This is a genomic window from Streptomyces sp. NPDC029044, assembly GCF_040637495.1.
GTDB lineage: Bacteria > Actinomycetota > Actinomycetes > Streptomycetales > Streptomycetaceae > Streptomyces.
On sequence record NZ_JBEZWN010000053.1, the window covers coordinates 1 to 53,640 of the forward strand.

Annotated in this window: 47 protein-coding genes, 2 tRNA genes and 1 pseudogene; 34 read left to right on the forward strand and 16 right to left on the reverse strand. The window is 70.8% G+C overall.

The features are described from left to right. Nucleotides 1-105: 105 nt before the first annotated feature. Nucleotides 106-699, reverse strand: a complete 594-nt coding sequence (locus tag AB0E85_RS30540; RefSeq protein ID WP_361933846.1) for a TetR/AcrR family transcriptional regulator — start codon at nt 697-699, stop codon at nt 106-108. Between the two features lie 87 nt (nt 700-786). Here AB0E85_RS30540 and AB0E85_RS30545 point away from each other — a divergent pair, with 87 nt between their 5' ends. From AB0E85_RS30545 to AB0E85_RS30560, 4 genes are read left to right on the forward strand one after another with little or no spacing between them, the layout of a single operon-like run. Further along, on the forward strand, nt 787-2,403 hold the full coding sequence (locus tag AB0E85_RS30545) for a carboxyl transferase domain-containing protein (RefSeq protein WP_361933849.1): 1,617 nt from the start codon (nt 787-789) through the stop codon (nt 2,401-2,403). 14 nt (nt 2,404-2,417) lie between these two features. Then, the gene (locus AB0E85_RS30550) at nt 2,418-4,334 is read left to right on the forward strand and encodes an acetyl/propionyl/methylcrotonyl-CoA carboxylase subunit alpha (protein ID WP_361933852.1); all 1,917 of its coding nucleotides are present in this window, start codon (nt 2,418-2,420) and stop codon (nt 4,332-4,334) included. Beyond that, the gene (locus tag AB0E85_RS30555; protein WP_361933855.1) at nt 4,331-5,281 is read left to right on the forward strand and encodes a hydroxymethylglutaryl-CoA lyase; all 951 of its coding nucleotides are present in this window, start codon (nt 4,331-4,333) and stop codon (nt 5,279-5,281) included. Before AB0E85_RS30550 ends, AB0E85_RS30555 begins: the two co-directional genes overlap by 4 nt. Nucleotides 5,282-5,286: 5 nt before the next feature. Next, the gene (locus AB0E85_RS30560) at nt 5,287-6,447 is read left to right on the forward strand and encodes an acyl-CoA dehydrogenase family protein (RefSeq protein ID WP_361933858.1); all 1,161 of its coding nucleotides are present in this window, start codon (nt 5,287-5,289) and stop codon (nt 6,445-6,447) included. 221 nt (nt 6,448-6,668) lie between these two features. On the opposite strand, the gene AB0E85_RS30565 is transcribed toward AB0E85_RS30560, so the two are convergent. Together AB0E85_RS30565 and AB0E85_RS30570 are read right to left on the reverse strand one after the other, a co-directional pair. Further along, nucleotides 6,669-7,100, reverse strand: a complete 432-nt coding sequence (locus AB0E85_RS30565) for a DUF4265 domain-containing protein (RefSeq protein ID WP_361933862.1) — start codon at nt 7,098-7,100, stop codon at nt 6,669-6,671. Between the two features lie 311 nt (nt 7,101-7,411). Then, nucleotides 7,412-7,858, reverse strand: a pseudogene (locus AB0E85_RS30570) (polymorphic toxin-type HINT domain-containing protein); the annotation flags it as partial. Nucleotides 7,859-7,945: 87 nt separating this feature from the next. Here AB0E85_RS30570 and AB0E85_RS30575 point away from each other — a divergent pair. From AB0E85_RS30575 to AB0E85_RS30605, 7 genes are all read left to right on the forward strand, one after another. Beyond that, nucleotides 7,946-9,145, forward strand: a complete 1,200-nt coding sequence (locus tag AB0E85_RS30575) for a hypothetical protein (RefSeq protein WP_361933865.1) — start codon at nt 7,946-7,948, stop codon at nt 9,143-9,145. Between the two features lie 206 nt (nt 9,146-9,351). Next, entirely contained in the window at nt 9,352-10,395 is a 1,044-nt protein-coding gene (locus tag AB0E85_RS30580) for an ABC transporter substrate-binding protein (protein WP_361933867.1), read from the forward strand. Between the two features lie 149 nt (nt 10,396-10,544). Continuing rightward, complete coding sequence (locus AB0E85_RS30585; RefSeq protein WP_361933870.1) at nt 10,545-11,399, forward strand: siderophore-interacting protein; 855 nt, start codon at nt 10,545-10,547, stop codon at nt 11,397-11,399. 157 nt (nt 11,400-11,556) lie between these two features. Next, nucleotides 11,557-12,999, forward strand: a complete 1,443-nt coding sequence (gene desA, locus AB0E85_RS30590; RefSeq protein ID WP_361933873.1) for a lysine decarboxylase DesA — start codon at nt 11,557-11,559, stop codon at nt 12,997-12,999. Then, nucleotides 12,983-14,260, forward strand: coding sequence for a lysine N(6)-hydroxylase/L-ornithine N(5)-oxygenase family protein (locus tag AB0E85_RS30595; protein ID WP_361933875.1), 1,278 nt, complete (start codon nt 12,983-12,985; stop codon nt 14,258-14,260). Before desA ends, AB0E85_RS30595 begins: the two co-directional genes overlap by 17 nt. Beyond that, nucleotides 14,257-14,805, forward strand: a complete 549-nt coding sequence (locus AB0E85_RS30600) for a GNAT family N-acetyltransferase (RefSeq protein ID WP_361933877.1) — start codon at nt 14,257-14,259, stop codon at nt 14,803-14,805. The genes AB0E85_RS30595 and AB0E85_RS30600 overlap by 4 nt, the downstream gene beginning before the upstream one ends. Beyond that, nucleotides 14,802-16,571 carry an IucA/IucC family siderophore biosynthesis protein gene (locus AB0E85_RS30605; RefSeq protein ID WP_361933880.1) on the forward strand — a complete coding sequence of 590 codons (1,770 nt, stop codon included), beginning with the start codon at nt 14,802-14,804 and terminating at the stop codon, nt 16,569-16,571. The genes AB0E85_RS30600 and AB0E85_RS30605 overlap by 4 nt, the downstream gene beginning before the upstream one ends. 206 nt (nt 16,572-16,777) lie before the next feature. On the opposite strand, the gene AB0E85_RS30610 is transcribed toward AB0E85_RS30605, so the two are convergent. Continuing rightward, on the reverse strand, nt 16,778-18,367 hold the full coding sequence (locus AB0E85_RS30610) for a beta-N-acetylhexosaminidase (RefSeq protein WP_361933883.1): 1,590 nt from the start codon (nt 18,365-18,367) through the stop codon (nt 16,778-16,780). 94 nt (nt 18,368-18,461) lie between these two features. Here AB0E85_RS30610 and AB0E85_RS30615 point away from each other — a divergent pair, with 94 nt between their 5' ends. Next, nucleotides 18,462-19,346 (forward strand): DUF4429 domain-containing protein, encoded by an 885-nt coding sequence (locus AB0E85_RS30615; RefSeq protein WP_361933885.1) that lies wholly within the window; start codon nt 18,462-18,464, stop codon nt 19,344-19,346. A 25-nt stretch (nt 19,347-19,371) separates the two neighbouring features. On the opposite strand, the gene AB0E85_RS30620 is transcribed toward AB0E85_RS30615, so the two are convergent. Then, complete coding sequence (locus AB0E85_RS30620; protein WP_361933888.1) at nt 19,372-20,937, reverse strand: metallophosphoesterase family protein; 1,566 nt, start codon at nt 20,935-20,937, stop codon at nt 19,372-19,374. A gap of 186 nt (nt 20,938-21,123) precedes the next feature. Between AB0E85_RS30620 and AB0E85_RS30625 the strand changes: the two genes are divergently transcribed. Together AB0E85_RS30625 and glmS are read left to right on the forward strand one after the other, a co-directional pair. After that, the gene (locus AB0E85_RS30625; protein WP_030838058.1) at nt 21,124-21,381 is read left to right on the forward strand and encodes a hypothetical protein; all 258 of its coding nucleotides are present in this window, start codon (nt 21,124-21,126) and stop codon (nt 21,379-21,381) included. A gap of 12 nt (nt 21,382-21,393) precedes the next feature. Next, complete coding sequence (gene glmS, locus AB0E85_RS30630; RefSeq protein WP_361933891.1) at nt 21,394-23,211, forward strand: glutamine--fructose-6-phosphate transaminase (isomerizing); 1,818 nt, start codon at nt 21,394-21,396, stop codon at nt 23,209-23,211. A gap of 154 nt (nt 23,212-23,365) precedes the next feature. Here the strand turns inward: glmS and AB0E85_RS30635 are convergent, their stop codons facing one another. Both AB0E85_RS30635 and AB0E85_RS30640 read right to left on the reverse strand, forming a co-directional pair. Then, nucleotides 23,366-23,926, reverse strand: coding sequence for a GPR1/FUN34/YaaH family transporter (locus tag AB0E85_RS30635; RefSeq protein ID WP_361933894.1), 561 nt, complete (start codon nt 23,924-23,926; stop codon nt 23,366-23,368). A 124-nt stretch (nt 23,927-24,050) separates the two neighbouring features. Beyond that, nucleotides 24,051-24,578, reverse strand: coding sequence for a universal stress protein (locus tag AB0E85_RS30640; RefSeq protein ID WP_190899130.1), 528 nt, complete (start codon nt 24,576-24,578; stop codon nt 24,051-24,053). Nucleotides 24,579-24,883: 305 nt separating this feature from the next. Here AB0E85_RS30640 and AB0E85_RS30645 point away from each other — a divergent pair, with 305 nt between their 5' ends. From AB0E85_RS30645 to AB0E85_RS30670, 6 genes are all read left to right on the forward strand, one after another. Beyond that, the gene (locus AB0E85_RS30645) at nt 24,884-25,216 is read left to right on the forward strand and encodes a hypothetical protein (RefSeq protein ID WP_361933897.1); all 333 of its coding nucleotides are present in this window, start codon (nt 24,884-24,886) and stop codon (nt 25,214-25,216) included. A gap of 377 nt (nt 25,217-25,593) precedes the next feature. Then, a complete protein-coding gene (locus tag AB0E85_RS30650) occupies nt 25,594-26,838 on the forward strand; it encodes a helix-turn-helix domain-containing protein (protein WP_361933900.1) in 1,245 nt (414 codons plus the stop codon). Between the two features lie 102 nt (nt 26,839-26,940). Beyond that, nucleotides 26,941-27,543: an oligoribonuclease gene (gene orn, locus AB0E85_RS30655; protein WP_184558451.1), complete on the forward strand. Its 603-nt coding sequence runs from the start codon at nt 26,941-26,943 to the stop codon at nt 27,541-27,543. 116 nt (nt 27,544-27,659) lie between these two features. Continuing rightward, nucleotides 27,660-27,732 (forward strand) — tRNA-His (locus AB0E85_RS30660). 97 nt (nt 27,733-27,829) lie between these two features. Beyond that, nucleotides 27,830-29,020, forward strand: coding sequence for an MFS transporter (locus tag AB0E85_RS30665; RefSeq protein ID WP_361933903.1), 1,191 nt, complete (start codon nt 27,830-27,832; stop codon nt 29,018-29,020). Nucleotides 29,021-29,040: 20 nt separating this feature from the next. After that, entirely contained in the window at nt 29,041-29,571 is a 531-nt protein-coding gene (locus tag AB0E85_RS30670; protein ID WP_361933906.1) for an NUDIX domain-containing protein, read from the forward strand. Nucleotides 29,572-30,295: 724 nt separating this feature from the next. On the opposite strand, the gene AB0E85_RS30675 is transcribed toward AB0E85_RS30670, so the two are convergent. Continuing rightward, a complete protein-coding gene (locus AB0E85_RS30675; protein ID WP_361933909.1) occupies nt 30,296-31,351 on the reverse strand; it encodes a LacI family DNA-binding transcriptional regulator in 1,056 nt (351 codons plus the stop codon). Nucleotides 31,352-31,762: 411 nt separating this feature from the next. Between AB0E85_RS30675 and AB0E85_RS30680 the strand changes: the two genes are divergently transcribed. From AB0E85_RS30680 to AB0E85_RS30695, 4 genes are all read left to right on the forward strand, one after another. Beyond that, nucleotides 31,763-33,082 carry an extracellular solute-binding protein gene (locus tag AB0E85_RS30680; protein WP_361933912.1) on the forward strand — a complete coding sequence of 440 codons (1,320 nt, stop codon included), beginning with the start codon at nt 31,763-31,765 and terminating at the stop codon, nt 33,080-33,082. Between the two features lie 5 nt (nt 33,083-33,087). Next, nucleotides 33,088-34,095 carry a sugar ABC transporter permease gene (locus AB0E85_RS30685; RefSeq protein ID WP_361933915.1) on the forward strand — a complete coding sequence of 336 codons (1,008 nt, stop codon included), beginning with the start codon at nt 33,088-33,090 and terminating at the stop codon, nt 34,093-34,095. Between the two features lie 12 nt (nt 34,096-34,107). Beyond that, nucleotides 34,108-35,016 carry a carbohydrate ABC transporter permease gene (locus AB0E85_RS30690; protein ID WP_361933917.1) on the forward strand — a complete coding sequence of 303 codons (909 nt, stop codon included), beginning with the start codon at nt 34,108-34,110 and terminating at the stop codon, nt 35,014-35,016. Between the two features lie 96 nt (nt 35,017-35,112). Next, nucleotides 35,113-36,549, forward strand: a complete 1,437-nt coding sequence (locus tag AB0E85_RS30695) for a GH1 family beta-glucosidase (protein ID WP_361933920.1) — start codon at nt 35,113-35,115, stop codon at nt 36,547-36,549. Nucleotides 36,550-36,697: 148 nt separating this feature from the next. Here the strand turns inward: AB0E85_RS30695 and AB0E85_RS30700 are convergent, their stop codons facing one another. The 5 genes from AB0E85_RS30700 to AB0E85_RS30720 all read right to left on the reverse strand — a co-directional run bounded on the left by AB0E85_RS30700 (nt 36,698) and on the right by AB0E85_RS30720 (nt 42,224). Then, entirely contained in the window at nt 36,698-37,585 is an 888-nt protein-coding gene (locus AB0E85_RS30700; protein WP_361933922.1) for a carbohydrate ABC transporter permease, read from the reverse strand. Continuing rightward, nucleotides 37,582-38,565, reverse strand: a complete 984-nt coding sequence (locus AB0E85_RS30705; protein WP_361933924.1) for a sugar ABC transporter permease — start codon at nt 38,563-38,565, stop codon at nt 37,582-37,584. The genes AB0E85_RS30700 and AB0E85_RS30705 overlap by 4 nt, the downstream gene beginning before the upstream one ends. 41 nt (nt 38,566-38,606) lie before the next feature. Further along, a complete protein-coding gene (locus AB0E85_RS30710; protein WP_361933927.1) occupies nt 38,607-39,920 on the reverse strand; it encodes an ABC transporter substrate-binding protein in 1,314 nt (437 codons plus the stop codon). A 205-nt stretch (nt 39,921-40,125) separates the two neighbouring features. After that, nucleotides 40,126-41,523 (reverse strand): HAMP domain-containing sensor histidine kinase, encoded by a 1,398-nt coding sequence (locus AB0E85_RS30715; protein WP_361933930.1) that lies wholly within the window; start codon nt 41,521-41,523, stop codon nt 40,126-40,128. After that, entirely contained in the window at nt 41,520-42,224 is a 705-nt protein-coding gene (locus tag AB0E85_RS30720; protein WP_361933933.1) for a response regulator transcription factor, read from the reverse strand. Before AB0E85_RS30720 ends, AB0E85_RS30715 begins: the two co-directional genes overlap by 4 nt. A 140-nt stretch (nt 42,225-42,364) precedes the next feature. Here AB0E85_RS30720 and AB0E85_RS30725 point away from each other — a divergent pair, with 140 nt between their 5' ends. Beyond that, entirely contained in the window at nt 42,365-42,880 is a 516-nt protein-coding gene (locus tag AB0E85_RS30725) for a hypothetical protein (protein WP_361933936.1), read from the forward strand. Between the two features lie 49 nt (nt 42,881-42,929). Here AB0E85_RS30725 and AB0E85_RS30730 read toward each other — a convergent pair whose 3' ends face one another. Both AB0E85_RS30730 and AB0E85_RS30735 read right to left on the reverse strand, forming a co-directional pair. Then, complete coding sequence (locus AB0E85_RS30730; protein WP_361933938.1) at nt 42,930-43,799, reverse strand: fused MFS/spermidine synthase; 870 nt, start codon at nt 43,797-43,799, stop codon at nt 42,930-42,932. 345 nt (nt 43,800-44,144) lie between these two features. Further along, complete coding sequence (locus tag AB0E85_RS30735; RefSeq protein ID WP_361933941.1) at nt 44,145-44,540, reverse strand: hypothetical protein; 396 nt, start codon at nt 44,538-44,540, stop codon at nt 44,145-44,147. Between the two features lie 297 nt (nt 44,541-44,837). Here AB0E85_RS30735 and AB0E85_RS30740 point away from each other — a divergent pair, with 297 nt between their 5' ends. Then, nucleotides 44,838-46,289, forward strand: a complete 1,452-nt coding sequence (locus tag AB0E85_RS30740) for a hypothetical protein (RefSeq protein WP_361933944.1) — start codon at nt 44,838-44,840, stop codon at nt 46,287-46,289. Between the two features lie 16 nt (nt 46,290-46,305). On the opposite strand, the gene AB0E85_RS30745 is transcribed toward AB0E85_RS30740, so the two are convergent. Beyond that, on the reverse strand, nt 46,306-46,923 hold the full coding sequence (locus tag AB0E85_RS30745; RefSeq protein ID WP_361933946.1) for a histidine phosphatase family protein: 618 nt from the start codon (nt 46,921-46,923) through the stop codon (nt 46,306-46,308). A 201-nt stretch (nt 46,924-47,124) separates the two neighbouring features. On the opposite strand from AB0E85_RS30745, the gene AB0E85_RS30750 reads away from it, so the two are divergent. From AB0E85_RS30750 to AB0E85_RS30785, 8 genes are all read left to right on the forward strand, one after another. Further along, nucleotides 47,125-48,078 (forward strand): phosphatase PAP2 family protein, encoded by a 954-nt coding sequence (locus tag AB0E85_RS30750; protein ID WP_361933949.1) that lies wholly within the window; start codon nt 47,125-47,127, stop codon nt 48,076-48,078. Next, nucleotides 48,029-49,162 (forward strand): hypothetical protein, encoded by a 1,134-nt coding sequence (locus tag AB0E85_RS30755; protein ID WP_361933951.1) that lies wholly within the window; start codon nt 48,029-48,031, stop codon nt 49,160-49,162. Before AB0E85_RS30750 ends, AB0E85_RS30755 begins: the two co-directional genes overlap by 50 nt. Next, nucleotides 49,153-50,745 (forward strand): hypothetical protein, encoded by a 1,593-nt coding sequence (locus AB0E85_RS30760; RefSeq protein WP_361933954.1) that lies wholly within the window; start codon nt 49,153-49,155, stop codon nt 50,743-50,745. The genes AB0E85_RS30755 and AB0E85_RS30760 overlap by 10 nt, the downstream gene beginning before the upstream one ends. After that, nucleotides 50,742-52,076 carry an AAA domain-containing protein gene (locus AB0E85_RS30765; RefSeq protein ID WP_361933957.1) on the forward strand — a complete coding sequence of 445 codons (1,335 nt, stop codon included), beginning with the start codon at nt 50,742-50,744 and terminating at the stop codon, nt 52,074-52,076. The genes AB0E85_RS30760 and AB0E85_RS30765 overlap by 4 nt, the downstream gene beginning before the upstream one ends. Further along, the gene (locus tag AB0E85_RS30770; protein WP_361933960.1) at nt 52,073-52,216 is read left to right on the forward strand and encodes a hypothetical protein; all 144 of its coding nucleotides are present in this window, start codon (nt 52,073-52,075) and stop codon (nt 52,214-52,216) included. The genes AB0E85_RS30765 and AB0E85_RS30770 overlap by 4 nt, the downstream gene beginning before the upstream one ends. 249 nt (nt 52,217-52,465) lie before the next feature. Then, nucleotides 52,466-52,834: a hypothetical protein gene (locus AB0E85_RS30775; protein ID WP_191845940.1), complete on the forward strand. Its 369-nt coding sequence runs from the start codon at nt 52,466-52,468 to the stop codon at nt 52,832-52,834. A 124-nt stretch (nt 52,835-52,958) separates the two neighbouring features. Further along, nucleotides 52,959-53,555 (forward strand): bifunctional DNA primase/polymerase, encoded by a 597-nt coding sequence (locus AB0E85_RS30780; protein WP_361933963.1) that lies wholly within the window; start codon nt 52,959-52,961, stop codon nt 53,553-53,555. Next, nucleotides 53,546-53,619, forward strand: a tRNA-Lys gene (locus AB0E85_RS30785). Before AB0E85_RS30780 ends, AB0E85_RS30785 begins: the two co-directional genes overlap by 10 nt. The last annotated feature ends 21 nt before the right edge of the window (nt 53,620-53,640 follow it).

A 53,640-nucleotide genomic window follows, 5' to 3' on the forward strand; every position in this document is an offset into this window, starting at 1 on the left:
CCATGCGGGGCTGGGGGCGTCGGGCCCGGGGCACTACGGGCCGCCCCCGTTTGCCGCCCCGCCCCCCCGGCCCACTTTGCGGGGGGGGTGGGTGGGCAAAGGCCCTCAGACCTCCGCCGCAGCGAACGCCCCCCGCGCCATCCGGTGCAGCAGCTCCGCCGTCGCCCCCCGCCCGGGAAGCGACCCACCCCTCCCCAGATGGGGCGTCGAGTTCAGCAACCCGAACACCGAGTGCACAGCCGACCGGGCCGCCGGCTCCCCGAGCCCCGGGTACACCTCCCTGACGACTCCGACCCACAGCTCCACGTACTGCCGCTGCAACTGCCGCACCATCTTCCGGTCACTGTCCCGCAGGCGGTCCAGCTCCCGGTCGTGCAGGGTGATCAGAGGCCGGTCATCGAGCGCGAAGTCGATATGCCCCTCGATCAGCGAGTCGAGCACCTGCTCAGCCCCATCCCCGTCCGCCTCCGCCAGCCTCCGCTTCGCCCCGGTCAGCAGCTGCCCGCTGATCCCCACCAGCAGCTCCGCGAGCATCGCGTCCTTGCCCGCGAAGTGCCGGTACAGCCCGGGCCCGCTGATCCCGACCGCGGCACCTATCTCGTCGACTCCGACCCCATGGAAGCCCCGCTCGGCGAACAGCCGCGCGGCCTCCTTGAGGATCTGCTCGCGGCGGGTGGGGGCGTCGGTTCTGGTGGCCATGAAAACAATTCTAGACAGGGAGGTTAGCGGTCGTTAACCTGAAGGAAATGCGTTAACGCTCATTAACAAGGTGAGGGGACCCGCAGGATGCACGAGGCACCGGAGCTCACGAGCGCGGCAGACCCCGCGTCGGAGGCCTTTCGGGCCAACGAGGAGGCGCACCACGCCCTCGTCGAGGAGCTGCGCACCAAGCTCGCCGCCGCCGCACAGGGCGGCGGCGAGAAGGCTCGCGCGCGCCACACCGCGCGCGGCAAGCTGCTCCCCCGCGACCGCGTGGACACCCTCCTCGACCCGGGCTCGCCGTTCCTGGAGCTGGCCCCGCTCGCGGCCGACGGGCTGTACGAGGGCCAGGCCCCGGCCGCCGGCGTGATCGCCGGCATCGGCCGGGTCAGCGGCCGCGAGACGGTGGTCATCGCCAACGACGCCACGGTCAAGGGCGGCACCTACTACCCGATGACGGTCAAGAAGCACCTCCGCGCCCAGGAGGTCGCCCTGGACAACCGCCTCCCCTGTGTCTACCTGGTGGACTCCGGCGGCGCCTTCCTCCCCATGCAGGACGAGGTCTTCCCGGACCGCGACCACTTCGGCCGTATCTTCTACAACCAGGCCCGTATGTCCGGCGCCGGCATCCCCCAGATCGCCGCCGTCCTCGGCTCGTGCACGGCCGGCGGTGCGTACGTCCCGGCGATGAGCGACGAAGCGGTGATCGTCCGCAACCAGGGCACGATCTTCCTGGGCGGCCCGCCCCTGGTGAAGGCGGCCACGGGCGAGGTCGTCACGGCGGAGGAGCTCGGCGGCGGCGAGGTCCACTCCCGGGTCTCGGGCGTCACGGACCACCTCGCGGAGAACGACGCGCACGCGCTCCGCATCGTCCGCACGATCGTCTCCACCCTCCCCACCCGAGGCCCCCTCCCCTGGGAGGTCACGGAGGCGACGGAACCCAAGGTCGACCCGCACGGCCTCTACGGCGCGGTCCCGGTCGATTCCCGCACCCCCTACGACGTACGCGAGATCATCGCCCGCGTCGTCGACGGCTCCCGCTTCGCCGAGTTCAAGTCCGAGTTCGGCCAGACCCTGGTCACCGGCTTCGCCCGGATCCACGGGCATCCGGTGGGCATCGTCGCCAACAACGGCATCCTCTTCGCCGAGTCCGCCCAGAAGGGCGCCCACTTCATCGAGCTGTGCGACCAGCGCGGCATCCCCCTCGTCTTCCTCCAGAACATCTCCGGCTTCATGGTCGGCAAGGACTACGAGGCGGGCGGCATCGCCAAGCACGGCGCCAAGATGGTCACGGCGGTGGCCTGCACCCGCGTGCCGAAGCTGACGGTCGTGGTCGGCGGCTCCTACGGCGCGGGCAACTACTCCATGTGCGGCAGGGCGTACTCCCCCCGCTTCCTGTGGATGTGGCCGAACGCCAAGATCTCGGTCATGGGCGGCGAGCAGGCCGCCTCGGTGCTCGCGACCGTCAAGCGGGACCAGCTGGAAGGCCGCGGCGAGTCCTGGCCCGCGGAGGACGAGGACGCCTTCAAGGCCCCGATCCGCGCCCAGTACGAGCGCCAGGGCAACGCCTACTACGCGTCGGCCCGCCTCTGGGACGACGGTGTGATCGACCCGCTGGACACCCGTCAGGTCCTGGGCCTGGCCCTGACCGCGTGCGCCAACGCGCCCCTGGGTGACCCCCAGTTCGGCGTCTTCCGGATGTGAGGGGACGGACGACGATGTTCGAGACAGTACTGGTGGCCAACCGGGGCGAGATCGCCGTACGGGTGATCCGTACGCTGCGGTCGATGGGCGTGCGCTCGGTGGCCGTCTTCTCCGACGCGGACGCCGACGCCCGGCACGTCCGCGAGGCGGACACGGCGGTGCGGATCGGCCCCGCCCCGGCGTCCGAGAGCTACCTCTCGGTGGAGCGCCTCCTGGAAGCCGCCACCCGCACCGGTGCCCAGGCCGTCCACCCCGGCTACGGCTTCCTCGCCGAGAACGCCGCCTTCGCGCGCGCCTGCGCCGAGGCCGGCCTGGTCTTCATCGGCCCTCCGGCGGACGCGATCGCGCTGATGGGCGACAAGATCCGCGCCAAGGAGACGGTCCAGCAGGCCGGCGTCCCGGTGGTCCCCGGCGGACGCGACCCGGATCTGGCCGAGGCGGCCCGCGCGCTGGGCGCACCCGTCCTGCTGAAGCCCAGCGCGGGCGGCGGCGGCAAGGGCATGCGCCTGGTGCGGGACCTGACGCGGCTGGAGGACGAGATCGCCTCGGCCCGCCGTGAGGCCCGGGCCTCCTTCGGCGACGACACGCTCCTCGTCGAGCGCTGGATCGACCGCCCCCGCCACATCGAGATCCAGGTCCTGGCCGACGGCCACGGCAACGTGGTCCACCTCGGCGAGCGCGAGTGCTCCCTCCAGCGCCGCCACCAGAAGATCATCGAGGAGGCGCCGAGCGTGCTCCTCGACGAGGAGACGCGCTCCGCGATGGGCGAGGCGGCGGTCCAGGCGGCCCGCTCCTGCGGCTACCGGGGCGCGGGCACGGTGGAGTTCATCGTCCCCGGCAACGACCCGTCGTCGTACTACTTCATGGAGATGAACACCCGCCTCCAGGTGGAGCACCCGGTCACGGAGCTGATCACCGGCCTGGACCTGGTGGAGTGGCAGCTGCGCGTGGCGGCCGGCGAGCCGCTCGGCTTCACCCAGACGGACGTAACGCTGACCGGTCACGCGGTGGAGGCCCGCATCTGCGCCGAGGACCCGGCCCGCGGCTTCCTCCCCTCCGGCGGCACGGTCCTGAAGCTAAGCGAGCCGCAGGGCGACGGCGTCCGCACCGACTCGGGCCTCACCGAGGGCACCGAGGTCGGCAGCCTCTACGACCCGATGCTCTCCAAGGTCATCGCCTACGGCCCCGACCGCGCGACGGCCCTGCGCAAGCTCCGGGCGGCCCTGGCGGAGACGGTCACGCTCGGCGTGCAGACGAACGCCGGGTTCCTGCGCCGCCTGCTCGCCCACCCGTCGGTGATGTCGGGCGACATGGACACGGGCCTGGTCGAGCGCGAGGTCGAGGGGCTGGTCCCGACGGACGTGCCGGAGGAGGTGTACGAGGCGGCGGCGGCCGTACGCCTGGAGGCCCTGAAGCCCGAACCGGGCGGCTGGACGGACCCCTTCTCGGTGCCGAGCGGCTGGCGCCTGGGCGGCAAACCGAAGCCGGCCGCCTTCCCCCTGCGGGTGCAGGAGCCCCTGGAGTACACCCCGCGCGGCACCGCCACGGTCACCGACGACCGGGTCGCCGTGACCCTCGACGGCGTCCGCCACACCTTCCACCGCGCCGCCGACTGGCTCGGCCGCGACGGCGACGCCTGGCACGTCCGCGACCACGACCCGGTCGCCGCGTCCCTCACCCGCGCCGCCCATGCGGGCGCCGACTCGCTGACCGCGCCGATGCCGGGCACGGTGACCGTGGTGAAGGTCGCCGTCGGCGACGAGGTGAGCGCCGGTCAGAGCCTGCTGGTGGTGGAGGCGATGAAGATGGAGCACGTCATCGCCGCGCCGCACGCGGGCAAGGTCACCGAGCTGGACGTGGCCCCCGGCACCACGGTCGCCATGGACCAGGTGCTGGCGGTCATCGCACCGCACGAGGAGGCGGCGCAATGACGGTTCCAGGACTCCCGATGGCCGTCCCGAGCAGGGACCTGCCCACGCGCGTCCGCATCCACGAGGTCGGCGCCCGCGACGGCCTCCAGAACGAGAAGGCGACGGTCCCCACGGAGGTCAAGGCGGAGTTCGTCCGCCGGCTGGCCGACGCCGGCCTGACCACGATCGAGGCGACGAGCTTCGTCCACCCCAAGTGGGTCCCCCAGCTGGCGGACGCGGAAGCGCTGTTCCCGATGGTCGCCGGCCTCCCCGTCGCGCTCCCGGTCCTGGTCCCGAACGAACGCGGCCTGGACCGCGCCCTGGGGCTGGGCGCCCGGCGCGTGGCGGTCTTCGCCAGCGCGACGGAGTCCTTCGCCAAGGCCAACCTCAACCGCACGGTGGACGAGGCCCTGGCCATGTTCGAGCCGGTGGTGAGCCGCGCGAAGGCCGCATCGGTCCACGTCCGCGGCTACCTGTCGATGTGCTTCGGCGACCCGTGGGAGGGCGCCGTCCCGATCCCCCAGGTGGTGAAGGTCTGCCGGGCCCTGCTCGACATGGGCTGCGACGAACTGAGCCTGGGCGACACGATCGGCGTCGCGACCCCGGGCCACGTGGTGGCGCTCCTCGCGGCGCTCGACGAGGCGGGCGTCCCTCCGTCCGCCCTCGGCGTCCACTTCCACGACACCTACGGCCAGGCCCTCGCCAACACGCTCGCGGCGCTCCAACAGGGCGTCACCACGGTCGACGCCTCTGCGGGCGGCCTGGGCGGCTGCCCGTACGCGAAGTCGGCCACGGGCAACCTCGCCACCGAAGACCTGGTGTGGATGCTGCGGGGCCTCGGCATCGACACCGGAATCGACCTCGGCCGTCTCGTCGCCACAAGCACCTGGATGGCCGCCCAACTGGGCCGACCGAGCCCGTCCCGCACCGTCCGAGCCCTGTCCCACGAGGACACCGAGGAGCACTGATCACCATGGACTACCGTCTCTCCCCCGAGCTGGAGGAACTCCGCCGCACGGTCGAGGAGTTCGCGCACGAGGTGGTGGCGCCGAAGATCGGCGACTTCTACGAGCGGCACGAGTTCCCGTACGAGATCGTCCGCGAGATGGGCCGCATGGGCCTGTTCGGGCTGCCGTTCCCCGAGGAGTACGGCGGCATGGGCGGTGACTACCTGGCCCTCGGCGTGGCCCTGGAGGAACTGGCACGGGTCGACTCCTCGATCGCCATCACCCTGGAGGCCGGCGTCTCGCTGGGCGCGATGCCGATCCACCTCTACGGCACCGAGGCCCAGAAGCGCGAGTGGCTCCCCCGCCTGTGCTCGGGCGAACTCCTGGGCGCCTTCGGCCTGACGGAGCCGGACGGCGGCAGCGACGCGGGCGCGACCCGTACGACGGCACGCCTGGACTCCTCGACGAACGAATGGGTGATCAACGGCACGAAGTGCTTCATCACCAACTCGGGGACGGACATCACGGGCCTGGTGACGGTCACGGCGGTCACCGGCCGCAAGCCCGACGGCAGGCCGCAGATCTCCTCGATCATCGTCCCGTCCGGCACGCCCGGCTTCACGGTGGCGGCTCCCTACTCGAAGGTCGGCTGGAACGCCTCGGACACCCGGGAGCTGTCCTTCACGGACGTCCGCGTCCCGGCGGAGAACCTCCTGGGCGAGGAGGGCCGCGGCTACGCCCAGTTCCTGCGCATCCTCGACGAGGGCAGGATCGCGATCGCGGCCCTGGCGACGGGCCTGGCGCAGGGCTGCGTCGACGAGTCGGTCAAGTACGCCAAGGAACGCCACGCGTTCGGCAAGCCGATCGCCGCCAACCAGGCCATCCAGTTCAAGATCGCGGACATGGAGATGAAGGCCCACACGGCCCGCCTGGCCTGGCGCGACGCGGCGGCCCGCCTGGTCTCCGGCGCCTCCTTCAAGAAGGAAGCGGCCCTGGCGAAACTCCACTCCTCCACGGTCGCGGTGGACAACGCCCGCGAGGCCACCCAGATCCACGGCGGCTACGGCTTCATGAACGAGTACCCGGTCGCCCGCATGTGGCGCGACTCCAAGATCCTCGAAATCGGCGAGGGCACGAGCGAGGTCCAGCGCATGCTGATCGCGCGGGAGTTGGGGCTGGTGGGCTGATGTCAGCCACTTGTCACCAATAACGAGGTAGCACTATACGAGCCCTGCATTCCGGTAGGCGCGCCTCACCTCCATTTCTGGCGGGAGGCGCACCTTCGGTAGCAGCTTTGGACTTATCCCACTGAACTCCAGACTCTTTGCGAGCGTCGCCCTGCCGTTTAAATCCACCGAGAAGCACCATCAAATGGATACGTGGGACTTCTCGGAGATTCTGCTATCACTCAAGGTCGCCCTGCTCGAAACTCTTCCACATCTGACCACTCCCACACGGCAACATCCTCGAGTTCCCGCACTACCTCCCACACCCGGCCCACGGATCCATCCACAGGAACATTGATCGCCACGTGCCGATCCCCACTCCACTCTGCCTGCAATCCGGCCTCGCGGATCACGCTTGCAACCTCTCCCTTCGCTTCATGAAATTCACCTTCGGAGGCGGAATAGGGAAAGAAGACCCGGAATACTCGATTCCCGGAAGATCGGACCACATCAACAATAGTCCTGGCTTCCGAATCGAGCGAAACAATGTCGCCCAGCGCCAACCCGTAGACCCTGAACGGCAAGCAGCAAACTTCATACACCCTGCCCTCCAGAGCGCGCAGCCAAATTTGCTCCATCTGCCCGTGAAAGCCAAAGGGCGTCAGATCAGCCATAGCGATATGAGCAACATCAGGCCTAATGGCAGGATCGTCATGAACGATGAAGCTTACTTGAGAGCTCACGGACTACCTCTCGGATTGAAGACGGATCTACCCGGCTCGACACGATCTACCGCTTGCGCAGGATTCGTCCTGCAGTACGAACACAGAGGCGTAGGAAGACTCGGGTCTGCGTTCACTCCGATATTGTATTCACCGAGCATGCTGGCCGGGATTCGTTTACCCGCTCCAGGCCCCCCACTTGAGCCGGCCGGAATATCGTAAATCGGCTCGCCATTCACACTACAGCCGACTGGATCATTTATGTTGTGAACCAGTACCGACGTAGCCCCCGCCAGCACAAAGTACGTGTGCAGATCGCTGACCGTGAGGTTGTGAACCGTGGTCGAGCCGACCGTCCATCGCGCCACAGAGGCGACCTGGACTTTCATTCCCGCGCCAGTCCGCAGCCACTCCCCCGCCTTCAGATCAGTGGCGTCGACCCACTCCCCCAGCTCACGCACCCAGAACGGATGACCATCGGTCGCTGTGACCGAAGCCGTCTTCGAGCCCTTCTGGCCGTCGACATCCACCGTGATCTTGACGAGGTGCTTGGCGCCCTTGCCCTTGATCTCGGCTGTGACTGTCTCAACTTCCGTTTCACCCGTCTCCGGGTCTGTCGCCAAGACCTTGTCGCCGATATCGACGTCCTTGATCCTCTTGGCAGAACCGTCGGCCATCAACACCTTGGTATGGGGCGTGAAGCTGTTGCAGCCCACGGCCTCCGTAGCCTCGTCCGCCGCCCTGCTGCTCTTGCGCCAGTCCTGGAAGCTCTCCCAGAGCCTGCGGCTCAGGCCCTGGTGCACGAGCCCCGCCCCGAGCAGGAGAAGGCCTTGGCCCGGCTCGCCGAGGTCATCGCCCCGCTGTGGCACGAGGGGCTGGACGACCGGTTGTCGGCGATGGCCCGGTTGCGTCTGTACCTCGTACGGAACACCATGCTGGACGAGCTGCTCGAACTGGTGGCTTTCGAAGGCGAGCTGGCCGAGCGCGGCGTCGCAACCCCGGTGGTCGCCGACGGCGGCCGTGCGTATGCCCGTTACCCCTACCTCCGCGATCCCTCCCGCGGCATCCCCGACATCTGCTACGACGTGACCAAGCAGCTCGGCGTTCGTCACCACGTCACCCACGCCGCACTGTGCGGTTCTGTGCTGCACCTGGCCGGACACGGTTACTTACACCGGGTCGCCACCGAAGCCGTCTCCACCGAGCTCGTCCTGCGTGAGCGGGGAAGCGGGACGGAGTACCGGCTTCCGGTCACGCACACGGCGACACCTGGTCTCGGAAGGGATGAGGACGAGGGGAGATATCCCTACGACCGGGCCGGCTTCGAGGCCGCCGTCGACATCACCACCTGCGATGACGGTGCGCCCCTCCCTGACGGACTCTGGGATATTTCCCTCACCATCGGCGCTCAAGGCATCTGCCGTGATGTTCGGATCGGCAGCAAGAGGGACGGCGGCGTCTCCGGTGCGCCGACGACGCACATCGTGGCCGGAGATGACGAGATCCGAGCCGTGACGCTGTACGCCACCAGACCGCATGGCAACTTCACGCTCGACATCGGTGAGCGGAAGCATGCGGTGCCGCCCCAACTGACCGTCACCTCCGTGCGGTGGGCGCCAGGGACGCCCGCTGAACTGGAGTTCACGGGCCGGTGCACACTGGCCGCCCTTCCCGACGGCGTTCTCGCCGTCCACTTGGAGGACGGCGCGGGCGGCAGCGCCGTCTTCCCCGCCCGCGCTTGCTCACAGGTCGGAGACGACCTCGTGGTGCGGGTGCCGGTCACCGAGCTGCCTGCCGGACTGTGGACCGGGCAGCTGCGGCTCGGCGGTTGGGCCTGGAGCCTGCCGCCGGCCCCCGCCGGCCTTCCCCCCGCCAAGTGGCGGCGTCACGGCTTGCCTTGGTATGCGAAACCCGTAACGGGCCAGGGCGAGGAGTTCGGCCTTCATGTCGCCCGTACCCACCTGGCCCGGGCCGTCGCCCGCCGACTCAAGTCGTAGGCGCGGACCCGCAGAAAATCACCCGCGCACAGCCCCGTGATCCGGATCACCGGGCCGTCGGGCGTTCCCGCGCCCGCCCTCGGGCACACATCCCCCGGGCCCCTCCTGGACATGATCTGAGGTTAGGCTAACCTAATCAACGATCCAGCCAAGCGGCTGTCAGCCGTGCCCGCAGTGGCTCCGTACGCACGAAAGCAGACCCCGTCATGTCGAACGCCAGAACCGCCCGTTTCTCCCGTCGCGGCCTGCTCGCCGCCGGTGGTGCTCTCGGGCTCGGCGCCCTCGTGACCGCGTGTGGCAGCGAAGACCCCAAGGACGGCGGCTCGGACGCGAAGGGCGCCGCCAAGTCCGGCCCCTGGTCCTTCAAGGACGACCGTGGCAAGACCGTGAGCCTGGACCAGGTCCCCACGAAGATCGTCGCGTTCACCGGTGTCGCCGCCGCCCTGCACGACTACGGCATCGAGGTCGAGGGCGTCTTCGGCCCGACCAGGACCAAGGACGGCAAGGCCGACGTCCAGGCCGGCGACATGGACGTCAGCAAGCTGACCGTCTTCGGCAACCGGTTCGACCAGTTCAACGTCGAGCAGTACGCGGCTTTCCAGCCCGAGGTGCTCATCACCACCACCTTCGACGCCGCCGGCACCCTCTGGTACGTCCCGGAGGCGTCCAAGGACAAGATCGCCAAGCTCGCCCCGAGCGTGGCCCTCTCGGTCTTCGACCGTCAGATGCCGAAGCCGCTTCAGCGCATGGCGGAGCTCGCCGAGTCGCTCGGCGCCGACCTGAAGGACGCGAAGGTCGTCGAGGCGAAGAAGCGGTTCGAGGCCGCCTCCGAGCGGCTGCGCAAGGCCGCCAAGTCCCGCCCCGAGATCAAGGTGCTGGCCGGTTCCGCCTCGGACGCCATCTTCTACGTCTCCGGCTCCAACTTCTCCATCGACCTGGAGTACTTCAAGGCCCTCGGCGTGAACCTCGTCGAGCCTCCGAAGAAGGCCATGGAGGCCAGCGGCGGCTGGTTCGAGAACCTCAGCTGGGAGAACGTCGACAAGTACCCGGCCGACGTCATCATGATGGACGACCGCGCCTCGACCATCCAGCCGGCCGACATCACCGAGGCGACCTGGAAGAAGCTGCCCGCGGTCAAGGCCGGTCAGGTCATCGCGCGTTCGCCCGAGCCGATCCTGTCGTACGACAAGTGCACGCCCCTGGTCGAGAACCTCGCGAAGGCGATCGAGAGCGCCAAGAAGGTCTCCTGACCGCGCCACCCGCGGCAGGCGCTTGAGGGGGTGTCGCGGCCGCGGCCCGGATGCGGCCGGTCGCGCCCGTGCGGCGGAGCCGCACAGCGACACGGCCGCATGCCCCCTGGACGCCCCCAGTTTCCCCTGACGACAAATCAGGAGTCCTCATGACCACCGCTGTAGCCGCCCCGTTCCGCTTCTTCTCCCTCCAGGTCGTGCGGACGAGGCGGCTCGGGCCGTCTCTGGTCCGGGTCACCTTCGGGGGACCCGATCTGCACGCCTTCCACTCCGACGGGCGCGACCAGTCCCTGTCCCTGTTCCTGCCGCACCCCGGGCAGCCCGAGCCGGTCGTCCCGCTCGAACTGGGGGACGGCTGGTGGCAGGGCTGGCGCGAACTCCCCGAGGACGTACGGGCCGTGATGCGCTCGTACACCCTGCGCGGTCTGCGCCGTGACCCGGACGAGATCGACATCGACTTCGCCCTGCACGGCATCGAGCCGGGTGCCTCGGTCCAGGCCGGCCCGGCCTCCCGCTGGGCCGCCCGGGCCGCCGCCGGGGACCGGGTCCTGCTGCTCGGCCCGGCCGTGGCCGACAACCGGGCGATCCGCTTCCGGCCGCCCGGGGACACCGACCTCGTCGTCGTCTGGGGCGACGAGACCGCCGTCCCCGCCGCATCGGCCATCGTCGAGGCACTGCCGTCCGGCACCCGCGCCCGGGTCTTCCTGGAGGTCCCGCACGCCGGCGACATCCAGGACCTGGTGACCGAGGCCGACGCCGAGATCACCTGGCTCGTCAGGGAGGAACGGGCCACCGAGGGGGCTCCCATGGCCCTCGACGCCCTCCGCGCCGCCCATCTGCCGTCCGCCGAGCGGCCGTACGTCTGGATCGCCGGCGAGTCCGGGTGCGTGAAGGAGCTGCGCCGGCACTTCGTGCGCGAGCGCGGCATCGACCGCCGCAGGGTGACGTTCGTCGGCTACTGGCGCCGCGGCGTGAGCGAGGAGCAGCTGCGGGCGGAGGCGTAGCCGCAGCTCACCGGCGCTGAAGTGACACGAGTGACCACAGTCACGGCAGGGCCTGCCCTTCGCTCAAACAAGTTAGGTTAGGCTTACCTAAGTTCTGGACGCCGGAGACCAGCCCATCCCGTCCCACACCGGACTGTCCCCACCGGAGGACCCCCACATGCGCTCGCACCTGCTCAACGACACCACCGCGGAGCAGTACCGCCGCTCCGTGACCGACGGAGTCGAGCGGGTGGCCGCCAAACTCGCCACCACCGACCGGCCGTTCACCGGCATCACCGTCGACGCCCTCGCCCCGCGCATCGACGGGATCGACCTCGACCAGCCGCTGCACGACACCACGGCGGTGCTCGACGAACTGGAGGACGTCTACCTCCGGGACGCGATCTACTTCCACCACCCCCGCTACCTGGCCCACCTCAACTGCCCGGTCGTCATCCCGGCCGTGCTCGGCGAGGCAGTGCTGTCCGCCGTCAACTCCTCGCTGGACACCTGGGACCAGTCGGCCGGCGGCACGCTCATCGAGCGGAAACTGATCGACTGGACGACCGACCGCATCGGCCTCGGCCCCGCCGCCGACGGCGTGTTCACCTCCGGCGGCACCCAGTCCAACCTCCAGGCGCTGCTGCTCGCCCGCGAGGAGGCCAAGAGCAACGACCTCGCCGACCTGCGCATCTTCGCCTCCGAGGTCAGCCACTTCAGTGTGAAGAAGTCCGCGAAGCTGCTCGGCCTCGGCCAGGACGCCGTGGTCTCCATACCCGTCGACCACGACAAGCGCATGCAGACCGTCGCGCTCGCCCGCGAGCTGGAGCGCTGCGCGCAGGACGGCCTCGTCCCCATGGCCGTCGTCGCCACCGCCGGCACCACCGACTTCGGCTCCATCGACCCGCTGCCCGAGATCGCCGAGCTGTGCGAGCAGTTCGGCACCTGGATGCATGTCGACGCCGCCTACGGCTGCGGCCTGCTGGCCTCCCTGAAGCACCGGGACCGCATCAGCGGCATCGAGCGTGCCGACTCGGTCACCGTCGACTACCACAAGTCCTTCTTCCAGCCGGTGAGTTCCTCGGCCGTGCTCGTGCGGGACGCCGCCACGCTGCGCCACGCCACCTATCACGCCGAGTACCTCAATCCGCGCCGCATGGTGGAGGAGCGCATCCCCAACCAGGTGGACAAGTCCCTCCAGACCACCCGCCGCTTCGACGCCCTCAAGCTGTGGATGACCCTGCGGACCATGGGTGCCGACGGCATCGGGCAGCTCTTCGACGAGGTGTGCGACCTGGCCCGGGAGGGCTGGAAGCTGATCGCCGCCGACCCGCGCTTCGACGTCGTCGTGGAGCCGAGCCTGTCGACACTGGTCTTCCGCTACATCCCGTCGGCCGTCACCGACCCCGCCGAGATCGACCGCGCCAACCTCTACGCCCGCAAGGCCCTGTTCGCCTCCGGTGACGCCATCGTCGCGGGCACCAAGGTCGGCGGCCGCCACTACCTGAAGTTCACCCTGCTCAACCCCGAGACGCAGGCGTCCGACATCGCCGCCGTCCTCGACCTGATCGCCGGCCACGCCGAGCAGTACCTGGGAGAGTCCCTTGACCGCGCGTCCTGACAACCCGACCGCAATCCACGACTTCGTGGGGATCGGGCTCGGCCCCTTCAACCTCGGCCTGGCCTGCCTGACCGAGCCGATCGACGCACTCGACGGCGTCTTCCTGGAGTCGAAGCCCGACTTCGAGTGGCACGCGGGGATGTTCCTCGACGGCGCCCACCTCCAGACGCCGTTCATGTCGGACCTGGTCACCCTCGCCGACCCGACGTCCCCGTACTCGTTCCTGAACTACCTGAAGGAGAAGGGCCGGCTCTACTCGTTCTACATCCGCGAGAACTTCTACCCGCTGCGCGTCGAGTACGACGACTACTGCCGCTGGGCCGCGGGCAAACTGAGCAGCGTCCGCTTCGGCACGACGGTCACCGAGGTGACGTACGAGGACGAGCTGTACGTCGTACGGACCACCGCCGGCGACACCTACCGGGCCCGTCACCTGGTCCTCGGCACCGGCACCCCGCCCCACATACCCGAGGCCTGCCAGGGCCTGGGCGGCGACTTCCTGCACAACTCCCGCTACCTGGACAGCAAGGCGGAGCTTCAGAAGAAGGACTCGATCACCCTGGTCGGCTCGGGCCAGTCGGCCGCCGAGATCTACTACGACCTGCTCAGCGAGATCGACGTCCACGGCTACCGGCTGAACTGGGTCACCCGCTCCCCGCGCTTCTTCCCGCTGGAGTACACCAAGCTCACGCTGGAGATGACGTCCCCGGAGTACGTCGACTACTTCCGTGAGCTGCCGGAAGCGACCCGCTACCGCCTCACGGCCGAGCAGAAGGGCCTGTTCAAGGGCATCGACGGCGACCTGATCAACGAGATCTTCGACCTGCTCTACCAGAAGAACCTCGGCGGTCCGGTGCCCACGCGGCTGCTCACCAACTCCGCCCTGACCAGCGCACGTTACGAGAACGGCACGTACACGCTCGGCTTCCGCCAGGAGGAGCAGGGCAAGGAGTTCGAGCTGGACTCGCAGGGCCTGGTCCTGGCGACCGGCTACCGGTACGCCGAGCCGGAGTTCCTGGCCCCCGTCAAGGACCGCCTGGTCTACGACGCGCGGGGCAACTTCGACGTCGCCCGCAACTACGCGATCGACGTCACCGGCCGGGGGATCTTCCTTCAGAACGCCGGCGTCCACACGCACAGCATCACCAGCCCGGACCTGGGCATGGGCCCGTACCGCAACGCGTACATCATCCGCGAGCTGCTCGGCAGCGAGTACTACCCGGTGGAGAAGACGATCGCGTTCCAGGAGTTCGCCGTATGAGCGCCACCGGCATCGGAACGCTCACCGTGCGCCCGCTCGACCCGCTGAAGGACGCCGAGCTGCTGCACTCCTGGGTCACCCACCCCAAAGCGGCCTACTGGATGATGCAGGACGCGAAACTCCAGGACGTCGAACGCGAGTACATGCGGATCGCCGCGCACGAGCACCACGACGCCTTCATCGGCCTGCACGAGGGCCGGCCCGCGTTCCTGATGGAGAAGTACGACCCCCGGTACGTCGAGCTGGAAGGCCTGTACGACCCGGAGCCCGGCGACGTCGGCATGCACTTCCTGGTCGCACCGACCGACCGCCCGATCCACGGTTTCACCAAGGCCGTCATCACCGCCGTGATGGACGAGCTGTTCGCCGACCCGCGCACCCGCCGAGTCGTGGTGGAGCCCGACGTGAGCAACAAGGCCGTCCACGCGCTCAACGAGGCCGTCGGCTTCGTGCCCGAGCGTGAGATCGACAAGCCGGAGAAGCGCGCGCTGCTGAGCTTCTGCACGCGCGCACAGTTCCTGGCCGCCCGAGGAGTAGCCGTATGACCCTGTCCGACGCCGTAGCGCATCTGTCCCCCCACCGCTGGGCGCGGGCCAACCGCCTCCTGATCCGCAAGGCCCTCGCCGAGTTCGCGCACGAGCGGCTGATCACCCCCGAGGAGGACGGCAAGCAGTACGTCGTCCGCAGCGACGACGGCCTGACGAGCTACCGCTTCTCGGCCGCCCGCCGGGCCCTGGACCACTGGCAGGTGGACGCCGAGTCGATCACCCGTCACCGGGACGGCTCCGAACTCCCGCTCGCCGCACTGGACTTCTTCATCGAGCTCCAGAAGTCCCTCGGCCTGAGCGACGACATCCTGCCGGTCTACCTGGAGGAGATCTCCTCCACCCTCTCCGGCACCTGCTACAAGCTCACCAAGCCGGACATCACGGCGGCCGAACTCGCCCGCGGTGACTTCCAGGCCATCGAGACCGGCATGACCGAGGGCCACCCGTGCTTCGTGGCCAACAACGGGCGGCTCGGCTTCGGCATCCACGAGTACCTGGCCTACGCGCCGGAGACGGCGAGCCCGGTCCGCCTGGTGTGGCTGGCCGCGCACCGCTCGCGTGCCGCGTTCACGGCCGGTGCCGGCATCGAGTACGAGTCGTTCCTGCGCGAGGAGCTGGGCGCGGAGACCGTCGAGCGCTTCCACGGAGTCCTGCGCGAGCAGGACCTCGACCCGGCCGACTACCTCCTCATCCCGGTCCACCCCTGGCAGTGGTGGAACAAGCTCAGCGTCACCTTCGCCGCCGAGGTCGCCCGCAGGCACCTGGTGTGCCTGGGCGAGGGCGACGACGAGTACCTGGCCCAGCAGTCCATCCGGACCTTCTTCAACCGGACCAGCCCCGAGAAGCACTACGTCAAAACGGCCCTGTCGGTCATCAACATGGGCTTCATGCGGGGCCTGTCGGCGGCCTACATGGAAGCCACGCCGGCCATCAACGACTGGCTGGCCCAGCTCATCGAGGGCGACCCGGTGCTGCGGTCCACCGGCCTGTCGATCATCCGCGAGCGGGCGGCCGTCGGCTACCGGCACCTGGAGTACGAGCAGGCGACGGACCGCTACTCGCCGTACCGCAAGATGCTCGCCGCGCTGTGGCGGGAGAGCCCGGTGCCGTCCCTGGAGGAGGGCGAGTCCCTGGCCACCATGGCGTCCCTGGTCCACGTCGACCACCAGGGGGCGTCGGTCGCGGGCGCGCTGATCGAGCAGTCGGGCCTCGCCCCGAAGGAGTGGCTGCGCCGCTACCTCCAGGCCTACTTCACGCCCCTGCTCCACAGCTTCTACGCCTACGACCTGGTGTTCATGCCGCACGGGGAGAACGTCATCCTGGTGCTGAAGGACGGAGTCGTGCAGCGGGCGATCTACAAGGACATCGCCGAGGAGATCGCGGTGATGGACCCGGACGCCGTGCTGCCGCCGACGGTGGAGCGGCTGCGCGTGGAGGTCCCGGAGGACAAGAAGCTCCTGTCGATCTTCACGGACGTCTTCGACTGCTTCTTCCGCTTCCTCGCGGCGAACCTCGCCGCCGAGGGCGTCCTGGCGGAGGACGACTTCTGGCGCACGGTCGCGGACGTCACCCGCGCCTACCAGGAGTCGAAGCCCGAACTCGCCGACAGGTTCCAGCAGTACGACATGTTCGCCCCCGAGTTCGCCCTCTCCTGCCTCAACCGCCTCCAGCTCCGCAACAACGAACAGATGGTCGACCTGTCGGACCCGTCCGGCGCCCTCCAGCTGGTGGGCAGCCTGAGGAACCCGATAGCGGACCTCTGACCTCACAGACAGACGCGCACCCCGGAGTACGGTCCTCCGGGGTGCGCGTCATCTTGCTTGCATGGGGCGCCCTTCAGGAGCACGGGGAACTGCACGATCTTCAGGGGCGCGGGGAACTGCGCAATCCTTCAGGGGCGCGGGAAACTGCGCAATCCTTCAGGGGCGCGGGGAACTGCGCGACCAGCCCCCTCCGGCCCGCAGGCACATCACCGCCCGCCCGCACCCCACGGAACCTGCGGCGACCGATACCACTCCATCCCCAGCGCATCCCACCGCTCAGCCTGCGCAGCAAGCCGCACCTTGTACCGCTCCCAGTCGAGAGAAGCCGCCGGCGACCACCCCAGCTCGGCAACCCCGGGCAGCCTCGGAAAAGCCATGAACTCGATATGCCCGGAGTTCTCCAGCGTCTCCGACCACATCGGCGCCTCGACCCCCCGCACCGCACCCCCCGGCACCCCCGGCAGATACGCCCCGGGATCCCAGTCGTAGGACCGCCGCACCTCGACGTACCCCGCCCAGGACAACCCCAGCGGCGTCTCCTTCGTGTACTTCATGTCGAGGTACACCCGGTCCGCCGGAGACAGAATCAGCCCCGTCCCGCTCTGCGCGGCCTTCACCACCCGCGCCTTCTCCTCCGCACCGGTGCCGTCCAGCCCCCAGTACTGCGCGAGAGCCCCCTTCGCCGGGGTCGCCCCGGTGAGCTGGTGCCACCCGACCACGGTCTTGCCGTACTTCGCGACGATCGGCTGCACCCGGTCCATGAACGTCACGTAGTCCTCATGGCTGGTGGAGTGCGCCTCGTCGCCTCCGATGTGGAGGTACCTGCCGGGTGTGAGCGCGGCGATCTCCCGGATCACGTCGTCCACGAAGTCGTACGTGATGTCCTTGCCGACGCACAGCGAGCTGAAGCCGACCTCGGTGCCGGTGTAGAGCGGCGGTGCGACGCCGTCGCAGTTCAGGTCGGCGTACGAAGCCAGCGCCGCGTTGGTGTGCCCGGGCATGTCGATCTCGGGCACGACCTCCAGGTAGCGGGAGGCGGCGTACCGCACGATCTCCTTGTAGTCGGCCTTGGTGTAGAAGCCGCCGGGGCCGCCACCGACCTCCGTGGAACCGCCGTACGTGGCCAGCCGCGGCCAGGAGTCGATGGCGATGCGCCAGCCCTGGTCGTCGCTGAGGTGCAGATGCAGTTTGTTGATCTTGTAGAGGGCGAGCTGGTCGATGTAGCGCTTGACCTGCTCGACGGTGAAGAAGTGCCGGGAGACGTCGAGCATGGCGCCGCGCCAGCCGTAGCGCGGGGTGTCCGTGATCGTGCCGCCCGCGACGAGCCAGGGGCCGGGCTGGCCGGAGTCCTTCTCGACGGCCGAGGGCAGGAGCTGGCGCAGGGTCTGCACGCCGTGGAAGAGGCCGGCGGGCCGGGCGGCGGTGATGGTGACGCCGCCCCGGCCGCTGTCGAGCCGGTAGCCCTCGGCGCCGAAGGGGCCCTCGGCGATGCGGAACCGGATGCCACCCGCGCCCTGGTCGGTGACGGGGAGGCGGTAACCGGTCGAGGGGCGCAGGATCCTCGCGAGGTACTCGGCGACGCCCCGGGCCTCGCGGGAACCGTCGACGCGGATGTGGGTGCCGCGGGTGATCCGGTACGGGGATCCGCCCGGGTCGGCCGATGCGGGCGCGGGGACGACCCGGTCGAGCGGGGTCGGGGATGCCTGCGGTGCGGGCGCGGCCCCGGTGACCGGGGCGGCCATCGCGACCAGCAGCAGGGAGCCGAGCAGGCGGAGCGTTCTGCGGTGCTGTCTCACACGGCCATCTCTCACGAGCGTGTCCCTTCACGAGCCGTTGAGCTCCAAGAGGTCTGGACCACTCTCTCGTGAGTCGGGTGGAACAATCCACCCTATGGCGGAGATCATCCAAAAGGACGGCACATGGGCCTTCGACGGGGACGCGCTGCGGCTGACCCCAGGACGGGACAAGAACGTCAGTCTGTTGCGCAGAGAATTGGGTGAACTGGTCGTCCCGTTACGGGCATTGGCCGGCATCTCGCTGGAGCAGGGCAAGAAGGCCGGGCGGCTCAGGCTGCGGCTGCGCGACGGCGCCGACCCGCTGCTGCACGCCACGGGCGGCCGGCTCACCGAGCCCCACGACCCGTACCAGCTGATCGTGGAGTCCGACCGCTACGGCGTCGCCGAGTACTTCGTGGACGAGGTCCGCAGCGCCCTGCTCCTCGACCAGGTCCCGGCCGGGCCGGTCGACGCGTACCTGCTGCCGGGCCCCTCCGTCCCCCTGTCGGTCTCCGCCGGGGACGGCACCGCCGGTTTCGACGGCGAACGCATACGCCTGGAGTGGAACTGGAAGACGGAGGACGCCAAGGCCGCCGCCGGCGCCCGCACGCTCGCGCTGGCCGACATCACGGGCGTGGAGTGGCACCCGGCGGCCGGCCTGGACAACGGCCACCTGCGCTTCACCGTGCGGCACGCGCCCACCAAGACCCCGCCCAAGTACGACCCCAACGCCGTGGAGCTCTGGGGGTTCAAGAAGGACCCGCTGATGGCGCTGGTCGCGGCGGCGGTCCAGGCCAGGCTTCCGCACCCGGCCCGGGCCGCCGACGACGATCCGGCGGACGCGCTACCGGAACCGCCTTCCGCTCCGGTCGCGTCCCCCGAGGACGATCACGACGCCCTGCTGCGCCGCCTGCGCGAGCTCGGTGAACTGCACCGCTCGGGCGTGCTGACGGACGAGGAGTTCTCCTTGGCCAAGCAGGCGGTCCTCAAGCGGATGTAGGACGCGCGCCTACTTCGACGTGCGCCTACTTCGCCCGGCGGGCCACCGTGAAGTGGTCGACCTGGTCACCGTTCTCGGCGATGCCGCGCACCGTGAGCGTGGCCAGGCGCCCCTTCGGCGCGGGTGCGACGTCCACGCGCAGGAAGGAGTAGTCGAGGTAGCGCACCCGCGACCAGGCGACGGTCTCGTTCTGCTTGCCGCCCTTGACGTTGACGAACGAGGCGACGGACTCCACGTCGTGCTCGTTTCCCTCGTACGACAGCGGGGCGCTGAAGGCGTAGAGGCTGCGCCCGGCCGCACCGGCCGTCACGTAGACCACGCCCTCGGTCTCGGGGTAGGCCGTGCCGCCGATCGGGAGCTTCTTGGTGACCTTGTCGCCCTTGATCACGTCGGTGCGCTCGTACTGGTGGTTGTGGCCGTTGATCACCAGGTCCACCGTGTACTTCTCGAACAGCGGCACCCACTCCTGCCGGACCCCGCCCTCGGAGGCGTGGGAGGTGGAGGTGCAGTAGGCGCAGTGGTGGAAGAACACGACGATGAAGTCGATGTCGTGCGCGGCCCGGTACTTCTTGAGCTGCGTCTCCAGCCACGTGGTCTGGGTGCCGCCGGAGATGCCGAGGTTGGCCGGGATCTCGAAGGAGATGTCGTTGGCGTCGAGCGAGATGATCGCCGTGTTGCCGTGGACGAAGGAGTAGACGCCCGGCAGGTTCTTCTTGTCGGGGCCGTTGTCCGGGAGGGTCCAGCGGGCCTCCTCGCCGCCGTAGCCGTTGGGCGAGTACCAGGCCTCCATGTCGTGGTTGCCGTAGGCGGGCATCCACGGCACGGACTTGGCGACGGACTCCGTCTGGGCGAGGAACTGGTCCCAGATCCGCGAGTCGAACCCGGTGTCGTCGGTCCTGCCCTGGCCGGCCGGGTCACCGTAGGCGATGTCGCCCGCGTGCAGGTGGAAGGCCGGGTTCTGGCCGAGCAGGAGGCTGTTGTTGGCGAGCGCGTGGTAGCTGACGCCCTCGTCGCCGAAGGCCGTGAAGGTGAACGGCTCCTTGTGCGCGGGGGCGGTGGTGAAGGTGCCGAGGGTGCCCAGCAGGTGGGGTGCGGCCGGATCGAAGCCCTGGTGGCCGACGCCGTAGTAGTAGGTCCGGCCCGGGCGCAGGTGGGTCAGTCTGGCGTGGACGTAGTACTGGGTGTGGTTGCCGCTCGCGCCGACACCGGCCGGTGTGAAGAGGGTGCGGACCTCGGCGTCGAGCTTGCGGGAGAGGTCCCAGGGGTGGGCGCCGATCCGGATGAACGGCTTCTTGACGGCGACGGGGACCTGCCAGGAGACGGTCATCTCCGTGCGCGGGTCGGTGCCGTAGGCGAGGTGGCGGCCGAAGGGGGCGACGAGAGCGCCGTCGACGGATGCGGTCGCCGGGGCGGTGCGGGTGGTCGGCACAGCGGCCTGTGCGGTGGCGCCGGGTACGAAGGCGCCACCCGCGACGGCGCCGAGCGTGACGGCACCGCCTCTGATCATCGTGCGCCGGGAGAACCTGGCGCGCAGGTACTCGTGCTGCTCGGCCATGCTCATGCGCTCGGCGAGCCGCTCGGGTACGCCCATACGAGGAGTGTCCATGGCGTCCAAAAATCGACGCCTCGGGCAACGGGACGCCGGACGTCCGGTGGACGCTGCACGAACAAGCCCTCATGACACGTTCAACGTTCCCCCAAGCGCTCCCCACAGGCGCTTGCCCGAAATCGGGCAGAATTCTTGCGAAAGCTTCGCCGGTACTCCAGGATCTAGCGAGTGCACGACGAACTCGTTGATCATCTGACGCGGTCCACCGCCCTCGGGCGGGGCGAGGCGCTGCGTGTGATCCAGGACGTGCTCGCCTACTTCGACGAGACGACCGAGGAGTACGTCCGTCGCCGCCATCGCGAGCTCCAGGCCCAGGGCCTGGTGAACGCGGCGATCTTCGAACGGATCGAGGCGGACCTCAAGTACCGCGCGGTGGCCCCGCCGGAGCTCTCGCTCCGGCAGCTGCGGCGCATCGTCTACGGCTAGGAATACGTATATATGTGCGGAATCGTCGGTTACATCGGGAAGCGTGACGTCGCGCCCCTCCTCCTGGAGGGGCTCCAGCGGCTGGAGTACCGCGGCTACGACTCCGCGGGCATCGTCGTCACGTCCCCGAAGGCGTCCGGTCTGAAGATGGTCAAGGCCAAGGGCCGCGTCCGCGACCTGGAAGCCAAGGTCCCGGCCCGCTTCAAGGGCACGACCGGCATCGCCCACACCCGCTGGGCGACCCACGGCGCCCCGTCCGACGTCAACGCCCACCCGCACATGTCGGCCGACAACAAGGTCGCCGTCGTGCACAACGGCATCATCGACAACGCCTCCGACCTGCGCCGCAAGCTGGAGGCGGACGGCGTCGAGTTCCTCTCCGAGACCGACACCGAGGTCCTCACCCACCTCGTCGCCCGCTCGCAGGCGACCAAGCTGGAGGACAAGGTCCGCGAGACCCTCCGGCTCGTCGAGGGCACGTACGGCATCGCCGTCATGCACGCCGACTTCCCCGACCGGATCGTCGTCGCCCGCAACGGCTCCCCGGTCGTCCTCGGCATCGGCGAGAAGGAGATGTTCGTCGCCTCCGACATCGCCGCGCTGGTCGCCCACACCCGCCAGATCGTCACCCTCGACGACGGCGAGATGGCCACCCTCAAGGCCGACGACTTCCGCACCTACACCACGGAGGGCACCCGCACCACGGCGGAGCCCACCACGGTCGAGTGGGAGGCCGCCTCCTACGACATGGGCGGCCACGACACCTACATGCACAAGGAGATCCACGAGCAGGCCGACGCCGTGGACCGCGTGCTGCGCGGCCGCATCGACGACCGCTTCTCCACCGTGCACCTGGGCGGCCTGAACCTGGACGCCCGCGAGGCCCGGCGGATCCGCCGCGTGAAGATCCTCGGCTGCGGCACCTCGTACCACGCGGGCATGATCGGCGCCCAGATGATCGAGGAGCTGGCCCGCATCCCCGCCGACGCCGAGCCGGCCTCGGAGTTCCGCTACCGCAACGCGGTCGTCGACCCCGACACCCTCTACGTCGCGGTCTCCCAGTCGGGCGAGACCTACGACGTGCTGGCCGCCGTGCAGGAGCTCAAGCGCAAGGGCGCGCGCGTCCTGGGCGTGGTGAACGTGGTCGGCTCCGCGATCGCCCGTGAGGCCGACGGCGGCATCTACGTCCACGCGGGCCCCGAGGTCTGCGTCGTCTCCACCAAGTGCTTCACCAACACCACGGTGGCCTTCGCCCTGCTCGCCCTGCACCTGGGCCGCACCCGCGACCTGTCGGTCCGGGACGGCAAGCGGATCATCGAGGGGCTGCGCAAGCTGCCCGCGCAGATCGCCGAGATCATGGAGCACGAGGAGGACGTCAAGAAGCTGGCCCTGGAGTTCGCCGAGGCCCGCTCGATGCTCTTCATCGGCCGCGTCCGGGGCTACCCCGTGGCCCGCGAGGCGTCCCTGAAGCTCAAGGAGGTCTCGTACATCCACGCCGAGGCCTACCCCGCCTCGGAGCTGAAGCACGGCCCGCTGGCCCTGATCGAGCCGGCCCTCCCGACGGTCGCGATCGTCCCCGACGACGACCTCCTGGAGAAGAACCGCGCCGCCATGGAGGAGATCAAGGCCCGCAGCGGCAAGATCCTCGCGGTCGCCCACCAGCACCAGGAGAAGGCCGACGAGACGATCGTCGTCCCGAAGAACGAGGACGAGCTGGACCCGATCCTGATGGGCATCCCGCTCCAGCTCCTCGCGTACCACACCGCGTTGGCCCTCGGCCGCGACATCGACAAGCCGAGGAACCTCGCCAAGTCGGTGACGGTTGAGTAGAGGCCTTCTTTTCAGGGGCGCGGGGAACTGCGCGAGCAACCCCAACGCACCTGCACAGGCCGAACCATGAGGACGGACCCCCACGTGCTGCCACCAAAGCACAGGGGGTCCGTTTTCATCGCCGGGAAGCCGCCCAACTCCCCAGCCGGCGCAGCTAACCGGTGGCCGTCACACCCCGGCCCGCAGCACGCCGCGGAAGCACCGTCGGCCAGTGCGCCAACGCCGCGGTGGCCGCGTACCAGGCCACGGCGCCCGAGGCCACGGCGAACCACCCACCCACCTTGGCGAGTCCGTCGTTGCCGGCGAACTCGGCGATCGCCATGAGCAGCAGGGCCACGAAGAGCAGCCCGTACATCACCTGGCCGAGCTGCTCCCCGCCCGCGAGGGTCAAAGACAGCGCCACCAGGGCGAACAACAACAGGAACAGACCTGCCTCGTTGCCGGTGGCACCCCCCGACACCGCCCAGGTGAACCACAGCGCCCCGAGCACCGAGAACGCCGTACCCCCGACGGAGTCACCCTCGCGCAGGGCCACCAGCCCCGCGACGAAGAGCGCGACTCCGCCCACGTACTGGGCGATTGACACGGCGTCAGCGGCCGTCACACCGTCGATCACGGCGGTGTGCCCCAGCCCGAAGGCCAACAGGGTGATTCCGAGGGCGAGTCGACCGGCCACGGTCGTGATTCCGCTTCCCGCGGAGACGTCTTTGTCCACGGCGGGCTCCCTTCGTGCATGTGCAGTTGTGCGGTGTCCCGTATATGCCCTTCACAAGGGCACAAACACCTCTACGCGTGAGTAGATTTACGCGCTGCACAAAGGGAGTTACCGCTCGGAAGCGTCAGGGGATGACGATGACGGGCCGCTGTGCCCGTTTGGCGAGCCGCCCCGCCACCGAGCCGAAGATGCGCCCCACGATGCCGTGGGTGGAGCCGACGACGATCGCGTCGGCCTCGTACTCCCGGCCGACCTCTTCGAGTTCGTGGCAGATGTCACCGCCGCGCTCGACCAGGATCCAGGGCACCTCGGCGAGGTAGTCCGCACAGGCCAGTTCCAGACCGAGCACCTCGGTGCGGTGGTCCGGCACGTCCACGAACACGGGCGGCTCGCAGCCGGCCCACACGGTGGTCGGCAGCCGGTTGGCGACGTGCACGATGATCAGGCCCGACCCGGAGCGATGGGCCATGCCGATCGCGTACGCCAGGGCGCGCTCGCTGGACGTGGAGCCGTCGAAGCCGACGACGACCCCGTGCTTGAAGGCGGGGTCGCAGGACTGGCGTGGCTCTTCCGCCGCCAGGGGCTCGGCCGCCGTGGGATCGGCGACGGGCCGCTTGCGGTCCGCGGGTTCGAAGAATTCGTGACCGGCCATGGCTGTCTCGGCGTTGTGATCCTTATATGGGGGACAACAGTGTGCGGCGGAGCTGTGTCCGGGAATGGTCTTCCCACCCCCATACCCTCAAGGGTACGGCGGCACGCCTCCTTAGCCCAGATCCCGCTCACCGTGCGTGCGGGTTCCAGGGAGCATGCACGAGGCACCGCCCGTAACGCAATGGTTGCTGCCCTGTACAGGCGGTTTGCACGGGATTCAATGACCGGCGAAGGTGACCGGGACAGCCAGTGACCGACGCAGCCGCCACGCGTTGAACCCCGAGAGCCACGCCACAGGGAGCACGCATGTCCGGACCCCGCCCCGCCGCCGAGGCGGACCGCGCGACCCCGCCGCCGCGGGACACCGCGACGGATGTGGTTCGCTGGGCCGCCTTCAGCTGCCTGCTCGTGCCGGTGGTCCTCCTCGGCTACGGCGCCTCCTTGGCCGGCGCCGCCGGCACGGCCCTCGGGCTGGCGGCCGTCACGGGCGCCTGCCGGGTCCTGCTGCGCCAGTCCGAGCGCGGCGCGGCCCGGCTCGCGGCCGAGGACCGGGCACCCCACCGGGGCCGGCACCACCGCACCGGAACCGGGTCCCACCGTGGCGGACGGCACACCGGAGGAGATACACCGGTCGGCTGACCGGTTTCCGCGCACGCGCACGTCACTTTTCAGCCAACTTCACGCCCCCGCGCATCCCCCACTCCCCCCACCCCCCGGACCCCGTTCGACCTGCACGGAAAGGGCCTCAGGGGGTCTGCGCACCCTACGTGGATTGGCCACTGCGACAAGGCGCACTTCCCTGCACGCCCCACGAGTGCAACGCTTCGTGATCGAATGCTTCACGCCAAGTTGCCAAGTCGACAATGCGCCGAGTGGTGAACCGGCCACTTCGGCACCACGGCACACAGTAGATTCGATCTTGACTGTCTACGGCGGGGGACTCGTGCAGGACCGAGGGGAAACGTGCAGGAGCGACACAACCGAGGAGCCGCGACCACCGAGGGGGGCTTAGCAGTATGAGCCACGACTCCACTGCCGCGCCGGAAGCCACGGCCCGGAAACTTTCCGGGCGACGCCGCAAGGAGATCGTCGCGGTGCTGCTGTTCAGCGGCGGCCCCATCTTCGAGAGTTCCATACCGCTGTCGGTGTTCGGGGTTGACCGCCAGGACGCCGGCGTACCGCGCTACCGACTACTGGTGTGCGGGGGCGAGGACGGTCCGCTACGGACCACCGGAGGACTCGAACTCACCGCACCACATGGCCTGGAAGCGATCTCGCGCGCGGGCACGGTCGTCGTACCGGCCTGGCGTTCGATCACTTCTCCGCCGCCGGAGGAGGCGCTCGACGCGCTGCGCCGCGCCCACGAGGAGGGCGCCCGCATCGTCGGGCTGTGCACCGGCGCCTTCGTCCTCGCGGCGGCGGGCCTGCTGGACGGCCGCCCCGCGACGACCCACTGGATGTACGCACCGACGCTGGCCAAGCGCTACCCGTCGGTGCACGTGGACCCGCGTGAGCTGTTCGTCGACGACGGCGACGTGCTGACGTCGGCGGGCACGGCCGCGGGCATCGACCTGTGCCTGCACATCGTGCGCACGGACCACGGCAACGAGGCGGCCGGGGCTCTGGCCAGGCGGCTCGTCGTGCCGCCGCGCCGCAGCGGCGGGCAGGAGCGCTACCTCGACAGGTCTTTACCGGAGGAGATCGGCGCCGACCCGCTCGCCGAGGTCGTCGCCTGGGCGCTGGAGCACCTCCACGAACAGTTCGACGTGGAGACCCTGGCGGCACGCGCGTACATGAGCCGGCGTACGTTCGACCGCCGCTTCCGCTCACTGACCGGGAGCGCTCCGTTGCAGTGGCTGATCACGCAGCGGGTCCTCCAGGCGCAGCGCCTGCTGGAGACGTCGGACTACTCGGTGGACGAGGTGGCGGGGCGCTGCGGCTTCCGGTCGCCGGTCGCCCTGCGCGGGCACTTCCGCCGCCAGCTGGGCTCGTCCCCGGCCGCGTACCGGGCGGCGTACCGCGCCCGGCGTCCGCAGGGCGAGCGGCCCCAGGAGACCGAGAGCGCTCCGGGCGGCCCCGGCTCCGGCATGCCGGGCCATCCGGGCCACGCCGGGCACCCGGGCCAGCCCGGCCAGGCACCGGCCCCGCTCCACCCGGAGCACCCGGTGCCGCTCCAGTCCCGCCGTACGGCGGCGGCGAGCGCGGTCGGCCAGTCCCCGGCCCTGTCGGCGAGCCTGCCCGGGCAGCGCAGCGCGCCCTGATCCGGTAGCCGGGGCCCGCGAGGAGCACGTCTCCTCGCGGGCCCCTCGGCTTTCCCGGCACGGGCGGCCCGGCCGGGAGCGGCGGGCCGTAAGGTTAGACACATGAACGATCGCATGGTGTGGATCGACTGCGAGATGACCGGCCTCTCGCTGTCGGACGACGCGCTCATCGAGGTGGCCGCCCTCGTGACCGACTCCGAGCTGAACGTGCTCGGTGAGGGCGTGGACATCGTCATCCGGCCGCCGGAGCAGGCGCTGGAGACGATGCCGGACGTGGTGCGTCAGATGCACACGGCCTCCGGGCTGCTCGAAGAGCTGGCCGCCGGGACCACCCTGAAGGACGCCGAGGACCAGGTCCTGACGTACGTGAGGGAGTTCGTCAAGGAGCCGGGCAAGGCCCCGCTGTGCGGCAACTCCGTCGGCACGGACCGCGGCTTCCTGCTGCGCGACATGCCGACGCTGGAGAACTACCTCCACTACCGGATCGTCGACGTGTCGTCGGTCAAGGAGCTGGCGCGCCGCTGGTACCCGCGGGCGTACTTCAACAGCCCGCAGAAGAACGGCAACCACCGTGCGCTCGCCGACATCCGCGAGTCGATCGCGGAGCTGCGGTACTACCGCGAGGCCGTGTTCGTCCCGCAGCCCGGGCCCGATTCGGACACCGCGAAGACGATCGCGGCGAAGCACGTTCTGCCTGCTCAGTAAGGGGACCCGGGGCCCGTCGACGGGGCGCCGCGAAAGCCGGGCGCGAGCACCCCTTCGGACCCTGTACACTTTTTCTCGGCCGGTCAGGGAAGTCACTGACCTCCAAGCCGGTCATGGTGGGTGTAGCTCAGCTGGTAGAGCACCTGGTTGTGGTCCAGGATGCCGCGGGTTCAAGTCCCGTCACTCACCCTGAGTAATCAGCCGGTGGCTTCGCGAAGAAGCCACCGGCTGAAGCTTTTTGCGCGCCTCTCCGGAGCGGCGCGGCGATCTGGCTACCGTCGGCGCCATGGACGGTCGACGCCCGGGATGGCGCGCGTGTGTGCTCAGCGGGGCGGTGTTCGCCGTCTGCATGGCCGGCACCACCCTGCCGACGCCTCTCTACCCCCTCTACCAGGACGAGTTCGGCTTCTCCGAGCTGACGGTCACCGTGGTCTACGCCCTCTATGCCTTCGCCGTGATCGGTGTGCTGCTGCTGGTCGGCAACGCCTCGGACGCCGTGGGCAGGCGACCGGTGCTGCTGTGCGGCCTGGGCTTCGCGGCGCTGAGCGCCGTCTGTTTCCTGTGCGCCACCGGCCTCGGCTGGCTCTACGCGGGGCGGCTGCTGTCGGGGCTGTCCGCCGGGCTGTTCACCGGGGCCGCCACGGCGTACGTGATGGAGCTGGCCCCCGAGGGCGGCACCTCCCGGGCCACGTTCGTGGCGACGGCAGCCAACATGGGCGGGCTGGGCTGCGGCCCCCTGCTTTCGGGGCTTCTCGCCGAGTACGCACCCTGGCCGCTGTATCTGCCGTTCGTCACCCACCTCGCCCTGGTGGCCGCCTCGGCCGCCGTCCTGCTGTGGCTCGCGGAGACGGTCCGCGAACGGCAGCCGCTGCGAGCCGTGCGCCCGCAGCGGCCCGTCCTGCCCCCGCAGGTGCGCGCGGTGTTCGGCCCCGCCGCCACCGCCTCCTTCGTCGGGTTCGCCCTGTTCGGGGTGTTCACCTCGGTCAGCCCGGCCTTCCTCGCGGAGTCCCTGCACGTGGACGACCACGCCGTGAGCGGGCTGATCGTCGCGCTGGCCTTCTTCTCCTCGACGGCCGGGCAACTGGCGGTCGGCCGGGTCGGCGTACGGCGCTCCCTGCCGCTGGGCTGCGCAGGGCTCCTCGCCGGTCTCGCGCTGCTCGCCGGCGCGCTGCGGTGGGACCTGATGTCGCTGCTGGTCGCCAGCGCGCTCGTCGGCGGGGTCGGCCAGGGGCTGGCGTTCCGCGGTGCCCTCGCCGACGTGGCCGCGGCCTCCCCCGGGCACCGCCGCGCCGCCGTGATCTCGACCCTGTTCGTGGTGGCCTACACGGGCATCTCCGTGCCCGTGATCGGCGTCGGCCTGCTGACCGGTCCGATCGGCCTGGAGGGGGCGGGGCTGGTGTTCATCGCCTGCATGGCCGTCCTGGTCGTGACGGCGGCGGTGTACCTGTTGCGACGGCCGGAGCCGGCCCGGGTCTGAGCGCGTGCGATCGTGGGCCCATGCGTGAGCCGGTGGAACGGGTCGACGAGCGGGACCGGGTGCTCGGGGTGGTCGACCGGGACGAGGCGATCCGCAACGGCTGGCCGCACCGCATCGCGACCACGGTGTGCCGTGATCCACTGGGGCGGGTGCTGGTGCATCGCAGGCCGGAGCACGTGTCGAGGTTCCCGGGGCACTACGACTGGCTGATCGGCGGCGCCGTCGAGGTCGGCGAATCGTACGAGGATGCCGCGGCCCGGGAGCTGGCCGAGGAACTGGGCGTCCGGGCGCGGGTGCGGTTCGTCTTCAAGTTCCTCTGCCGGGGGGCGATCAGCCCGTACTGGCTCGCGGTGCACGAGGCCGTCGTCTCCGAGCCCCTCACCCCCGACCCGTCCGCGATCGCCTGGCACGGCTGGATCGGCGCGGCGGAGCTCGGGGAGGCACTCCGGACGAGGCTGTTCGTGCCCGACGGAGTGGAGGCCCTGCGGCGCCACCCGGGCCTCGGCTCACCGGCCGGCGCCGCGTGGCAGCCAACTCCCCCACTGTGCTGAATCATTCGCCCGGACGGGCCGCACGGCCCGGTCCAGCACGGCCAGTTGGTCCGCCGAGCCCCGCCAGGCGCGTTCCTCGGCCCGCGTCCGGGAGGAGGCGATGGCGCGGCTCGGGGCGTCTGACGCCGTGCGGCGTTCGATGCGGGAGCCGCGCCGTCATTCCTCCGGCGCCCGGTAGCGACCCGAGCCCGGCAGGCGGTCCGCCCCCCAGGGCGAACGGGCACGGGCGGTACTCGTCGAGGTCGATCAGCCGGAGGTCACCGGCGTTGACGGGGGAAGGCCCCGTCACGTGCAGGACCGGGGCGACGGGCGCGGAAGCGGGCCAGGGGCGCGGCCGCCGCGGCGGCGCAGGGTCGGGTCGTGGAGGACCTCGCCGGAGTGCCACGGCGTCGCCGTCGCCGGCCCGTCGGAGCGGGCGGCGGGGCGGTGGAGCCGGGCGACGATCGCCGGGTGGCTACCGAGCGGTGGAGGGTCCGGGCCCGGTCGAGCGATCGCCCGGCCGCGGCACGGTCGTCGCCTCCGTCACGAACCGGCGTTCGCCGTTCGCCGGCCGGACCCGTACGACACGCAGCCCGAGCCCTGCTCACGGAAGGCGCGGAACACCCCGGGCCCAACACGACACGCAGCCCGAGCCCTGCTCGCGAAAGGCGCGGCACACGTCACCCGGCGTCCGCGGATGCGGCTCGGGCCGGGGCACCTCGTGGCCTCCGGGAACGGGGGTGCGTCACGACGACGACCGCGACACCAGCTCCGTGGCCAGGACCATCTGCCGGCGTTCCAGGCCCCGGGACGCGAGCGGGCGGCGGTCGGCGACCTCGGTGAGGAGGAGGTCTATCATCCGGCGGCCCATCTCCTCGATCGGCTGGCGGACACTGGTCAGCGGCGGTTCCATGTGGCGGGCGATGGCGGAGTCGTCGTAGCCGACGAGCGCCACGTCCTCGGGGATGCGGCGGCCCGCGTCGCGCAGCGCCCGGCGGGCGCCGGCCGCGGTGACGTCGGAGGCGGCGAAGACCGCGTCGATGCCGGGGTGGCGCTCCAGCAAAGCCGTCATCGCCCGGTACCCGCCCTCCTCGGTGAAGTCCCCCGCCTCGATCAGCCCCTCGTCCACCCCGTGCCCGGCGTCGCTCATGGCCTCGCGGTAGCCGTCGACACGACGCTGGGCGCCGTAGACGTCGAGGCGGCCGGTGATGTGGGCCACCCTCGTCCGGCCCCGGGACAGCAGGTGCTCGACGGCCTGGCGTGCGCCGCCGTAGTTGTCCGAGTCGACCGACGGCAGGGTCTCCGCCGACGAACGCGGGCCGCTGATCACCGCCGGGATCTCCAGCTGGGCCAGCAGGTCGGGCAGCGGGTCGTCCGCGTGCACCGAGACCAGCAGGACGCCGTCCACGCGGTGGGCCGCCAGGTACTGGGCTAGGCGGGCGCGTTCGCGCTCGTTGCCCGCGAAGATCAGCAGCAGCTGCATCTCCGTGTCGGCCAGCGCGGCCCCGACGCCCTTCAGCATGTCCGAGAAGTACGGCTCCGCGAAGAACCGGGTCTCCGGCTCGGGCACGACCAGCGCGATCGCGTCGGTCCGGTTGGCGGCCAGCGCGCGGGCCGCGGTGTTGGGGACGTAGCCGAGCTCCGCGACCGCCGCCTCGACGGCCGCGCGGGTCGCGTCGCTGACCCGGGGCGAGCCGTTGATCACGCGCGAGACGGTGCCGCGGCCGACACCGGCGCGCGCCGCCACCTCTTCGAGGGTGGGCCGGCCACCACTTCGGCCCCGCGCTCCGTGGGTTGCCATGGGCTCCGCCTTCCCGTCCACGCCCGCACTCTGCGACTGGCCTGGAATTTAACAGGCTCGTCAGCCCTGTGATGGCCGCCGAGGGCTCACCGCGCCCCGGCCTTCCGCTTCGGCCGAAGAAGCCGGTACGAGCGGCGTCCGTACCGGCTTGATATCGCTGTCCCGGGCCTCAATCGAACCCGTTCCGGGTCCAGTTAACAGCCCTATAACTGAACGCATCTCTCCGTGTCCGGTCCCTTGACACCCCCGCCGCGACCGGGGACTCTTCAACACATCACCGGTGGGAGCGCTCCCACACTACCTGACACATACACAACCCGCACGTTCCCCGCCCGAGCCTTTCAGCGCGTGAAACGGTCCGACGATGCAGTTGGCCGGGGGGTCGGCACGTCAGGGCAACAGGAGGACGACATGCGAGCACGCATCCGAACCGCCCGCAAGGCGATGGTCGTCGCGGCCGTCGCGTCGCTGGGCGCCGGGCTGCTGGCCGGCTGTGCCGACGACGGCGGAAACGGCGGCTCGGGCTCAGCAGACGGCGACAGCGGCGGCAAGACCAAGATCACCCTGGGACTGTTCGGCACGTTCGGGTTCGAGGAGGCCGGCCTCTACAAGGAGTACGAGAAGCTCCACCCGGACGTCGACATCCAGCAGACGGTCGTCGAGCGGAACGAGAACTACTACCCCACGCTGGTCAACCACCTGACCACCAACAGCGGCCTCCAGGACATCCAGGGCGTCGAAGTCGGCAACATCGCCGAGATCGTCAAGACCCAGTCCGCCAAGCTGCTCGACCTCTCCAAGTACGGCAAGAAGAGCGACTACCTGGACTGGAAGTGGCAGCAGGCCACCACCGAGGACGGTCAGACGATCGGCCTGGGCACGGACGTCGGCCCGATGGCCATCTGCTACCGCAAGGACCTCTTCGAGAAGGCCGGTCTGCCCACCGACCGCGAGGAGGTCGCCAAGCTGTGGGCCGGTGACTGGAACAAGCTGGTCGAGGTCGGCCAGGACTACAAGAAGAAGGCGCCGAAAGGCACCACCTTCCTCGACTCCCCCGGCGGTCTGCTCCAGGCCATCCTCAGCAGTGAGAAGGACCGCTTCTACGACTCCTCCGGCAAGGTCATCTACAAGTCGAACCCGGCCGTGAAGGACGCCTTCGACCTCACCGCCAAGGCGGCCGAGGACGGACTGATCGGAAACCAGACACAGTTCCAGCCCGCCTGGGACACCACGATCGCCAACAGCAAGTTCGCCGCGATGTCCTGCCCGCCGTGGATGCTCGGCTACATCAAGGGCAAGTCGAAGCCGGAGGCCAAGGGCAAGTGGGACGTGGCCGCGTCGCCGAAGTCCGGCAACTGGGGCGGTTCCTTCCTGGCGGTTCCCAAGTCCGGCAAGAACGCCGAGGAAGCCGCGAAGCTGGCCGCCTGGCTGACCGCACCCGAGCAGCAGGCCAAGCTCTTCGCCGTGCAGGGCAGCTTCCCGAGCACCCCGGCCGCCTACGAGTCGGAGGCGGTGAAGAACGCCAAGAACGAGATGACCGGTGACGCGCCGATCGGCACCATCTTCGCCGCTGCCGCCAAGAGCAGCCCGGTGCAGACGATCGGCCCGAAGGACCAGATCATCCAGCAGGGCCTGACGGACAACGGCGTCATCCTCGTCACCCAGGGCAAGTCGCCCGCGGAGGCGTGGAACACGGCCGTCAAGACCATCGACAACAACCTGGACCAGTGACCGGAATGGCAACCAGGCACGACACCGCCGCGCCCCCCGTGAAGGAGGGGGGCGCGGCCCCGGGCCGCCCGCCGGCCGACGCGGAGGCGGCAAGGAAGAAACGCGCCCGGCTCTCCCGCCGCTGGCAGCGCGACATGCGGTGGAGCCCGTACGCGTTCGTCTCGCCGTTCTTCCTGCTCTTCCTCGCGTTCGGCCTGTTCCCGCTGCTCTACACCGGCTGGGCCTCGCTGCACCAGGTGGAGCTGACCGCGCCGACCGACATGAACTGGGTCGGGCTGCGCAACTACACCCGGATCTTCGACGACGACTTCTTCTGGAACGCGGCGAAGAACACCCTGACCATCGGCATCATCTCCACGGTCCCGCAGCTGCTGATGGCCATGGGCCTGGCGCACATCCTCAACTACAAGCTGCGCGGCTCCACCTTCTACCGCGTGGTGATGCTCGCCCCCTACGCCACCTCGATCGCCGCCGCCTCGCTGGTCTTCGTGCTGCTCTTCGGCCGCGACTACGGCATGATCAACTGGGCGCTGAACGCCGTCGGCATCGACCACGTCGACTGGCAGAACGACAAGTGGCCGTCCCAGATCGCCGTGTCCACCATCATCATCTGGCGCTGGACGGGCTACAACGCGCTGATCTACCTGGCCGCGATGCAGGCGATCCCGCAGGACCTGTACGAGTCGGCGGCACTGGACGGAGCCAGCCGCTGGCGGCAGTTCCTCCACGTCACGCTGCCCTCGCTGCGTCCGACGATCCTGTTCACGGTCGTGGTGTCGACCATCGGCGCCTCGCAGGTGTTCGGTGAGCCGCTGCTGTTCGACGCGAACAAGGGCGCCTCCGGCGGATCCCAGCACCAGTTCCAGACGCTCGGCCTCTACCTGTACGAGCAGGGCTGGATCAACCAGCACCTGGGCCGCGCCTCCGCCATCGCCTGGACGATGTTCCTGATCCTCATCGTGATCGGGGTCGTCAACTACGTCATCTCGCGCCGGCTGCGCGCCAGTAGCTAAGGAGAACCGGCCGTGACGACGACTCTGACGAAACCCCCGGCCGACGCGGTCCCCGAGCCGCCGAAGCGGTCTCGTGGCATGAAGGCCGCCCGCGCGGGCGGACAGCTGCACGCCGGCCCGGTGGCGTACGTCATCCTCGCCCTCTTCACCGTCATCTCGCTGTTCCCGCTGGTGTGGACGGCGATCGCCGCCTCGCGCGACAACCAGCGTCTTGCGCAGACCCCGCCGCCGTTCTGGTTCGGCTCCGGTCTCTTCGACAAGCTCGAAGTGGCCTGGACGGACGCCAACCTGGGCGAGGCGTTCTTCAACACCACCCTGGTGGCCGGCATTTCGTCGTTCACCATCGTGTTTCTCTCGACGATCGCCGGATTCGCCTTCGCCAAGCTGCGCTTCAAGGGTCGCGGTGCGGCGATGCTGATCGTGATCGGCACCATGATGGTGCCGCCGCAGCTCAGCATCATCCCGCTGTACATGATGGTCGCCAAGCTCGACTGGACGGACCAGCTCCAGGCGGTGATCTTCCCGTCCCTGGTCAGCGCGTTCGGTGTGTTCTTCATGCGGCAGTACCTGATCCAGGCGCTGCCGGACGAGATCATCGAGGCGGCCCGGGTGGACGGTGCGAGCAGCTGGCGGGTGGTGTGGCACGTGGTGTTCCCGACCGCGCGACCTGCGATGGCCGTCCTGGGCATGCTGATGTTCGTCCAGACCTGGAACGACTTCCTGTGGCCCTTCCTGGTCCTGACCCAGACCGGCAACCCGACCGTGCAGGTCGCGGTCGCGGGCCTGGGCCGCGGCTACACCCCCGACCAGTCCCTGATCATGGCAGGCGCCCTGCTGGGCACACTGCCGCTGCTGCTGGTCTTCGCGATCTTCGGCAAGCAGATCGTGGGCGGCATCATGCAGGGCGCCGTCAAGGGCTGATCTCTCCGGGGCCGGGTCAGTGCCGCTCCGGCCCCCTTCCCTCCTCCCTTTCCCCCTCCGACATCGGTCTCCTCGACCCCCTTTGGGAGCGCTTCCATGCCTGACTCCGAGAACCCGGCCACCGCGGTGACCTTCCCGCCCGCCTTCCTGTGGGGCGCGGCGACGTCCGCGTACCAGATCGAGGGCGCGGTGCGGGAGGACGGCCGTACGCCGTCGATCTGGGACACCTTCAGCCATACGCCGGGCAAGACGGCCGGTGGTGAGACCGGTGACATCGCTGTCGACCACTACCACCGCTACCGCGACGACGTGGCGCTGATGGCGGAGCTGGGCCTGGGCGCCTACCGCTTCTCCATCTCGTGGTCGCGGGTGCAGCCGACCGGCCGGGGCCCGGCCGTGCAGAAGGGCCTGGACTTCTACCGGCGGCTGGTGGACGAGCTGCTGTCCAAGGGCATCAAGCCGGCCGTCACCCTCTACCACTGGGACCTGCCGCAGGAGTTGGAGGACGCGGGCGGCTGGCCCGAGCGTGACACGGCGTACCGGTTCGCGGAGTACGCGCAGATCGTCGGCGAGGCGCTGGGCGACCGGGTGGAGCAGTGGATCACGCTCAACGAGCCGTGGTGCAGCGCGTTCCTGGGTTACGCCTCCGGGGTGCACGCTCCGGGCCGGACGGACCCGGTGGCCTCGCTGCGTGCCGCGCACCACCTGAACCTGGCACACGGGCTGGGCGCGTCCGCGCTGCGGTCGGTGATGCCGGCCCGCAACGCGGTCGCGGTCAGTCTCAACTCCTCGGTGGTGCGGCCGCTTTCGCAGGACCCGGCGGATCTGGCCGCGGCCCGGAGGATCGACGACCTGGCCAACGGCGTGTTCCACGGGCCGATGCTGCACGGCGCGTACCCGGAGTCGCTGTACGTGGCGACGGCCGGCCTCACGGACTGGGACTACGTCCTCGACGGCGACCTGGAGCTGATCAACCAGCCGCTGGACGCGCTGGGCCTCAACTACTACACGCCCGCGCTGGTTTCGGCGGCGGACGCGTCGGTGCGGGCGCCGCGCGCCGACGGGCACGGGGCGAGCGACCACTCGCCGTGGCCGGGCGCGGACGACGTCGCCTTCCACCAGACGCCCGGCGACCGCACCGAGATGGGCTGGACGATCGACCCCACCGGCCTGCACGAGCTGATCATGCGCTATACCGGGGAGGCACCGGGCCTGCCGCTGTACATCACGGAGAACGGCGCGGCCTACGACGACAAGATCGACTCCGACGGCCGCGTGCACGACCCGGAGCGGGTGGCCTACCTCCACGGCCACCTGTCGGCGGTCCGTCGGGCGATCGCCGACGGCGCGGACGTCCGCGGCTACTACCTGTGGTCCCTGATGGACAACTTCGAGTGGTCCTACGGCTACGGCAAGCGCTTCGGCGCGGTGTACGTGGACTACGCGACGCTGGAGCGGACGCCGAAGACGAGCGCCCGGTGGTACGGCCGGGCGGCGCGGACCGGGGCGCTGCCGGAGGCCGAGGCGGTCTGACCGACGGGGGACGGGGGGCGGGGCGCGGCACGATTAGGGGAGTGCCGCGCCCCGCCCGGGTCCCCGGCGGCTGTGATCGATCGCCCGGGGCACCACGCAGAAGAGGCGGTCACCGGAGGCCGTCAGGCCTGCGGTGGACTCCACAGCGTCAGCCCTTGTTGGCGCCGAGGGTGAGGCCGCTGACGAACTGGCGCTGGAGCGCGAAGTAGACGATCAGAGTGGGGATCGCGGTGAGCAGGGCGCCGGCGGCGACCAGGTTGGGGTCGGTGAAGTACTGGCCGGAGAGGTTGTTGAGCGCCGAGGTGATCGGCATGTTCTCGCCGGTGGAGATCAGGACGATGGCCCAGAAGAAGTCGTTGTAGATCCAGATGGACAGCAGGGTGGCGAGGGCGGCCATCGCCGGCTTGCACAGGGGCAGCACGATCTGCCAGTACAGCCGCCACACCGATGCGCCGTCGACCAGGGCGGCTTCGGTCAGCTCGTGCGGCAGCGAGCGCATGTAGTTGCTCAGCACGAACGCGCAGAACCCGGACTGGAACGCCACATGGATCAGCACCAGGCCGAGCGCTGAGTCGTACAGCTTGCCGCTCATGGTGATGCCGGGCAGGTCGATCAGCAGGTAGAGCCGGTACAGCGGCGTGATGATGACCTGCTGGGGCAGCAGGTTGCCGGCGGTGAAGACCAGCAGCAGGAACAGGTTGAGGCGGAAGTCGAAGCGGCTGACGTAGAAGGCGACCATCGACGACAGCAGCAGCGTCAGCAGCACGGCCGGGACCGCGATCAGCAGCGTGTTGCCGAAGTAGTGCAGCATGTCCGACTGCTGGAAGGCGGCTGTGAAGTTGTCGAAGGTGAGCTTGTCGGGCCAGGAGACGTAGCCCTTGGTGCTGGTCTCCGCGTACGGCCGCATCGCCGCGAGCAGGGCCCACAGCAGGGGTGCGAGCCAGGCCAGGGCCGTGACGACGAGGAAGGCGTGCAGCAGGACCCGGGCGGGGCGGATCGGGGTGCGCTGCTTGACCGGTGCGCTGACGGTGCTCATGCGCGCCGCTCCTTCCGGAAGGTGGCGATCAGATACGGGATGATCACCGCGAGCGAGATCACCAGCAGGACGACGGCGATCGCGGAGCCGTATCCGATGCGGCTGGACTCACCGATGATGTTGTTCGTCACCAGGATCGACAGCAGTTCGGTGCCCTGGGCGCCCTTGTTGAAGACGAAGACCAAGTCGAAGGCGCGCAGCGCCTCGATGATCGTGACGACCAGGACGACGGTGTTGGTGGGCCGCAGGGTCGGGAAGACGACGTTCTTGAACGTCTGCCACTCGTTGGCGCCGTCCAGGGCGGAGGCCTCGCGCAGGGCGGGATCGACGCTCTTCAGGCCGGCCAGGTAGAGGATCATCATGTAGCCGGCGTGCCGCCAGGACGCGGCGATGAGCACGGCCCACAGGTTCAGGTCCGGGTCGCCGATCCAGTCGATGTAGTGGCCGGGCTTGTTGGCGCCGATGATGCTGTTGATCAGGCCTGTGTCGGGGTTGTAGATCAGCTGCCAGACGAACCCGATGACCGCCAGCGACATCACGACCGGCAGGAAGAACGCGGTCTGGTAGACGCGGCTGAAGCGGATCTTCTTGTCCAGCTGCACGGCGAGGAACAGGCCGAAGGGCGTGGGCAGCAGGATGAGCACCACGAACCAGATGACGTTGTGCTCGACGGCGGGCCAGAACTGCGGGTTGCTGGTGAACAGCTCCCTGAAGTTCTGGAGTCCGACCCACGTGATGGAGTCGAAGCCGATGCCGTCCCAGGTGGTGAAGGCCAGTGCGATCGAGGCCAGCGCCGTCAGCCACACCAGGGCGACGTGCAGGATCGTGGGCACGCCCGCCATCAGGCCGAGCGTGAGGCGGTCGCGGCGGGTGAGCAGACGCCGGTGCCCGTGGGGCACCTTGGCGGGCGGGGGCGTGGGGGCGGGCCCCGGGGCCGGCTGGGTGGCCGGCTCCGGAGCCTTCGCGGGAGTGGCGGTCATGTGGGGATCCGAGTCGTCGAGTCTCCGTTTCCGGTGGGCGGTCAGGAGGAGGCGAAGATCGTCTTCTTCTGGCGTTCGATCGACGAGAGGATGCTGTCGACGTTCTTGGGGTTGCGGATGAAGTTCTGGAGCGCGGGCTGCATCACCGTGGACGTGAAGTCCGGGCGGGAGTCGCGGTCCATGAACTGGGTGAGGCTCTTCGCGCCGGAGATCATCTCGTAGGACTTCTTCTGAAGCGCCGTGTAGGAGGAGGTGTCGGCCTTGGTGGAGGCGGCCACCACGCTGGAGTCGGCCTTGAGGTAGATCTGCTCGGCCTCGGGGGTGCCCAGGTACTCCAGGAGCTTGACGGCGCCGTCGCGGTTCTTCGGGGCCTTGGAGAGCATGAAGCCGTCGGTCGGCGCTTCGACGGTGTCCTGCCCGAACTGCGGGTCGATCTCCGGGAAGGCGAAGAAGTCGAGGTCGTCCAGGTCGGCCTTGTTCGTGAACTGCTGACCGACGAAGGTGCCCAGGAGGTACATGCCGGCCTTCTTGGCCACCAGCGTCTGCGCCGCGTCCTGCCAGGTGCGGCCCACCGCGCCCTCCTGGTGGTAGGGCAGGATCTCCGTCCAGTGGTCGAAGACCTTGCGCACCTTGGGGTCGGTCCAGGACGCCTTGCCGGCCATCAGCTCGACGTGGAAGTCGTAGCCGTTGGTGCGGAAGTTGATCTGGTCGAAGGTGCCCATCGCGGGCCAGGCGTCCTTGTCGCCGAAGGCGATCGGGACCAGCCCGTCCTTCTGCATCCGCTTGCACAGGGCGATGAAGTCGTCCCAGGTGGTGGGGACCTCGTAGCCGTGCTGCTTGAAGACGCTCTTGCGGTAGAACACCGCCCACGGGTACGTGTACAGCGGCACGAAGTAGTACTTGCCGTCCTCGCCCTTGCTGAGCTTCTGCATCGCCTCGGGGAAGTTGCCGGCGATCTTCTGCCAGACGTCGTCGATCGGCGTGGCCAGCTTCTTCGAGGCGAAGAACTGCATGCGGTAGCCGGCGAACCAGGTGAACACGTCGTCGGGCGTGCCCTGAAGATAGGAGTTGATCTGCTCCTGGAACGTGTTGTGGTCCTTGGTGTTCACATCGACCTTGATGCCGGACTTCTTGGTGAAGGCGGCGTAGATCTCCGCGAACGCCTTCTTCGGCACGGCGTCGGACGAGTTGGAGCCGAGGCTGACCGTCTTCGGGTCGGCGGACGAGCCGCTGCCGCCGCAGGCGCTCAGCAGGGGTATGCCGGCGCCGAGCAGGGCCGCGCCGCCCATGCCGCGCAGGAGGGTGCGGCGGCTGGGGACGGGGAGGGAGAAACCGGAGGGCGAGAGGTCGTGCATGGACGGCTCCTGAAGGCAGGGTTCGGCCACGAGGGTGTGGCGTGAAATCCAGTCGCAATCGACCAGAAATCAACTTGACCGAACACGGTGGCGCAATGACAGCCGCATGTCCGGTCATGCGTCAAGAGTCGTTCCCTTCATTTGTCGAAACGTGACCGTCCCGTGAAGACAGCTCGCCGGGAGCGCTCAGCGGGACCAGGAGCGCTCAGCGGGATCGCGAGCGGTGGTATACGGCCGCGAGGCGGCCGGGGCGGCGGCGCCGCGGCTGCCGGTGCCCTCCGGTCGCCGGTGCGCGGCCGTCCAGCTGGATCCAGATGCGCACCTCGGTGCCGCCGAGCACCGAGGAGCCGATCCGTACGTCCCCGCCGGTGGACTCCGCCAGGCGGCGCACGATGTCCAGGCCGAGCCCGGTCGAGCCGTCGCTCCCGGAGCCGCGGCCGCGCGCCATCGCGGCCTCGGGGTCGGGTATGCCGGGGCCCGCGTCGGAGACGAGGACGATCACCGCGTCCTCGCCGTTGTGCACGTCGACGGCGAAGGCGGTGCCCTCCGCGGTGTGCCGGAAGACGTTGCCGAGCAGCGCGTCGAGCGCGGCGGCCAGGTCGGCGCGCGCCACGGGTATGCGCACCGGCCGGTCGGCCCCGGCCACCCGCCACTTGCGGCCCTCGTCCTCGGCGAGCGCCGACCAGAACGCCATCCGCTCCCGCACCACCTCGGCCGCGTCGCACCCGGCGCCCGGGCCGGCCGCGGCCGTCTGCGGCTTGGCCTCCCGGGCCGTACGGATGATGGTGTCGACCTCGCGCTCCAGCTGCTCGACCGCGGTGCGGGTCTGGTCGGCGGCCGGTCCCTCACCGAGCGAGGCGGTGTTGAGCCGCAGCACGGTCAGGGGCGTCCGCAGCCGGTGGGACAGGTCCGCCGCCAGCTCCCGCTCGTTCGCCAGGAGCTGGACGACCTGGTCGGCCATGGAGTTGAACGCGACCGCCGCGAGCCGCAGTTCGGTCGGGCCCTGCTCGGGGACGCGGGCCCCCAGCCGGCCCTCCCCCAGGTCGTGCGCCCCCTCGACCAGGCGCTGCGCGGGCCGGACCATGCGGACGCCCAGCCGGTCGGCGACCGCGACCGAGCCGAGGATCAGCGCCACCCCGACCGCGGCGAGCACCGCCCAGGCCGTGCCCACGCCGTTGGTGACGTCGGACTCCGGCACGTACACCTCGACGACCGCGATCTTGCCGGTGCTGAGGGCGACCGGCTGGAGCAGCGTCGAGCCGCCCGTGACGCCGGTGGTGGAGGCGCGGCCCAGCTTCCGCACGGCCGCGATGTCGGCTTCGGCGGCGCGCCGCCGCCCCAGTTCGAGGGCCTCCCGGCCGTCGCCCGCCGGGAGGTGCACGGCCATCCCGGCGTCGGAACCGGCGGAGGCGACGACCCGCTCCAGCTGGTCGCGGTCGGTGGTGATGGACAGGGCGGGGGCGACGGCCGCGGCCTCCCGCTCGGCGTTGGAGAAGGCGCGGTCACGGGCCATCTCGCGGATGACGAGTCCGAGCGGCACCGCGAAAGCGACCACGACCATGGTGGTCACCGCCAGCGACACCTTGACCAGGGCCCACCTCATCGCGGAGCACCCGCCCCCGGCGGTTCGAGCTTCACACCGACGCCCCGGAGGGTGTGCAGATAGCGCGGGCTGGCCGCCGTCTCGCCCAGTTTCCTGCGCAGCCAGGACAGATGGACGTCGATGGTCTGGTCGTCGCCGTAGGACTGCTGCCACACCTCGGCCAGCAGCTCCTTGCGCGGGACGACGACGCCGGGCCTGCGGGCCAGGAAGGCGAGCAGGTCGAACTCGCGGCGGGTGAGGTCGAGTCGGGTGCCGTCCAGCTCGGCCTGGCGGCGCAGCGGGTCGACGGTCAGGCCGCCGACCCGGATGACGGGGGACGGCTCCCCTTCCGCGGCGCCGGAGCGGGCGCGGCGCAGCACGGCCGCCATGCGGGCCGAGAGGTGCTCCACCGAGAAGGGCTTGGTCAGGTAGTCGTCCGCCCCGGCGTTCAGCAGCCGGACGATCTCCGTCTCGTCGTCCCGGGCCGTGGCGACGATCACCGGCACGTCGGTGATCCCGCGCAGCATCTTCAGGGCCTCGGACCCGTCGAGATCGGGCAGTCCGAGGTCCAGGATCACCACGTCGAAACGGAGATGGGCGACCTCGCGCAGCGCCTCCAGTGCCGTACCGACGCTGCGCACGGTGTGTGAGGCGTCGGTCAGGTGCCGGATCAGCGCCGAGCGTACGAACTGGTCGTCCTCGACCACGAGCACACTTGCCATGCGCCGCACCGTACGCCATCTCGAACAGCCGGGTGCGGGCCTGTGGACAACTCCCCGGCTGGGGACAACGGACCACCGCACGGCCCCTTTTGCGGACATCGCGGGGGGCACGTTCGGCGCGTGAGGCAGTATGGCCCGCGATGCGCAGAGGACTCGTACACGTACTGGCCTGGCTGCTCGCCACGGGCGCGGCGGTCACGCTGTCGTGGTGGGGCGTCCACACCGTGATGACGGGGACGGCCTACGATCCGCCGCGCGCGCTGCCCATCAAGGCCGCCGACGTGGTCACACGGGAGCCGAAGGCGCCGGCGGCCACGCCGCCGGAGCGGACCCCTCCACCGAAGCGGCGGGAGCCGAGCGAGCCCCCGGCGTCCACGGCCGGGAGTCCGCGCCCCGCTCCCCCACCCTCGCCCAGCGCCGCCCCCACCGCCACGGGCCGGGTGAAGAGCTATGACACCGACGGCGGCCGGGCGGTCTTCGATCTCGGGAAGACCTCCGCCTCGCTCGTCTCGGCGACGCCCGGGGCGGGCTGGTCGATGCAGGTGTGGAAGACGGAGTCGTGGATCCGCGTGGAGTTCTCCTCGGGCGCGGACCGGGTGTCGGTGTTCTGCACGTGGCACGACGGGCCGCCGCGGGTGGAGATCGGGACCTACTGAATGCCGCGGGCGGCCGGCTGCGCTCCTCTCGGCCGAGCGCCGCGGCCGGTCATCTGAAGACCGACGCCGGTGGCGCCGGCGACGCAGTGGCCGCGATGTCCGTGACGGGCGCGGCCCCTCCCGTGAAGTCCGTGAGCGTCCTGCCGTGCTCGACCCGGGCGGGATGCGGGTCGGAGGCGGCGAGGCGGGTCAGTTCGGCTGTCGGCAGCGGGTGGTCGGAGGCGACCAGGACGGCGTTCCCGAAGCGCTTGCCGCGCAGCACCGCCGGATCCGCGACCAGCGCGAGCCGCTCGAAACGGGCGGCGGCGGTGGCGATCTGGCCGCGCAGGTGCGTGAGCGGCGGTCCGTCTGCGAGGTTGGCGGCGTAGACACCGCCGGGCTTGAGGGCCCTGCGCACGTCGTCGAGGAATTCGGTCGAGGTCAGGTGGGCCGGTGTCCGGGCTCCGCTGAACACGTCGGTGATGACGAGGTCGGCCCAGCCGTCCGGCACTTTGGCGAGACCTTCGCGGGCGTCGGTGGAGCGCACGCGTATGCGCGCGTTCGGATCCAGCGGCAGCGCGCGGCGGACCAGTTGGACGAGGGTGCCGTCCCGTTCGACGACCTGCTGGGTGGAGCGGGGCCGGGTGGCGGCGACGTAGCGGGCCAGGGTGAGGGCGCCGCCGCCGAGGTGCACGGCGTGCACGGGCCGGCCGGGCGGGGCGACGAGGTCGATCACGTGCCCGAGGCGGCGCTGGTACTCGAAGGACAGGTACGCCGGGTCGTCCAGGTCGACGTGGGACTGCGGGGCTCCGTCGATCACCAGGGTCCAGGCGCGGGCCCGCTCGCGGTCGGGTATCAGCTCGGCGAGCCCGCCGTCGACGCTCTCGACGACGGCCTCGGCACCGGCCTGTCTGCGCCGGCCGCCCTTGGACTTTCCCATGGGGCCATTATCCGGGTGACCTGTTAAGCGGGGTGTACGCTCCCGCGGCCCGGTGGAGGTGCTCCTGCGACCCAGCGGCTGTGGCTCCAACGGCCCGGTGGAGGTGGCTCCCGCGGCCCGGCGGGTGCAGCTCCCGCGACCGTGGGTGGTTGTGGCTCCCAGGGCCCGGCGGACATGGCTACCGCAGCCCGGCGACGTGGCTCCCGCAGCCCGGCGGACATGGCTACCGCAGCCCTGCGGACGTGGCTCCCGCAGCCCGGCGAGGTGGCTCCCGCAGCCCGGCGGGTGCAGCTCCCGCGACCCTGGGTGGTTGTGGCTCCCAGGGCCCGGTGTCCGGGGGGCGCCTCAGCGGCAGCTGTCGGCCGCCTTGATCATCCGGGCGGCCTCTCCCAGGGCCTCGCGCAGCACAGCGGGATCGGTCGCGAGGTCGGCCTCGCCGGGCGGCAGCAGCCAGTCCGAGCCCGCCCCCGGGGGTTCGGGCGCCAGGGGCAGCCCCCGTCCGTGGGTCTCCGTGCAGGTGCTTCCCGGCACGTCCCACGCGGCGGCCGTCCCCGGCGGCACCAGGAAGCCGAGGGTGTCGCCGCCGTCGTCGTGCAGTACGGGCCCCACCGCGTCCCCCGGTCCGCGCCGCAGGATGTCGACCGCCTCCAGCCCCTGCCGGGCCGGCACCGTCACCACATCGCAGCCGGCCGCCGGGGTGCCCGGCGGCGTACGAACATCGTTGACCCGGCTGGTCTCCATCCGGCCTCCACCACGAAAAGCCCTGCTTGGACGAGCGGTCGGGAGTCGGGGGCCTCCCGGTCCGCAGAGTTCAACGCGGCAGACCGTCAAGGGCTACGGCGGAAGTCAGCCGCAAAGGATGGCACTTCATGGCAGATCACGGATGAGATATCCGGTTTGTAGCCAAACCCAGCGTGGTGGCTCCATCACAGCAGGTACGTTCTTGCTCGCCGGACACGGGGCCGACGATGCGGGCATACCGCAACAAGTCGCTCTGTTTCCGGCATGGTTCGACGGTTCGCACGGGAGGACCCGGCCATGGCGTCGTCGTCGTTGACCTCGTCTCAACCCCACCGGCCGCCGCGGCCGAACCTCGTCTTCCGGCGACTGCGCGGACAGCGCTCACCGGCCGAGTTCGCCGCGGCGATCCGCCGGGCCGGGCTCGAGATCGGCGAGCAGGTCAGCTGTGACGCGCGGTACATCGGCCGGGTCGAGGCGGGCGAGATCCGCTGCCCCAACTACGCGTACGAACGGGTGTTCCTGCACATGTTCCCAGGCCGCACGCTCACAGACCTGGGGTTCGCGCCCCGCTCGTCGGTACGCGGACGCCGGGCGCGCGAAACCGAGGGCGCGCCCCTGACGCGCACCGCGAACCCGGCGAACGCCACGAGTGAGACCAGCGGGGCGGGCGAGCCGTATGAAACGCAGGACCCGTACGACCCGCACCACCCGCACGACACCTACGAGGAGAGCGACGTGCTACGTCGCGCGTTCATGACCGGCGGAGGCGCCACGGTGGCCGCCGCCTCACTGGGGCCCGTCGGCCTCGCCCTCGACGCCGCGGCGGCGCAGCGCCCCGTGCACCGCGCCGGGGCGAGCGACGCGGGTGCCCTGGAAGAAGCCGTCCGCCGGATCCGGCTGCTGGACGACCGGCACGGGGCCGACGGCCTCTACCGGCGCGCCGCCGCCCCGCTGCGCGCGGCCTACGCCCTGCTGGACGCCGGCACGACCCGGCAGACGACTGCGGACCGGCTCTACTCGGGCGCCGGTGAACTGGCCATCTCCGTGGGCTGGCTGGCCCACGACTCGGGGCGCTTCGACGACGCCCGCTCGCACTACGCGGAGGCCCTCGCGACCGCCCGGATGACCGGCGACCCCGGCCTGGAGGCGCACGCGTTCTGCAACACGGCGTTCCTGGCGCGCGACGCGGGCCGGCCGCGCGAGGCGGTCCGGGCGGCCCAGGCCGCGCAGCGCGTGGCCCGGCCGGTGGGCTCGGCCCGGCTGATGTCGCTCCTCGCGCTGCGCGAGGCGGGCGGCTGGGCGGGGCTGGCCGACCGCGTCGGCTGCGAACAGGCACTGGCCCGGGCGCAGGCCTTCTTCGAGCGGGGCCCCTCGGACGCCGACCCGGAGTGGATGAGCTTCTACGGGGAGGCCGAACTGGAGGGCCTGGAGGCGCAGTGCTGGTCCACGCTCGGCGACTGGCCCCGGGCGGCGCGGCACGCGCGCCGGGCCGCCGCGCTCCAGGATCCGCACTTCACCCGGAACATCGCCCTCTACACGGCGGAGCTTGCGGACGACCTCGCGCGCGGGGGCCGGCCGGACGAGGCCGCGGTGGCGGGGATGCGGGTGCTGGATCTGCTGGAGGAGGTCCAGTCGGCCCGCGTGCAGACGATGCTGGCGGCGACGGCCCGGGTGCTGCTGCCGCACCGCAGGGCCTCCGGGGTGTCGGCGTTCCTGGAGAGGCACGCCTCGTCGCCGCGCACGCCCTGAGGGTTTGTGGCGAACGTCACGCCTGGCGCGCGGCGCCCGGCACTCCCAGGTGCCCCAGGTCGTTCCAGCTCTCGATCGCCGGCTCCCCGTAGGCCCAGCCCAGCACCGACAGCGATGTGGGGTTCAGCCGGATCCGGGCCGCGAAGTCGATCGGAAGGCCCAGCCACCGCGCCCCGATGGAGCGCAGGATGTGCCCGTGGGCGAAGACCAGGACGTCGCGGTCCTCGGAGCGGGCCCAGGAGACCACTGCGTCGGCCCGGGCCGTGACCTCGGCGAGCGACTCCCCGTCCGGGACGCCGTCGCGCCAGATCAGCCAGCCGGGCCGGACGGCCTGGATGTCGGCGGGCGTCATGCCCTCGTACGCCCCGTAGTCCCACTCCAGCAGCGCGTCCCAGGTACGCGCGCGGTCGCCGAAGCCGGCCAGCTCGCAGGTCTCACGCGCGCGTGCCAGCGGGCTGGTGCGGATCTCGACGCCGGCCAGGCCGTCGTACGGGGCCCGGTGCAGGCGCTCGCCCAGCCGCTCGGCGCCGCGCCGGCCCTCCTCCAGGAGCGGCACGTCCGTCCTGCCCGTGTGCTTGCCGGACAGGGACCACTCGGTCTGTCCGTGGCGGGCCAGCAGGATGCGCGCGGGCATGGAGCACCTTTCCGGAAGAACAACGCGAGAAGAACGACGCAGGGGGAACTCCTCCATCATGGCGCACGCCCTCCGGGGGCAACCCGGGGGGCGATCTCTGCGTCTTTGAGGGCCGAAGGCGCCCCCCGGGGCGCGGGTCCACACCGTAAAGTGGCACGGCCGACCGGGCTACACGTGATGACGAAGGGGGAGGACGATCGGATGCAGCACACCGAGACACCGGGCACCGAGGCGGCCCCCGCGCCCAGGCTGCGCTGGTGGACCGAGCTGCCGCTGATCCTTCTGGTGTACGGGTTCTACTCGGCCGGCCGGCTCCTCGCCCGCGGTGACGTCTCCGGCGCCGTCGACCACGGTCTGGCGCTCCTGCGCTTCGAGAAGGCGCTGTACCTCAACTTCGAACACCCGCTCAACCGCCTCTTCACGCGCGAGGCCTGGATAGGCATACCCGCCGACTTCTGGTACGCGTCTCTGCACTACCTGGTCACCCCGGCGGTCCTGGTGTGGCTCTTCCGTTCCCGGGCCGTGCGCTACCGCGCCGCGCGCACCTGGCTCATGACGTCCACCCTCATCGGTCTGATCGGCTTCACCCTGCTGCCGACCTGCCCGCCCCGGCTCCTCGACGCGAGCCACGGCTTCGTGGACACGATGGCGCAGTACAGCTCGTACGGCTGGTGGGGCGGCGCCGCGAGCGCGCCGCGCGGCATGGGGGACATGACCAACCAGTACGCGGCCATGCCGAGCCTGCACGTGGGCTGGGCCCTGTGGTGCGGAGTGATGCTGTGGCGCTTCGGCGGTACGCGCCTGACGAAGACGGCCGCCGTCGCCTACCCCCTGATCACGACGATCGTGGTCATGGGCACGGCCAACCACTACTTCCTCGACGCGGTCGCGGGCGCGGCCGTCATGGGCGTCGGACTGCTGCTGGCCCCCGCCGTGATGCGTACCTCGGACCGGGTCAAAGCACGGTTCGTGCCGCGCGTCGCACCGGTCACGGCGGACTCTTCCGCCGCAGGTTCCTCGATTGTCAGTGCCGGATGCCAGACTTCCGCGGGTGAGCGAATTCCACGGCAGCGCGAGTCGCGGCACGGAGCGGGAGCCGAGCCGGGTGCCTCCCCCAAGGACGCGGGGGACGGCGCTCCGGCAGCAGCTCGCTGAGCTGCGCGGCCCCGACGTACCCGCGAAGGCACTGGACGCGCGCGCCCTGGCGGCGCTGGCCGCCAACCCCGGTTGTGCGCGGCGCGCGATCCTCGACGGCGCCGGGGTGAACAAGACGGCCCTGGCGAGCGCGCTGGGCTCGCCGTCGGCGTTCGGGCAGTCGCAGTTCGCGCTCACCCGGGGCAACGCCTTCGAGGCGAAGGTCAAGGCCGACGGCGGCGCGGAGCTGCTGCGGCTGGTGCACGAGAAGCTCGACCGGTCCGCCGAGCCGCCCTCCGACGCGCGCGTACCCGACCTGACGGCGTCCGGCCCCCAGGGGCGCACGGCCCGTACGGAGCTGGAGCTGCGGGAGGCCACCGCGCGTCCGGGCGTGTGGACGCTGCTCGACCATCCGATGCTCGCGCTGGACGTCGCGGGCTCCCCCGCGTTCCTGGAGCCGGACGCGGTGGTGGTCCATCCTGACGGCGGCTGGACGGTCGTGGAGATCAAGTCCTTCCCGCTGCTGGACGGTTCGGCGGACCCGGCGAAGGTAGGGGCGGCGGCCCGGCAGGCGGCGGTGTACGTGCTGGCCCTGGAGGAGGTCGCGGCCCGTCTCGCCCCGGAAGGGTCTCCGGCCCCGCAGGTGCGGCACCGGGTCCTGCTGGTGTGCCCCCGGGACTTCTCCAACCTGCCCGCCGCGTCCGCCGTCGACATCCGCAAGCAGCGGGCGGTCACCGCCCGTCAGCTGGCCCGGCTGACCCGCATCGAGGACATCGCCGACGCGCTTCCCGAGGGCACCTGCTTCTCGCCGGAGCTGCCCGTCGAGGAGCTGACGGCGGCCGTGGAGTCGGTCCCGGCGACGTACGCGCCCGAGTGCCTGTCCGCGTGCGAACTGGCCTTCCACTGCCGGGCCCGGTCCCGCGAGGAGGGCGCCGTGACCACGCTCGGGCGTCCGGTCCGGGCGGAACTGGGTGGCCTGACGACCGTGGAGGAGGTCCTCGCGGCCGCGCGCGGCGAGGCGGGCGATCCCGGCGACCCGGCCGTGGCGGCCCTGCGGCGGGCGGCCGCCCTGCGCGCCGAGGCACTGGAGGCGGCGTGTCGCTGATCTCCACCCTGGCCCGCCTGGAAGCCGTCAGCACGGGCCGTGCCCAGCCCGCCGCCACCGTCCGGCACCGTCATCTCGGCGACCGCCCGCTCGTGTTGGTGCCGCTGATCACCGCCGGTGAGGCCGGCGCCCCGCTGGGCGCGCTGGTCGGCACCGACCGGGACGCGCCGCGGCTGCTGGCCGTCCCGCAGCCCCGCGACCGCGACCTCAGGTTCGCGTTCCTGGCCGAACTGGCCGGCGTCGTGCTGCCGTACGTCGACTCCTACGCCGAGACCGTGGAGGCCGCCGAGCGCACCGAGACGGACCCGGAGACCGGCAAGCGCGTCAAGGTCGAGGTCGATCTGTGCGCGGACGCGCCGCAGCTGATCGTGCCGAGCCGCGCGGGCATCGACCTGGTGCGGCTGCTCGGGCGCTCGATGCGGTTCCGGCGTACGGCGGAGCAGGATCCGGAGGCTCCCTATCCGGCGCCGCCCCGGGTGCCGCTGCTGGGGCGGTGGCTGACGCACTTCGGGGAGCGGGCCCGGGTGCCCGGCTCCTCGCTGCTCCTGGCGATGACCGACCTGCTGGGCCGGCACTGGGTGACCGGGCAGTCCACCCTGGAGGACCAGCACCTGGGGGCGCTGCTGGCCTGGATCGACCCGCCGGAGGGCGTCACCGGCGCGGAGGCCGCGCTGCGGGCCGAGCTGGAGCGGGACGAGCGGGGCCAGCTGACGTGCCCGCCGGCCGGCCCGGCCACCGACCCGGCGTTCGACAACAAGCTGCTCGCCCCGGCCATCGAGCGCTACGACCGGGCCCGCACCGCCCTCGCCGCCGCTGAGGACGGGCTGGAGGCCGACGACCGGCTCGGTGCGCTGACCACGGCCGAGCGGGAGATCCGCGACCTGGTGCTCAGCCGCACCCGGCCCACCTGGGACGCGGTCTGGCGGGGCCTGGACCTGCTGCGGGAGCTGCCCGAGGGGGCGCGGGTCGAGGAGCGGTGGACCCGCGACCGCTGGTCGTTCACCGGCCACCGCGACCGGGTGCTGGCCGGGGAACCCCCGCAGCCGCGCTGCGACGACGCGGTCACAGCGGCGAACAAGCTCGCCACGCGCGAGCGCGAGCAGGCCCGGCTGGAGGCGCAGGAGGCCCTCGACGACCCGCTGGTGATGGCGGGCCGGCGGCTGTCCGGGGAGGCGTTCGCGGGTGAGGTCACCGATGTCGTGATGGCGTACAGCGACGGCAAGCGGCCGAGCCCCCGCCCCCTGGTCACGGTGCGCACGGACGACCGGCCGCAGCTCGGCGAGCGGACGAAGGTGTTCCGGTCGCTGGGCGGGAAGCCGCAGTCGGCGGAGTTCGTGGCGCACGAGGAGGACGGCGCGTGTGTCGTGCTGCGGGTTCTCGACAAGATGGGCCGCGGGAAGGAGCCGGAGCCGGGTTCGGTGCCGGAGAAGGGCGACCGGGTCTGCTTCACGCTCTTCGAGCACGAACAGCGGGGCGGGGCGAAGCTGCCGGATGCGGAGGAGACGCCGTGGACGCACGGCGGGCCGCCCGGTGAGGCGGCCCTGGAGGCGGCCGACCCGGTGACCGAGGAGGATGTGCTGTGACCACGGTGTTCGACCCCTCGGTCGCCGCGGGGCAGGCGACCGACGCGATCCTGCGCGACACGCTGCACGGCACCGCGCGCGGGGTCGTCGTGGATTCCCCGCCGGGCGCGGGCAAGTCCACGCTGGTGGTCCGCGCGGCGCTGGAACTGGCGGCGGCGGGCCATCCGTTGATGGTGGTCGCGCAGACCAACGCCCAGGTCGACGATCTGGTCCTGCGGCTGGCCGAGAAGAATCCGGAGCTGCCGGTGGGCCGGCTGCACAGCAGCGACTCCGACCCGTACGACAAGGCGCTCGACGGCCTGGAGAACGTACGCAAGTCGGCCAAGGCTTCCGACCTCGCCGGGCTGGCCGTGGTGCTCTCGACGGCGGCGAAGTGGGCGCACGTCAAGGTCGACGAGCCGTGGCCGTACGCGATCGTCGACGAGGCGTACCAGATGCGGTCGGACTCGCTGCTCGCGGTGGCCGGGCTGTTCGAGCGGGCGCTGTTCGTGGGTGACCCGGGGCAGCTGGATCCGTTCGCGATCGTGGGCAGCGAGCAGTGGGCGGGTCTGGCGTACGACCCTTCGGCCTCTGCGGTGACGACCCTGCTCGCGCACAACCCGGACCTGCCGCAGCACCGGCTGCCGGTCTCCTGGCGGCTTCCGGCCTCGGCGGCGCCCCTGGTCTCGGACGCGTTCTACCCGTACACGCCGTTCCGCAGCGGCACCGGCCCCGGCGACCGGACCCTGGCCTTCGGCGTGCCGTCGGACGGCTCGGGCCCCGACCGGGTGATCGACGAGGCGGCCGCGTCGGGCTGGGGCCTGCTGGAGCTGCCCGCCCGGCACACTCCGCGCACGGACCCGGAGGCGGTCGGGGCGGTGGCGACGGTCGTACGGCGTCTGCTGGACCGGGCGGGCGCGGCGACCTCGGAGCGTTCCACCGTCCCCTCGCCCCTCACCGCCGACCGGATCGCCGTCGGCACGGCCCACCGGGACCAGGCGGCCGCGGTCCGCGCCGCCCTGGCCGGCCTCGGCGTCACCGACGTGGTCGTGGACACGGCGAACCGGCTACAGGGCCGGGAGTACGACGTCACGGTGGTCCTGCACCCCCTCTCCGGCCGCCCCGACGCCACGGCCTTCCACCTGGAGACGGGCCGCCTCTGCGTCCTGGCCTCCCGCCACCGGCACGCCTGCATCGTGGTCTGCCGGGCGGGGGTGAGCGACCTGCTGGACGACTATCCGTCGACGGAGCCGGTGCAACTGGGGACGGTGGTGAAGTTCCCGGACGGCTGGGAGGCGAACCACGCCGTCCTGGCCCACCTCGCGGAACACCGGGTGGCCTGGCATCCATGACCGCACCACGGCTACACCCCTCCTCACCGTCGGCCGGCACGCCGCCGGAAGCGGCCGACGAATCCAGCCCGGACGGCTGGGAGGCGAACCACGCCGTCCTGACCCACCTGGCCGAACACCGGGTGCCCTGGCATCCATGACCGCACCACGGCTACGCCCCACCCCACCGCCGGCGTCCGTGACCGCACCACGGCTACGCCCCTCCCGGCACGATCTGGCCGGAACATGGCGCCTCGCGGAGCCGTGCCGAACACCGGGTGGTGGGGCGGCCGTACCCACTACCGCGATGCCCACTTGCGCGCCCGCGAGACAATGGACGGTGGCCCACTCCACCTGGGAGTCCCCCGCCCGCGCGGGAGGGCCAGCGCGACGTACGAGGAGGAGAAGACATGGCGGAGCCCACGCCGCGTCGGAACGAACCGCGGCTACGCCCCGCGCCCCTGCTCTTCGAGCCCGCGGAGGCGGCCTCCGACCCTGAGCACTTCTTCGACCTCGAGTCGATCGACGACCCCCGGGCCCTGCTGGCCCGGGCGACGGAGCTGACGCTGGCGTTCCGGGCCGCGGCGGACCGGGCGGTGGAGTTCCAGGCGATGGCCGCGGCCCAGCTGGCCGACCCGCGGAGGTTCGACCGGCTGACGACGGCGGACATCGCCGAGCGGGCCGAGTGGACCGAGGACTACGCCAAGAAGATGGTCGAGTTCGGGCGGGATCTGATGCGGGGCGGCGCCGAGGGCCGGGGGCCCGGCGAGACCGCGTAGAACAAGCCCTTCCCGATCACCTGGCATATGCCAGGCGGGCAAGATACTCCCTCCCACCCCCTCCTGTCCCGGTTTCCCGCAACCCTCGGGAACCGGACGCTCACGGCGGGTAGACCTGGATGCCATGAGCAGCTCATGGAACGCCTCCGATGTCACCCCGGACGGGGCCGCCTGGCTCGCGTCGGCAGGAACGTATCCGCGAAGCACGCTCGCCCTGTGGGAGGAGCGGCCGGACGCACCGGTCGTCCTGCCCTGCGGGGCGGTCTTCGACGTCGTCAGCGCTCCCTCGATGTTCGGCCGGCGGATGCTCGACCGGCTGTGGGAGGACGGTCCGGGCTCGGGCCCGGTCGCGGAGTTCCGGGGGCGGATCCTGCTGTTCGCCGCCCCCGGGACGGCACAGCGGCTCCCCGCACTGCTGGACTGGGAGGAGTGGGGCGCGCGGGACGGCCGGGAGACCAACCGCACGGACGCGGTGCCGCCGCTCCTCTGCCACGGCACCGGCGACGCGGTGACCGTCCCCGCGCCGTCGGGGAGCGCCTCCTGCGTCCACCGCTCGGCGTCCCGCTGGCTGGTCGCCCCCGACACCCGTCAGCCCTGGCTCCCCGGCCCCGAGGTACTGCTCTGGGCGGCCGTCCGGGCGGCCCGCTCGGCGGTGCGGATTTCGATTTTTCCTCCCGCCGACCAGGATGCTAAGGTCTACGACGTCAGCAGGCGCCGCTAGCTCAGTTGGTTAGAGCAGCTGACTCTTAATCAGCGGGTCCGGGGTTCGAGTCCCTGGCGGCGCACGTTGTCGGTGGCGGCTTGTG

Coding starts and splice junctions, on each gene's coding strand:
- AB0E85_RS30540 (WP_361933846.1), bottom strand. CDS start 699: ATGGCCACCAGAACCGACGCCCCCACCCGCCGCGAGCAGATCCTCAAG.
- AB0E85_RS30545 (WP_361933849.1), top strand. CDS start 787: ATGCACGAGGCACCGGAGCTCACGAGCGCGGCAGACCCCGCGTCGGAG.
- AB0E85_RS30550 (WP_361933852.1), top strand. CDS start 2,418: ATGTTCGAGACAGTACTGGTGGCCAACCGGGGCGAGATCGCCGTACGG.
- AB0E85_RS30555 (WP_361933855.1), top strand. CDS start 4,331: ATGACGGTTCCAGGACTCCCGATGGCCGTCCCGAGCAGGGACCTGCCC.
- AB0E85_RS30560 (WP_361933858.1), top strand. CDS start 5,287: ATGGACTACCGTCTCTCCCCCGAGCTGGAGGAACTCCGCCGCACGGTC.
- AB0E85_RS30565 (WP_361933862.1), bottom strand. CDS start 7,100: ATGGCTGATCTGACGCCCTTTGGCTTTCACGGGCAGATGGAGCAAATT.
- AB0E85_RS30580 (WP_361933867.1), top strand. CDS start 9,352: ATGTCGAACGCCAGAACCGCCCGTTTCTCCCGTCGCGGCCTGCTCGCC.
- AB0E85_RS30585 (WP_361933870.1), top strand. CDS start 10,545: ATGACCACCGCTGTAGCCGCCCCGTTCCGCTTCTTCTCCCTCCAGGTC.
- desA (WP_361933873.1), top strand. CDS start 11,557: ATGCGCTCGCACCTGCTCAACGACACCACCGCGGAGCAGTACCGCCGC.
- AB0E85_RS30600 (WP_361933877.1), top strand. CDS start 14,257: ATGAGCGCCACCGGCATCGGAACGCTCACCGTGCGCCCGCTCGACCCG.
- AB0E85_RS30605 (WP_361933880.1), top strand. CDS start 14,802: ATGACCCTGTCCGACGCCGTAGCGCATCTGTCCCCCCACCGCTGGGCG.
- AB0E85_RS30615 (WP_361933885.1), top strand. CDS start 18,462: ATGGCGGAGATCATCCAAAAGGACGGCACATGGGCCTTCGACGGGGAC.
- AB0E85_RS30620 (WP_361933888.1), bottom strand. CDS start 20,937: ATGGGCGTACCCGAGCGGCTCGCCGAGCGCATGAGCATGGCCGAGCAG.
- glmS (WP_361933891.1), top strand. CDS start 21,394: ATGTGCGGAATCGTCGGTTACATCGGGAAGCGTGACGTCGCGCCCCTC.
- AB0E85_RS30640 (WP_190899130.1), bottom strand. CDS start 24,578: ATGGCCGGTCACGAATTCTTCGAACCCGCGGACCGCAAGCGGCCCGTC.
- AB0E85_RS30645 (WP_361933897.1), top strand. CDS start 24,884: ATGTCCGGACCCCGCCCCGCCGCCGAGGCGGACCGCGCGACCCCGCCG.
- AB0E85_RS30650 (WP_361933900.1), top strand. CDS start 25,594: ATGAGCCACGACTCCACTGCCGCGCCGGAAGCCACGGCCCGGAAACTT.
- orn (WP_184558451.1), top strand. CDS start 26,941: ATGAACGATCGCATGGTGTGGATCGACTGCGAGATGACCGGCCTCTCG.
- AB0E85_RS30665 (WP_361933903.1), top strand. CDS start 27,830: ATGGACGGTCGACGCCCGGGATGGCGCGCGTGTGTGCTCAGCGGGGCG.
- AB0E85_RS30670 (WP_361933906.1), top strand. CDS start 29,041: ATGCGTGAGCCGGTGGAACGGGTCGACGAGCGGGACCGGGTGCTCGGG.
- AB0E85_RS30675 (WP_361933909.1), bottom strand. CDS start 31,351: ATGGCAACCCACGGAGCGCGGGGCCGAAGTGGTGGCCGGCCCACCCTC.
- AB0E85_RS30680 (WP_361933912.1), top strand. CDS start 31,763: ATGCGAGCACGCATCCGAACCGCCCGCAAGGCGATGGTCGTCGCGGCC.
- AB0E85_RS30685 (WP_361933915.1), top strand. CDS start 33,088: ATGGCAACCAGGCACGACACCGCCGCGCCCCCCGTGAAGGAGGGGGGC.
- AB0E85_RS30695 (WP_361933920.1), top strand. CDS start 35,113: ATGCCTGACTCCGAGAACCCGGCCACCGCGGTGACCTTCCCGCCCGCC.
- AB0E85_RS30700 (WP_361933922.1), bottom strand. CDS start 37,585: ATGAGCACCGTCAGCGCACCGGTCAAGCAGCGCACCCCGATCCGCCCC.
- AB0E85_RS30705 (WP_361933924.1), bottom strand. CDS start 38,565: ATGACCGCCACTCCCGCGAAGGCTCCGGAGCCGGCCACCCAGCCGGCC.
- AB0E85_RS30710 (WP_361933927.1), bottom strand. CDS start 39,920: ATGCACGACCTCTCGCCCTCCGGTTTCTCCCTCCCCGTCCCCAGCCGC.
- AB0E85_RS30715 (WP_361933930.1), bottom strand. CDS start 41,523: ATGAGGTGGGCCCTGGTCAAGGTGTCGCTGGCGGTGACCACCATGGTC.
- AB0E85_RS30720 (WP_361933933.1), bottom strand. CDS start 42,224: ATGGCAAGTGTGCTCGTGGTCGAGGACGACCAGTTCGTACGCTCGGCG.
- AB0E85_RS30725 (WP_361933936.1), top strand. CDS start 42,365: ATGCGCAGAGGACTCGTACACGTACTGGCCTGGCTGCTCGCCACGGGC.
- AB0E85_RS30730 (WP_361933938.1), bottom strand. CDS start 43,799: ATGGGAAAGTCCAAGGGCGGCCGGCGCAGACAGGCCGGTGCCGAGGCC.
- AB0E85_RS30735 (WP_361933941.1), bottom strand. CDS start 44,540: ATGGAGACCAGCCGGGTCAACGATGTTCGTACGCCGCCGGGCACCCCG.
- AB0E85_RS30740 (WP_361933944.1), top strand. CDS start 44,838: ATGGCGTCGTCGTCGTTGACCTCGTCTCAACCCCACCGGCCGCCGCGG.
- AB0E85_RS30745 (WP_361933946.1), bottom strand. CDS start 46,923: ATGCCCGCGCGCATCCTGCTGGCCCGCCACGGACAGACCGAGTGGTCC.
- AB0E85_RS30750 (WP_361933949.1), top strand. CDS start 47,125: ATGCAGCACACCGAGACACCGGGCACCGAGGCGGCCCCCGCGCCCAGG.
- AB0E85_RS30770 (WP_361933960.1), top strand. CDS start 52,073: ATGACCGCACCACGGCTACACCCCTCCTCACCGTCGGCCGGCACGCCG.
- AB0E85_RS30775 (WP_191845940.1), top strand. CDS start 52,466: ATGGCGGAGCCCACGCCGCGTCGGAACGAACCGCGGCTACGCCCCGCG.
- AB0E85_RS30780 (WP_361933963.1), top strand. CDS start 52,959: ATGAGCAGCTCATGGAACGCCTCCGATGTCACCCCGGACGGGGCCGCC.